General features: G+C 71.5%; 39 protein-coding genes and 1 tRNA gene. 16 read left to right on the top strand and 24 right to left on the bottom strand.

The features are described from left to right. A partial coding sequence (locus ABZS66_RS33810) for a tyrosine-type recombinase/integrase (RefSeq protein WP_354764861.1) occupies positions 1 to 1,490 on the top strand: 1,490 nt, incomplete at its 5' end. Positions 1,491 to 1,563: 73 nt separating this feature from the next. Here the strand turns inward: ABZS66_RS33810 and ABZS66_RS33805 are convergent. After that, positions 1,564 to 1,639 (bottom strand) — tRNA-Thr (locus tag ABZS66_RS33805). An 86-nt stretch (positions 1,640 to 1,725) separates the two neighbouring features. On the opposite strand from ABZS66_RS33805, the gene ABZS66_RS33800 reads away from it, so the two are divergent. Then, on the top strand, positions 1,726 to 3,531 hold the full coding sequence (locus ABZS66_RS33800) for a metallophosphoesterase (RefSeq protein ID WP_354764876.1): 1,806 nt from the start codon (positions 1,726 to 1,728) through the stop codon (positions 3,529 to 3,531). Here the strand turns inward: ABZS66_RS33800 and ricT are convergent. From ricT to tmk, 6 genes are all read right to left on the bottom strand, one after another. Then, a complete protein-coding gene (gene ricT / locus ABZS66_RS33795) occupies positions 3,528 to 4,364 on the bottom strand; it encodes a regulatory iron-sulfur-containing complex subunit RicT (protein WP_354764860.1) in 837 nt (278 codons plus the stop codon). The genes ABZS66_RS33800 and ricT overlap by 4 nt on opposite strands. A gap of 80 nt (positions 4,365 to 4,444) precedes the next feature. Continuing rightward, positions 4,445 to 6,550: a xanthine dehydrogenase family protein molybdopterin-binding subunit gene (locus tag ABZS66_RS33790; RefSeq protein ID WP_354764858.1), complete on the bottom strand. Its 2,106-nt coding sequence runs from the start codon at positions 6,548 to 6,550 to the stop codon at positions 4,445 to 4,447. Between the two features lie 80 nt (positions 6,551 to 6,630). Further along, positions 6,631 to 7,626, bottom strand: coding sequence for a xanthine dehydrogenase family protein subunit M (locus tag ABZS66_RS33785; RefSeq protein ID WP_354764856.1), 996 nt, complete (start codon positions 7,624 to 7,626; stop codon positions 6,631 to 6,633). Then, positions 7,626 to 8,084, bottom strand: coding sequence for a (2Fe-2S)-binding protein (locus tag ABZS66_RS33780; protein WP_354764854.1), 459 nt, complete (start codon positions 8,082 to 8,084; stop codon positions 7,626 to 7,628). The genes ABZS66_RS33785 and ABZS66_RS33780 overlap by 1 nt, the downstream gene beginning before the upstream one ends. A 232-nt stretch (positions 8,085 to 8,316) precedes the next feature. Then, positions 8,317 to 9,507, bottom strand: coding sequence for a DNA polymerase III subunit delta' (locus ABZS66_RS33775; protein ID WP_354764852.1), 1,191 nt, complete (start codon positions 9,505 to 9,507; stop codon positions 8,317 to 8,319). Beyond that, on the bottom strand, positions 9,504 to 11,618 hold the full coding sequence (tmk, locus tag ABZS66_RS33770; RefSeq protein ID WP_354764874.1) for a dTMP kinase: 2,115 nt from the start codon (positions 11,616 to 11,618) through the stop codon (positions 9,504 to 9,506). Before tmk ends, ABZS66_RS33775 begins: the two co-directional genes overlap by 4 nt. Positions 11,619 to 11,743: 125 nt before the next feature. On the opposite strand from tmk, the gene ABZS66_RS33765 reads away from it, so the two are divergent. The 5 genes from ABZS66_RS33765 to ABZS66_RS33745 are packed head-to-tail and all read left to right on the top strand — an operon-like array spanning position 11,744 to position 15,592. After that, positions 11,744 to 12,949 (top strand): amino acid deaminase/aldolase, encoded by a 1,206-nt coding sequence (locus ABZS66_RS33765; RefSeq protein ID WP_354764850.1) that lies wholly within the window; start codon positions 11,744 to 11,746, stop codon positions 12,947 to 12,949. A gap of 17 nt (positions 12,950 to 12,966) precedes the next feature. Beyond that, positions 12,967 to 13,875 (top strand): SAM-dependent methyltransferase, encoded by a 909-nt coding sequence (locus ABZS66_RS33760; protein ID WP_354764872.1) that lies wholly within the window; start codon positions 12,967 to 12,969, stop codon positions 13,873 to 13,875. A gap of 32 nt (positions 13,876 to 13,907) precedes the next feature. Continuing rightward, positions 13,908 to 14,168, top strand: a complete 261-nt coding sequence (locus ABZS66_RS33755) for a DUF6364 family protein (RefSeq protein WP_354764849.1) — start codon at positions 13,908 to 13,910, stop codon at positions 14,166 to 14,168. Beyond that, positions 14,155 to 14,445 carry a type II toxin-antitoxin system PemK/MazF family toxin gene (locus ABZS66_RS33750; protein ID WP_238015519.1) on the top strand — a complete coding sequence of 97 codons (291 nt, stop codon included), beginning with the start codon at positions 14,155 to 14,157 and terminating at the stop codon, positions 14,443 to 14,445. Before ABZS66_RS33755 ends, ABZS66_RS33750 begins: the two co-directional genes overlap by 14 nt. A gap of 10 nt (positions 14,446 to 14,455) precedes the next feature. Continuing rightward, entirely contained in the window at positions 14,456 to 15,592 is a 1,137-nt protein-coding gene (locus ABZS66_RS33745) for an NADH-quinone oxidoreductase subunit D (RefSeq protein ID WP_354764847.1), read from the top strand. A gap of 3 nt (positions 15,593 to 15,595) precedes the next feature. On the opposite strand, the gene ABZS66_RS33740 is transcribed toward ABZS66_RS33745, so the two are convergent. From ABZS66_RS33740 to ABZS66_RS33725, 4 genes are all read right to left on the bottom strand, one after another. Next, positions 15,596 to 17,659: a hypothetical protein gene (locus tag ABZS66_RS33740; protein WP_354764845.1), complete on the bottom strand. Its 2,064-nt coding sequence runs from the start codon at positions 17,657 to 17,659 to the stop codon at positions 15,596 to 15,598. Positions 17,660 to 17,800: 141 nt separating this feature from the next. Further along, the gene (locus tag ABZS66_RS33735) at positions 17,801 to 18,781 is read right to left on the bottom strand and encodes a glycine betaine ABC transporter substrate-binding protein (RefSeq protein WP_354764843.1); all 981 of its coding nucleotides are present in this window, start codon (positions 18,779 to 18,781) and stop codon (positions 17,801 to 17,803) included. A 179-nt stretch (positions 18,782 to 18,960) separates the two neighbouring features. Further along, entirely contained in the window at positions 18,961 to 19,629 is a 669-nt protein-coding gene (locus tag ABZS66_RS33730; RefSeq protein ID WP_354764870.1) for an ABC transporter permease, read from the bottom strand. 14 nt (positions 19,630 to 19,643) lie between these two features. Then, on the bottom strand, positions 19,644 to 20,324 hold the full coding sequence (locus ABZS66_RS33725; RefSeq protein ID WP_354764841.1) for an ABC transporter permease: 681 nt from the start codon (positions 20,322 to 20,324) through the stop codon (positions 19,644 to 19,646). 2 nt (positions 20,325 to 20,326) lie between these two features. On the opposite strand from ABZS66_RS33725, the gene ABZS66_RS33720 reads away from it, so the two are divergent. Beyond that, entirely contained in the window at positions 20,327 to 21,316 is a 990-nt protein-coding gene (locus ABZS66_RS33720) for an ABC transporter ATP-binding protein (RefSeq protein WP_354764839.1), read from the top strand. A 66-nt stretch (positions 21,317 to 21,382) separates the two neighbouring features. On the opposite strand, the gene ABZS66_RS33715 is transcribed toward ABZS66_RS33720, so the two are convergent. The 7 genes from ABZS66_RS33715 to folP all read right to left on the bottom strand — a co-directional run bounded on the left by ABZS66_RS33715 (position 21,383) and on the right by folP (position 25,991). After that, the gene (locus tag ABZS66_RS33715) at positions 21,383 to 21,856 is read right to left on the bottom strand and encodes a hypothetical protein (protein ID WP_354764837.1); all 474 of its coding nucleotides are present in this window, start codon (positions 21,854 to 21,856) and stop codon (positions 21,383 to 21,385) included. A 49-nt stretch (positions 21,857 to 21,905) separates the two neighbouring features. Then, positions 21,906 to 22,196: a hypothetical protein gene (locus tag ABZS66_RS33710; protein ID WP_354764835.1), complete on the bottom strand. Its 291-nt coding sequence runs from the start codon at positions 22,194 to 22,196 to the stop codon at positions 21,906 to 21,908. Between the two features lie 30 nt (positions 22,197 to 22,226). Further along, positions 22,227 to 23,588, bottom strand: coding sequence for an ABC transporter permease (locus tag ABZS66_RS33705; protein ID WP_354764833.1), 1,362 nt, complete (start codon positions 23,586 to 23,588; stop codon positions 22,227 to 22,229). A gap of 119 nt (positions 23,589 to 23,707) precedes the next feature. Next, positions 23,708 to 24,217 (bottom strand): DUF3180 domain-containing protein, encoded by a 510-nt coding sequence (locus ABZS66_RS33700; protein WP_354764831.1) that lies wholly within the window; start codon positions 24,215 to 24,217, stop codon positions 23,708 to 23,710. 66 nt (positions 24,218 to 24,283) lie between these two features. Beyond that, the gene (folK, locus tag ABZS66_RS33695) at positions 24,284 to 24,805 is read right to left on the bottom strand and encodes a 2-amino-4-hydroxy-6-hydroxymethyldihydropteridine diphosphokinase (RefSeq protein ID WP_354764829.1); all 522 of its coding nucleotides are present in this window, start codon (positions 24,803 to 24,805) and stop codon (positions 24,284 to 24,286) included. Further along, on the bottom strand, positions 24,802 to 25,161 hold the full coding sequence (gene folB, locus ABZS66_RS33690; RefSeq protein WP_354764868.1) for a dihydroneopterin aldolase: 360 nt from the start codon (positions 25,159 to 25,161) through the stop codon (positions 24,802 to 24,804). The genes folK and folB overlap by 4 nt, the downstream gene beginning before the upstream one ends. A gap of 2 nt (positions 25,162 to 25,163) precedes the next feature. Further along, positions 25,164 to 25,991 (bottom strand): dihydropteroate synthase, encoded by an 828-nt coding sequence (gene folP, locus ABZS66_RS33685; RefSeq protein WP_354764866.1) that lies wholly within the window; start codon positions 25,989 to 25,991, stop codon positions 25,164 to 25,166. 319 nt (positions 25,992 to 26,310) lie between these two features. Here folP and ABZS66_RS33680 point away from each other — a divergent pair, with 319 nt between their 5' ends. The 7 genes from ABZS66_RS33680 to ABZS66_RS33650 are packed head-to-tail and all read left to right on the top strand — an operon-like array spanning position 26,311 to position 34,526. Next, positions 26,311 to 26,631, top strand: a complete 321-nt coding sequence (locus tag ABZS66_RS33680; RefSeq protein ID WP_354764827.1) for a hypothetical protein — start codon at positions 26,311 to 26,313, stop codon at positions 26,629 to 26,631. A 6-nt stretch (positions 26,632 to 26,637) separates the two neighbouring features. Further along, positions 26,638 to 27,012: a hypothetical protein gene (locus ABZS66_RS33675; RefSeq protein ID WP_354764825.1), complete on the top strand. Its 375-nt coding sequence runs from the start codon at positions 26,638 to 26,640 to the stop codon at positions 27,010 to 27,012. Beyond that, entirely contained in the window at positions 27,009 to 30,269 is a 3,261-nt protein-coding gene (locus ABZS66_RS33670; RefSeq protein ID WP_354764823.1) for an ATP-binding protein, read from the top strand. Before ABZS66_RS33675 ends, ABZS66_RS33670 begins: the two co-directional genes overlap by 4 nt. 41 nt (positions 30,270 to 30,310) lie before the next feature. Further along, complete coding sequence (locus ABZS66_RS33665) at positions 30,311 to 32,221, top strand: MFS transporter (RefSeq protein ID WP_354764865.1); 1,911 nt, start codon at positions 30,311 to 30,313, stop codon at positions 32,219 to 32,221. Between the two features lie 6 nt (positions 32,222 to 32,227). Then, positions 32,228 to 32,767: a hypothetical protein gene (locus ABZS66_RS33660; protein WP_354764822.1), complete on the top strand. Its 540-nt coding sequence runs from the start codon at positions 32,228 to 32,230 to the stop codon at positions 32,765 to 32,767. Then, on the top strand, positions 32,764 to 33,906 hold the full coding sequence (locus ABZS66_RS33655; protein WP_354764820.1) for a M23 family metallopeptidase: 1,143 nt from the start codon (positions 32,764 to 32,766) through the stop codon (positions 33,904 to 33,906). The genes ABZS66_RS33660 and ABZS66_RS33655 overlap by 4 nt, the downstream gene beginning before the upstream one ends. Continuing rightward, on the top strand, positions 33,903 to 34,526 hold the full coding sequence (locus ABZS66_RS33650) for a hypothetical protein (RefSeq protein WP_354764818.1): 624 nt from the start codon (positions 33,903 to 33,905) through the stop codon (positions 34,524 to 34,526). The genes ABZS66_RS33655 and ABZS66_RS33650 overlap by 4 nt, the downstream gene beginning before the upstream one ends. Here the strand turns inward: ABZS66_RS33650 and ABZS66_RS33645 are convergent, their stop codons facing one another. Further along, a complete protein-coding gene (locus tag ABZS66_RS33645; RefSeq protein ID WP_354764816.1) occupies positions 34,527 to 34,967 on the bottom strand; it encodes a hypothetical protein in 441 nt (146 codons plus the stop codon). Between the two features lie 631 nt (positions 34,968 to 35,598). Here ABZS66_RS33645 and ABZS66_RS33640 point away from each other — a divergent pair. Beyond that, positions 35,599 to 37,563: a hypothetical protein gene (locus tag ABZS66_RS33640; protein ID WP_354764814.1), complete on the top strand. Its 1,965-nt coding sequence runs from the start codon at positions 35,599 to 35,601 to the stop codon at positions 37,561 to 37,563. Between the two features lie 6 nt (positions 37,564 to 37,569). On the opposite strand, the gene folE is transcribed toward ABZS66_RS33640, so the two are convergent. The 5 genes from folE to tilS all read right to left on the bottom strand — a co-directional run bounded on the left by folE (position 37,570) and on the right by tilS (position 43,732). Next, positions 37,570 to 38,196 (bottom strand): GTP cyclohydrolase I FolE, encoded by a 627-nt coding sequence (gene folE, locus ABZS66_RS33635; protein WP_354764863.1) that lies wholly within the window; start codon positions 38,194 to 38,196, stop codon positions 37,570 to 37,572. A gap of 62 nt (positions 38,197 to 38,258) precedes the next feature. Beyond that, positions 38,259 to 40,259 (bottom strand): ATP-dependent zinc metalloprotease FtsH, encoded by a 2,001-nt coding sequence (gene ftsH, locus ABZS66_RS33630; protein ID WP_354764812.1) that lies wholly within the window; start codon positions 40,257 to 40,259, stop codon positions 38,259 to 38,261. Positions 40,260 to 40,459: 200 nt separating this feature from the next. Next, complete coding sequence (hpt, locus tag ABZS66_RS33625) at positions 40,460 to 41,035, bottom strand: hypoxanthine phosphoribosyltransferase (RefSeq protein ID WP_354764810.1); 576 nt, start codon at positions 41,033 to 41,035, stop codon at positions 40,460 to 40,462. 57 nt (positions 41,036 to 41,092) lie between these two features. Next, positions 41,093 to 42,703: a gamma-glutamyltransferase family protein gene (locus ABZS66_RS33620; protein WP_354764808.1), complete on the bottom strand. Its 1,611-nt coding sequence runs from the start codon at positions 42,701 to 42,703 to the stop codon at positions 41,093 to 41,095. 54 nt (positions 42,704 to 42,757) lie between these two features. Next, the gene (gene tilS / locus ABZS66_RS33615; RefSeq protein ID WP_354764806.1) at positions 42,758 to 43,732 is read right to left on the bottom strand and encodes a tRNA lysidine(34) synthetase TilS; all 975 of its coding nucleotides are present in this window, start codon (positions 43,730 to 43,732) and stop codon (positions 42,758 to 42,760) included. Positions 43,733 to 43,825 lie beyond the last annotated feature (93 nt).

Here is a 43,825-nt window from a genome sequence, read left to right as displayed (position 1 = left end):
TGATGGCCGCGCGCCGCGGCAGGAACCCCGCCGGCCGCTACAAGATCTCACTCGGCAAGAACGGCAAGTGGCAGGCGTACCCGCGTGTGGGCACCCTGCCCAACGGCAGACCCAAGCGTGTCCACATCGAGCGGGACACCGCCGAGCAGGTCGCCGAGGCCATGCACGAGCTGTTCGAACGAGTCAAGGCCGCCGGCGGGACCGCGCCCAAGAAGATCGAGACCGTCAGCGAGTGGCTCGACCACTACCTCGAGCACATCGTCCGTCCGGTGAAGCCGCAGAGCACCTGGAAGGCGTACCGGTCGCTGGTCGAGACCTGGGCGAAGCCACACATCGGTGCGCGCCGGCTCGCCGGCACCCGCAACCAGCTCGAGCCGGAGCACCTCGACGGTATGTACAACGCCATGCGGAAGGGCGGTGGGCGCAAGGGCAAGGGCATGGCCGAGTCGAGCCTGGTCAAGATGCACGCCATCCTGAGCAAGGCGTTCGACGTGGCGGTCCGCCGCGGCCGCGCGCTGCGCAACGTGTGCGACCTCATCGAGGCGCCGACGGCCCGCAAGCGCAAGCCGGACGGCTACAGCGTCAAGGACGCCCAGGCGCTGCTCACGGCGGCAGCATCGGACCGGCTCGAGGCCCGCTGGTATCTCGGCATCCTCCTTGGGCCCAGACAGGGTGAGGCCCTCGGCATCCGCTGGCCACACCTCGACCTGACCGCCGTCGACGAGCACGGCGAACCCCGGCCACGGATCAACCTGCAGAAACAGACCCAGCGTGGAACGTGGCAGCACGGCTGCCAGGACCCGAGAGCGTGTGCCGCCCGGAAGTGCCGTACACGCCCGTGCGGCCCCAGCTGGGCGCACGGCTGCCCGGACCCGGGCGAGTGCAAGCGGAACCCCCGGTGGTGCCCAGAGCGGCTGCAGACGTCCTGCAGACGCCACCGGCGGGCTTGCCCGCCGCCCTGCCGACTCGGATGCACCAGGCACGCCATGCACTGCCCCGAGCGGGTCGACGGCGGCCTGCTCGAGGTCGACCTGAAGTCCGAGGGCTCCGTCCGAACGCTCTTCCCGCCGCCGCAGGTTGTCGACGCGCTCGAGCGCTGGCGACAGACCCAGATGCGGGAGGCCCAGGCGCGGGGCATGCGCTGGGACGACCAGGGCCACGTCTTCACCACGAAGGACGGTAAGCAACTGGATCCGCGCCGGGACTACGACGAGTGGAGAGCCCTCGCCCGGCGCGCCGGAGTGCCGATGAAACGGCTGCACGCCGCACGCCACACGGCCGCCACCCTGCTCGTCGCCACCGGCACCGACATCTCGGTGGTCCAGGACAACATGGGGCACGCCGACATCCGCACGGCCAGGGGGTACGTCGGGCCGGCCGAGGATCTCCAGCGGGAGGCCACGGCGCGGTTGGCGAACGCGCTGTTCGCCGGCGAGCTCGGCGCGATGCTGGCCGCGGCTCAGGCCGGGAGGACCACGCCCGGAGCCTAATGTCACGGTCTCCAGTCACAGAACGGCCCGGGAGTGATCTCCCGGGCCGTTCTGTTCGCCCTGGTGAGGGCGCTGGAGCCGCCTGACGGAATCGAACCGTCGACCTATTCATTACGAGTGAATCGCTCTGCCGACTGAGCTAAGGCGGCAACGGTTCACTAGTGTACGGCACGCTCCCCCGGGGTGCGCGAGGGGATTCCCGTTCTCGGGTGGCGCGGGTAACGTCCGGCGCGTGATGCCCGACGATATGCCGGCCGCGCCCGGGGAGTTGACGGCACAGCCCGGGGAGCCGCTGCTGCCGCTGCCCGACGAAGGGGACCTGCCGACCGTCGGTCGGCGGCCCACCGGGCTCGACCCGGACCAGATGGGGTTCACGCCCCGCCGGGCGGTGCCCTGGCTCAGTCCCGTGCTGCTCAGCGGCACCGCGGTCCGGGTGGTGCTGGCCGACCTCTTCGGCGCCTACCTCGACAAGCGGGAGCTCCAGGACGCGCTGCCGAGCCGGATCCTGCGGGAGTCGGCAGGGTTCAGCGGCGACGCCGACGGTGGCGACGACTGGCCCGACGGCGGGGAACTGTGGGTCGACTACATCGCCGACACCGGGGACGGGTTCAACGCCACCTACTCCGTGGCGTACCTCGCCGCGCAGGAGAGCCTGACCGTCGACGAGCAACAACTGCCGCGCGGCGAGGTGCTCGTGCTCGGTGGTGATCAGGTCTATCCGACCGCGAGCGGTCAGCAGTACGAGGACCGCTTCAAGGGGCCGTTCCGCGCGGCGCTGCCCGAGAAGCCGGCGAACCAGCCGCGGATGTACGCCGTGCCGGGCAACCACGACTGGTACGACGGGCTCACGGCGTTCCTGCGGCTCTTCGTCCGCAGCAACGAGGGCGCGGTCGGCGGGTGGCGGACGCGGCAGTCGCGGTCGTACTTCGCCGTCCAGCTGCCCAACCGCTGGTGGCTGCTCGGCACGGACGTGCAGGCGGGCGCCTACATCGACGATCCGCAGCTGCGGTACTTCAACCGGGCCGCCGCCCTCATGGGGCCGGGCGACAAGGTGATCATCTGCCCGCCGGCGCCGAGCTGGGTGGAGGCGGCGGAGGACCGCAAGGCCTACGACTCCCTCGACTACTTCGTGCGCACGGTCATCGCGCCGACCGGCGCCGACGTCCGGCTGATGATCTCCGGCGACCTGCACCACTACGCGCGGTACGAGCGGCCCGGCCGGCAGCTGATCACGTGCGGCGGCGGTGGTGCGTACCTGTACCCGACGCACGAGCTGCCCGAGATGATCGAGGTACCGCCGCGCCGCTCGCTGGTCCGCAACGCCTCGCCGACGCACGAGTTCGCGCTCGCCGCGGCCTACCCGACCAAGGCCCAGTCGCGGAGGCTGTCGCTCGGCGCCTTCTGGCGGCTGCCGTGGCGCAACCCGATGTTCCTGGGGCTGCTGGGGCTGCTGCAGACGCTGACCATGCTCGCGTTCGTCAACGCCGCCGACCGCGTGGTCTCCGGCGTCGAGCAGCGGCTGGTCACCGTGCCGGCCGTGCTGATGACCGTGATCGACGTGCTGGGCACCTGCCTGCTGGCCATGCCGCACACATCCGGCCAGCGCCGGCCACGACATTGGATCCTCGGCCTGCTGCACGGCGCCGCGTTCGTGGGGCTGGCGACCCTGGGCACGTGGGCGTGGCTCAGCCTTCCGTTCGTCGAGCAGTCGTGGCCGCTCCCGCTGCTGCTGGCGATCGTCCTGTACTTCCCGCTGTCCGCGATCGCCTCGGGTGAGCTGTTCGCGCTGTACCTCTTGATCGCCTCGAAGTTCGACGTGAACCTCAACGAGCTGTTCGCGGGTCAGGGCATCACCGGCTACAAGGGGTTCCTGCGGCTGCACTTCCGCGCCGACGGCGGGCTGACCATCTACCCGCTGGGCGTCAAGCGGACCGGCCACCGCTGGCACGCCTCGGCATCGACCCGCCCGGACGCGTCCTGGTTCGAGCCGCGGCGGCCACTGGAGGTACACCTGATGGAGAAGCCCATCACGATCGACTAACCGTGACGCTCCTCGTAGGCCTGCCGGGAGCCGCAGACCGAGGCGCGGCTGCAGGAGCAGCGGGAGCCGTCGGCGTCCATCCGCACGATGACCGAGTCCCGCGGCACGCTGTGCCCGACCACGCGACCGTCGCCGTCGGGCGTGGTCACGCGGGCGCCGACGGCCGGGGCCGTGGCCTGGAACTGTTGATACAGGGGATGTTCGTATTTGAGGCAACACATGAGCCGGCCGCAGGCGCCCGAGATGCGCAGCGGGTTGAGCGGGAGGTCCTGGTCCTTCGCCATCCGGATGGTGACCGGCTCGAAGTCGTTGAGGAACGTCGCGCAGCACAGGTCGCGGCCGCAGGAGCCGATGCCGCCCTGGACGCGGGCCGAGTCGCGGGCGCTGAGCTGGCGGAGCTCCACCCGGCAGTGCAGGGTCGCGCCGAGGTCGCGGACCAGCGACCGGAAGTCCACCCGATGGGGTGCGGTGAAGTAGATCGTCGTCCGCGCGCCCTGCCCGCCGGCGGAGTCGAGCACGTGGTCCACCGCGACGACCTTCATGGGCAGCTCGTGGCCGCGGATGAGCTTCTTCGCGGCGACCTTGGCCTCGGCCTTGCGCTTGCGCAGCAGCTCGTCGCGGCGCAGGTCGTCGTCGGCGGCCATCGCGACCAGCTTCGGGAAGCCCTCGGTCTCTTCGGTGACCCACTGGGCCGCCCACACGCACTCGGCCACCTCGGGGCCGTCGTCGGTGGGCACCAGCACCCGGTCGCCCACCTGGGGGCGCAGGTCACCGGGGTCGAAGTAGAACAGCCGGCCGTAGCGGTTGAAGCTCACCGCGCACAGCATGCCCATGGCTGATCACACTAACGCGCCGAGCGGCAGTTCCATATGGCCCGCCCCAGATGCCCGAAAAAATCCGATTCGACCCATTCCTACAGCAGGTCGGCGACCGTCACCGGGACGTGGCGGATTCTGCGGCCCGTGGCGTGGTGGATGGCGTTCACCACCGCCGGGACCACGCCGACCAGGGAGACCTCGCCCAGGCCCTTCACGCCGACCTCGTTCAGCAGCGGGTCGGGCTGGTCGACGAACTCCACCTCGATCGAGCCGACGTCGGCGTTCACCGTCACCGGGTAGTCCTCCAGCGTCGAGGTCACGAAGCCCCCGTACCGCTCGTCGACCTCCACCGTCTCGCGCAGCGCCGCGCCCAGGCCCCACACGACGCCGCCGCGGACCTGGCTCGCCGCCGTCACCGGGCTGGCCACGTGGCCGCAGTCGGCGATGCTCACCACGCGCGGGACGCGGACCCGGCGGGTGGTCGGTTCGACGTGGACCTCGACGAAGTGGGCGGCGAAGCTGTACGTCGTGAAGCCGGAGTACACCGGGCCGACGAGCGCCGGGGTGCCGGCCCGGCTGCGGTCCAGCGCCGCGGGCGGCTGGCCGGGGCCCAGGCCGACGGCCTCCACGGTGACGGACGCGCGTCCGCTGTGCGCCACGGCCGCGGCCACGTCCACCGGGCCGACGCCGGCCGTGCCGAGCTTCTTCCGCAGTTCTTGGAGCCCATGTTGTACCGCGGGCAGCGCGCTCGCCGTCCCCCACGAGCCGGCCGTCAGGTGCTGCGGCGCGACCGCGGTGTCGCCGATGACGACCGTGACGCTGTCGACGGGGAGGTCCAGGTCCCCGGCGACGAGGTACGCGATCGCCGAGCGGATGCCCTGCCCCATCTCGTGGCCGTCGACCGCGACGGTGACCCGGCCGTCGGCGCCGGCGCGGACGTGCGCGACGGCGGGCGAGACGTGCCCGGGGTACGCGCCGATCGCCACGCCGAACCCGACGCCGGTTCCCACCGCCGGCGGGCGGCGGTCCCAGCCGAACAGCTCGGCGCCGCGGCGCAGGCAGGTGCCGACGTGCCGGGACGAGAACGGCTGCCCGGTGAGCGGGTCGGTCACCGTGTCGTTGGCCAGGCGGAACTCCACCGGGTCGCGGCCCAGCCGCTCGGCCAGCTCGTCGATCGCCACCTCGAACGCGAACGCGGCGGGCGACTCGTACGGCGCCCGCATGTAGCCCGGCGTCTGCGTGTCGGTGCGGACCAGCGTCTGCGGGCCGTGGAAGGCCGGCACGCCGTAGAGGCGGGCCGTGAGCTCGGTATAGGCGGCCGGGAAAAGGTCGTACCGGGACGTCTGCTGCTCCACCTCGTGCACGGCGGCGGTGAGCTTGCCGGTGGCGTCGGCCCCGAGGCGCACCCGGTGCCGGGTGGCCGGGCGGAAGCTGCACTGGTGGAACGCCTGCTGGCGGGTCAGCGTCAGCTTGACCGGCCGGCCGAGCCGCCGGGCGGCGACGGCGAGCGGCGCGATGTGCGACTGCAGTGCGTTCTTCTGGCCGAACCCGCCGCCGGTGACCGTGGCCACCACCCGGATCCGGCTCGGGTCGAGGCCGAGCTGGTGGGCCAGGCCGCCGCGGACCGCCCCGGCGTTCTGCGTGCCCTCGTGCACGACCAGTTCGTCGCCCGACCACTCGACGGTGCTGCCGAACAGCTCCATCGGCACCGCGTTCTGCGCCGGATGCTCGAACACGCCCTCGACCGTGACGGCGCTCGCCGCGAGCGCGGCCTCGGGGTCGCCGACGCTCGGCTCGTCGGGCTGCCGGACGCGGTCGCCGGCGTCGAGCGTGACCTCGACCGGCTCCTCCTCGTACTCGGCCGTGACCAGGTTCGCCGCCTCGGCCGCCGCGTGCGGGGTCTCGGCGACGACCAGCGCGATGGGCTCGCCGCGGTACGCGATCCGGTCGTCGGTCATCGGCTGCAGGCTCTGGAACGAGAAGCCGCCGGTCATGAGGAACCCGGGCGGCTCCACATCGACGTGGGTCAGCACCAGCAGCACGCCTGGCACCGCCGAGGCGCGTGAGGTGTCCACGGACAGCACCCGGCCCCGCCCGATCGTGGCCGGCACCAGCACCGCGTGGGCCTGGGCCGGTCGATCGGTGCCGTACCGCGCGGCCCCGGTCACCTTCGAGATCGCATCAACCCGTACCTGCGTCATGCCTGCTCCGCTTCGCTCCGGCTGCATGCCTTTCGAACTGTGCTCATGATGAGCGGCCCCTCCGCTCCGCTCCGGACCGCTCATGCCGGCTCCTCCCGCTCGGCGGCGATCCGCAGCGCGTCGGCGACGGTGCGGACGCCCAGCTCGATCTTGAAGCCGTTCCGGCTGCCCGGCCGCGCACCGGCGAACGCCAGCTCGCCGGCCCGCCGCACGCCCTCGGCGGTGAGCGGGCCGCCGACCAGGGACCGCTCGGCCTCGGCGGCGCGCCAGGGCCGGGTGGCGACCCCGCCGAGCCCGATCCGGCAATCCAGCACGGCGCCGTCGCCGTCGCGGGTCACGCCCACGGCTGCGGAGGCCAGCGCGAACGCGTACGACTCGCGGGGCCTGATCTTCAGGTAGGTCGAGGCGCGCATCGCGGGCGTCAGCGGTACCCGGATGCGCCGGATCAGCTCGTCGGGCTCCAGCGTGTGCTCGCGGGCCGGCTCGGCGCCCGGCGCCCGGTGCAGCTCCGCGATCGGCACGACCCGCTCGCCCCGCGGGCCGACCACGTCGACCAGCCCGTCGAAGGCGATCAGCGCGACGGCCAGGTCGCCCGGGTAGGTGGCGATGCAGGCGTCGCTGCCGCCCAGGACGGCGTGGGTCGTGTCGACGCCTCCGATGGCATCGCAGCCGCTCCCCGGTTCGCGCTTGTTGCAGCGGTACTGCGGGCCGCCGCGGAAGTACCAGCAGCGCGTCCGCTGCAGCAGGTTCCCGCCCAGCGTCGCCATGTTGCGCAGCTGCTGCGACGCCGCGAGCCCCAGGGACTCGGCCAGCGCCGGGCACGACCCCTGCACCACCGGGTGCTCTGCGGCATCGGCCATTCGCACGCCTGCTCCCAGTACAACTTCCGCATCTGTCTGAAGGATCTGCTGAATCTCCTCGATGTCCCGGATGTCGACGACCGACGCCGGGGTCTCGACCTCCAGGCGCATGAGGTCGTAGAGGGTGGTGCCGCCGGCGAGTGGCCGGGCCCCGCGGTCCAGGGCCGCCACGGCCTCGGCGACGGTGCCGGCGGTCTGATAGGCGAACGGTCGCATCACGCCACCTCACGGACCGCTTGGAGGATGCCGGCGTACGCGCCGCACCGGCAGATGTTGCCGCTCATGTACTCGCGCGCGCTGTCGTCGTCCCCGGCGTGCCCCTCGGCGATGCAGGCGATCCCGGACATGATCTGCCCCGGTGTGCAGTACCCGCATTGGAGGGCGTCGTGCTCCACGAACGCCCGCTGCAGCGGATGCAGCCCGTCGCGCCCGATCCCCTCGATGGTGGTGACCTCGTGCCCGGCGGCCTGCACGGCCGGCGTCAGGCAGGACACCACCCGCCGCCCGTCGAGATGGACGGTGCAGGCCCCGCACTGCCCCTGGTCGCACCCCTTCTTGGTGCCGAACAGCGCGAGCCGCTCGCGGAGCACGTCGAGCAGCGACTCCCGGGGGTCCAGGGTGAGCTTGTGGCGTTCCCCGTTGACGCCGAACGCCACGCTGAGTTCATTGGCCACGCCTGCCAAGGTCCCGCAGTCGCCCACGGGTGGAAGGGCTCCTCACCCGGGACGTCGCCTGGAAGGTCACCTCCGCGGTGTCCCGGACGTCGTAGGGGCGTCCCTGTCCCCTGCTTTCCTGGAGGGCTCCCATGCCCCGGCTTCCCGACCCCGCAACCCTGATTCCCGAGCTGCCCGACCTGGCCGCGACCATGTTCAAGGCGGCGGGCAACGGGCTGCTGCGGCGACCGGGTCAGCCGCGCCAGAGGGAGAGCATCATGGCCTCCACCGCGATCCTCGGCTTCACGTTGGCCTCGATCGCGGTGCGGCACTCCAGGATCGCCTCCAGGCGGCGCAGCGCGCTCTCCGCGGGCCACTTCTCGGCCGCGGCCGAGGCCAGGTCGTCGGCGTCGGCGTGGACCGGGGCCACGGACGCCTGGAAGGAGTGGACCAGCACGTCGCGGTAGAAGCCGGCCAGGTCGACCAGTGCGCGGTCCAGGGCGTCCCGCTGGGCTCTCGTGGCTCGGGACCGCTGGCGGCGCTCCAGGTCCTTCAGCTGGCCGGCCGAGCCGCGGGCGGCGCCCGCGGCGCCCTTGCCGGTGCCGCCGGCGCCCAGGGCGGTCTCCAGGGCCGCGCGCTCCTTGGCGTCCGTCTCGGTCACCGATGCGGACGCCTCGGCCTCGGCCGCCTCGATGAGGGCGCTCGCGGCGTCGAACGCGGCGCCGATGCCGGTGAGCCGGCGGGGCACGGCGAGCACGGCGTCGCGGCGGGTGCGGGCCTGCGGGTCGCGGGCCAGGCGGCGGGCGCGGCCGACGTGGCCCTGGGCCGCGGCGGCGGCCCAGGCCGCGGTCTGGTCGTCGGTGCCGTCGCGGCGGCGCAGGACCTCGGCGATGGCGTCGGCCGGGGGCTGCCGGAGCGGGACCACGCGGCAGCGGGAGCGGATGGTGACCGAGATGTCGTCGGGGTGGGTGCTCGGCGTGCACAGCAGGAAGACCGTGCGAGGCGGGGGCTCCTCGACCGCCTTGAGCAGCGCGTTGCCGGCCGCCTCGGTGAGGCGGTCGGCGTCCTCGACCAGCAGGACCTGCCAGCGGCCCTGGGTCGGTGAGCTGGCCGCGCGCAGCACCAGGGCGCGCATCTCGCCGACCGCGATCGACAGGCCCTCGGGCACCACGAACCGCACGTCGGCGTGGGTGCCGGCGAGCGTGGTGTGGCAGGCCTGACACGCGCCGCAGCCGCCGTTGGGGCACTGGAGCGCGGCCGCGAACGTGCGGGCGGCGACCGACCGGCCGGAGCCGGGCGGGCCGGTGAACAGCCAGGCGTGGGTCATGCCCTGCCCGTCCTGCGGCTGGCCGCGCACGATCGCGTCGGCCGCGGCGACGGCTCGGCTCATCGTCGCGACCGCGTCGGGCTGGCCGACCAGCTCGGCGAAGACGGGTGGGGTCATCCCTTGTCGCCCGTCAGCGTGGTCACCGTCTCGGCCGCGTCCTCCAGGATCTCTTCCAGGTCGTGCTCCTCGCCGGGCATGAGGTGCCGCACCCGCTGGAGGACCCCGGCGGCCAGGGCGTCGATCGAGTTGGTGGCGTCGAGCACCAGGTAGCGGCTCGGGTCGGCCGAGGCCAGGTCGAGGAACGCGTAGCGGACCCGCTCGTGGAAGGCGAGGGACTCACTCTCCAGGCGGTCGGCGTCGCCGCGCTTGCCGGCCCGCGAGAGTCCGACGGACGGCTCGAGATCCAGCAGTACCACAAGGTCGGGCTTCAACCCGCCGGTCGCCCACTTCGACAGCCAGGAGACCTCGTCGACCGGCAGGGTCCGGCCGGCGCCCTGGTAGGCGAGGGAGGAGTCGACGTAGCGGTCGCTGATGACCACGGCGCCGCGGTTGAGCGCCGGGCGGACCACCGACGCCACGTGGTGCGCGCGGTCGGCAGCGTAGAGCAGCGCCTCGGCCTTCGGCGTCAAGTCTCCGCCGGTGTCCTCGGGGTGGTCGAGCACCAGGCTGCGGATCCGTGTGCCGATCGGGGTCGCGCCGGGCTCGTGGGTGACCACGACGTCGCGACCGATCTTGCGTAGGGCCTCGGCCAACTGCTGGACCTGGGTCGACTTGCCGGCGCCCTCGCCGCCCTCGAACACGATGAACAGCCCCTGCGCGGCCTTCGGCTCGGCCGGGGTGAGCGGGCGGCCGCGCACCGAGCCGATGAGGTCGGCCAGGATCGGCACGCCCCTCTTGTCGTCCATCTGGCGCAGCGCGAACAGGCCGGCCAGCACGCCGAACACGCCGGCGACCGCCAGCAGCGGCCGGGTGCTGGAGATGTCATACCGCGTGAGGCCCAGGTTGAGGGTGAACGTGCCGCCCGCGCCGACGATGACGCTGGACAGCGACACGGCGAGCATGAGCACCACCCGGGTGCCCATCTGCACGAACGCGAACGCCCGGCCGCGCATGTCGTCGGCGACCTCGCCGCCGAGCAGCGTGGTGCCGGACAGGAACGCCATGCCGGCGCCGACGCCGACCAGCAGCGCGCCGGCGACCGCGACCACCAGGTGGGTGGCCAGGGCGAGGATCAGCACCGAGCCGGCGGCCAGGATGATCGACAGGCCGAACCAGCGGCGGCGGGACAGCGCGCCGACGAGCCGCGGGCCGGCTGCGATGCCGACCCCGAGGCCCAGGAACAGCACGCCGAAGAGCAGGTAGAAGGCGCCGTTGCCGGCGCTCAGCGACACGGCGTAGAAGGGCGCGGTGCCGACGACCACGCCGCCACCGGCGAAGGCGCCGAAGATGCCGAGGACCAGGCCGCGCACCAGCGGGGTGCGGCTGACGAACGCCCACCCCTGGGTGAACTCCTTGAGCATGCCGGCCTTGCGCTCGACCCCGGCGGTGCGGCGGCCGCTGATCTCCTTGATGCCGAAGAACACGGTCAACGCGGTGGCCAGGAACGTCATCGCGTTGAACCACAGCGCCAGGCTGCTCGCCGCCGCCCAGCGCGGCTCGTCGGGGCCGAAGATGCCCAGGACCAGCCACTGCAGGGCGAGCAGCACGAGCGCGGCGGCGACCGGGGTGATGCCGTAGGTCGTGGCGAGGGTCAGCTGGTTGGCCGTCTCCAGCCGGGCGCGGGGCAGCAGGTTGGGGACCGCCGCCTCCTTGGCCGGCGTCCAGATCATCGCGACCGTCTCGATGACGAACGTCGCGATCGCCGTCCAGGCGACCACCAGTGCGCCGTCGTCGACGACGAGCGCCGCGGCCGGGATCGAGGCGAAGAAGGTGAACCGCAGCAGGTCGCAGACGACCATCGTGAAGCGGCGGTCGAACCGGTCGGCGAACACGCCCGCGACGGGGCCGAGCACCAGGGCCGGCAGCAGGCGGACGGCGATGACCGAGCCGAAGGCCACACCCTGGGCGGCCGTGTTGGACACCTGGGCCGCCGCGAAGGTGGAGGCGGCGAGCAGGCCGAGCCAGTCACCGAGCGACGACAGGCCCAGCACGGCCCACAGCCGCCGGAAAGCCCGGATGCGTAGAACCGCCTTCAGTTCCCCCAGCCCGGACAGGTCACTGCTGGCGATGACGCACCTCCTCCGTGGTTCCTACGGTAATCACGCTACAGGTCCCCCGTACCGCCTCACCCGGCCAGGCACGCCGATGGACGCGAGGTTCTTTCACTTTCCCGTGGCGCTCGGTACGGTGAGTCGTGTCCAGCTCCCGTGCCGCCCAGCGGGCCCGCTACGACCGGGCCACGGCCGACCTCGATCCACCCTTCGCCATCGTCGACCTCGACGCCTTCGACGCCAACAGCGCGGCGCTCGTCGGGCGGGCGGCGGGCAAGCCGCTACGGGTGCCCAGCAAGTCGGTGCGGGTGCGCGCGCTCATCGAGCGGGCGCTGGGCCAGCCGGGCTGGCGCGGCATCATGGCGTTCACCCTTCCGGAGGCCATCTGGCTGGCCGGGAGCGGCCACGACGACGTCCTGGTGGCGTACCCGACGGCCGACCGCGGCGCGCTGCGCCGGCTGGCCGGCGACGAGAAGCTCGCCGCGAGCGTGACCGTGATGGTGGACAACACCGCGCAGCTCGACTTCGTCGACGCCGTGGTGCCGGCCGACCGGCGGGCCGCCCCGGTCCGGGTGTGCATCGACCTCGACGCCTCCTGGCGACCGGCCCGCGGGGTGCACATCGGCGTGCGTCGCTCCCCCGTCCACAGCGCCCGGCAGGCCGGCGAGCTGGCCGCCGCGATCGCCGCGCGGCCCGGGTTCCGGCTGGTCGGCGTGATGTCGTACGAGGCGCAGATCGCCGGGCTCGGCGACGCGCCGCCCGGCCGCCCGGTGCGCGGCGCGCTCATCCGGCTCATCCAGTCCCGCTCGTTCCCCGAGCTGGTGGCCCGCCGTGGCGCGGTCGTCGCCGCCGTGCGCGAGCACGCCGACCTGGAGTTCGTCAACGGCGGCGGCACGGGCAGCGTGGCGGCCACGGCCGGCGACCCCGCGGTCACCGAGGTGGCCGCCGGCTCCGGGCTGTTCGGGCCCTGGCTGTTCGACGGGTACCGCAGGTGGCGCCCCCAGCCCGCCGCGTTCTTCGCGCTCACCGTGGTCCGGCGGCCCGACCCGCGGCACGCGACCGCGCTCGGCGGCGGGTGGATCGCCTCGGGCGAGACGTCGCCGACCCGCCAGCCACTGCCCTGGCTGCCGGAAGGACTCGAGCTCATCGGTACCGAGGGCGCCGGCGAGGTCCAGACCCCGCTGACCGGCCCCGGCGCGGCCGGTCTGCGCGTCGGCGACCGGGTGTACTTCCGCCACAGCAAGGCGGGCGAGCTGTGCGAGCACGTGAACGAGGTGCACCTGATCTCGGGCGACACGATCGTGGACGTGGTGCCGACCTACCGCGGTGAGGGCAGAGTGTTCCTGTGATCCGGTGGCGGCAGGCGATGGAGTCCGCGCTCTACGGCGCCGACGGCTTCTTCGTCCGGTCCGCACCGGCCGAGCACTTCCGGACCAGCGCGCTCGCCTCGCCGCTGTTCGCCGGCGCCCTGGCGACGCTGCTGGTCCGGCTGGACGAGGCGCTGGACCGCCCGGCCCGGCTCGACCTGGTCGACGTCGGCGCCGGCCGCGGTGAGCTGCTGCTGGGCATCCTGGCCGCGCTGCCGGACGACGTGCTGCGGCGGGTCGCGCCGGTCGGCGTGGAGCGGGCGCCGCGGCCGGGTGGGCTGCCCGGCCGGGTGGGCTGGGCCGACACCCCACCGGCGGGCGTCACCGGCCTGCTGGTCGCCACCGAGTGGCTGGACAACGTCCCGCTCGACCTCGTGGAGATCGACGAGGACGGGCGTCCGCAGTACCTCCGGGCCGACCTCACGCCGTCCGGGGAGCCGCTCGACGCCGCCGACGCCGAGTGGCTGGACCGGTGGTGGCCCGTCCGGGACCTGCCGCCCGGCGCGCGGGCCGAGATCGGACTGCCGCGCGACCTCGCCTGGGCGGCCGCCGTCGCCGGGGTGGAGCGCGGGCTGGCCCTCGCCGTCGACTACGGGCACACGCTGGGCGAGCGGCCGCCGCTCGGGACGCTGACCGGGTTCCGGGACGGGCGGGAGGTCGCGCCGGTCGCCGACGGGAGCTGCGATCTCACCGTCTCCGCGGCGCTGGACTCCCTGGAGCACGACCTGCTGCTCGACCAGCGGCAGGCGCTGCACCTGCTGGGGGTCGACGGGCGGCGGCCGCCGCTCGCGCTGGCCTCGTCGGACCCGGCCGGCTACGTGCGCGCGCTGGCCCGGGCCGGCGCCGCGGCGGAGCTGACCGACCCGGCGGGCCTCGGTGGGCACCGATGGGTCATGCGGTGGGTATGACAATCGGTCATACCAGGGGTACCGTGGAAGCCATGACGGCCAAGGTGACACTGTCCTTCTCGGACCAGACCATCGCCGACGCCCGCCACTGGGCGGAGCGCGACGGCGTCTCGCTCAGCGCATGGATCGACCGGGCGGCCCAGGAGCGCGCCCTACGGTCGATCTTCACCGCCCATGCCGAGGCGGTGCGGCGGGCCAAGCTCGACCTCGACGCGATCGCGCTGGCCGACGAAGAGGAGATCGCGATCGTGGACGCCGAGGTCTTCAGCGGTCGCCGTCGTGCAGCGCGGTGAGGTCTGGCTGATCAAGGGTGCCCGCGAGCGGCTCGGCCTGATCATCAGCTCCGACGTGTTCAACAGCACCGACGTGCCGGTGGTGATCGTCGCCGAGGTCACCGACCAGGAGGAGCTGCGCGACTCCCCGCTGGCCGTCGAGCTCGACGACCTCGTCGTCATGCCCGACCGGCTCTCGTCGCCGCTGAAGCGGTGGTTCGTCGAGCGGGTCGCGGTGGCGGACACCAGCACGATGCACAACGTCTCGCGGGCGCTGCGCATCCTCCAGGACTTGTAGTCTCGCCAGTATGACCACGGAGCTGACGGTCGGGACGGGCACCGGGCTCGACACGGCCGACATGGTGCTCAACATCGGCCCGCAGCACCCGTCGACGCACGGGGTGCTGCGGCTGCGGCTGGTGCTCGACGGCGAGCGGGTGGTCAGCGCCGAGCCGATCATCGGGTACATGCACCGCGGCGCCGAGAAGCTCTTCGAGGTCCGCGACTACCGGCAGATCATCATGCTGGCCAACCGGCACGACTGGCTGTCGGCGTTCTGCAACGAGCTCGGCGTGGTGCTCGCCGTCGAGCGGCTGATGGGCATGGAGGTGCCGGAGCGCGCGGTCTGGCTGCGCACGGCGCTGGCCGAGCTCAACCGGGTGCTCAACCACCTGATGTTCCTCGGCTCCTACCCGCTGGAGATCGGCGCCATCACGCCCATGTTCTACGCGTTCCGGGAGCGCGAGACCATCCAGACCGTCCTCGAAGAGGCGTCCGGCGGGCGGATGCATTACATGTACAACCGCGTCGGCGGGCTGAAGGAGGAGGTCCCGGCGGGCTGGACCGGCCGCGCCCGGGCGGCGATCGACCAGGTCCGCCGCCGCCTGCCCGACCTCGACAACCTGATCCGGCGCAACGAGATCTTCCTGGCCCGCACGGTCGGCGTCGGAGTGCTCACCGCCGCCGACGCGGCCGCCTACGGCGCCTCCGGCCCGGTCGCCCGCGCCTCGGGCCTGGACTTCGACCTGCGCCGCGACGAGCCGTATCTGGCCTACGGCGAGCTGGACGTCCCCGTCGTCACCCGCACCGCCGGCGACTGCCACTCTCGGTTCGAGGTGATGCTCGACCAGGTGTACGTGTCGCTGGACCTCGCGCAGGCCTGCCTCGACCGGGTCGACACCCTCACCGGACCCGTCAACGTCCGGCTGCCGAAGGTGGTCAAGGCGCCGGAGGGCCACACCTACGCCTGGACCGAGAACCCGCTGGGCATCAACGGCTACTACCTGGTGTCGCGCGGCGAGAAGACCCCGTGGCGGCTGAAGCTGCGCACGGCGTCGTACTCCAACGTCCAGGCACTCTCGACGCTGCTGCCGGGCACGCTGGTGCCCGACCTGATCGCGATCCTGGGCTCGATGTTCTTCGTCGTCGGCGACGTCGACAAGTAGCGCTCAGCGCCAGCGGTCGTCGCTGCCCTCGAAGTCGACGATCTGCCGGGTCGCGCGGCCGCGGGGCTCGTCGCGGGCGCCGTTCCAGCCGTAGTCCTCGTCGTCGTCGCGGGCGCGGCGCGAGACGCGCTCCTCGTCGCGGCCCGGGTTGGTCAGGCTGGGCGTCCAGCGCGAGGCGGGCTCGGCCGGCGCGGCGGGCAGTGCCGCCTGGGCGCCGGGCAGGCTCTGCCGGTCGCGGCGGACCTCGGACCAGCGGGTGCCGCCGGCCTCGTCCCGGCGGGCCTCCTCGTAGCTGCTCTCCGACCACTGGGCGGCCGGGCGGCCCTCGTCGCGGGCCCGGTGGCCGTCGTCGGCGCGGCCCCATCCGTTGGCCCGGTCGGCGCCGCGCTCGCGGTCGACGCTGCGGGCCAGCTCGCGGGCGGTGCGCTCGGCCCAGTCGGCGGCGTCGGCGCGGCCCGGGCGGTCCGGGCGGTCCGGGCGCTCGCTCCAGTCGTCGTCGGCGGCCCGGCGGCGGCCGACCTGCCCGCTGCGGTCGTCGGCCTGGGCGGCCTGGGCGGCCTGGGCGGCCTGGGCGGCCTGGGCGGCCCGGTCGGCCCGGTCGGCGCGGCCGGTGCGCTCGCGCCAGTCATCGCTCTCCGCGGCCCGGCCGCCGCCGCGCTCGCGCCAGTCGTCGTTGCTGTCCACGGCGCGGCCGCCGGAGCGCTCCCGCCAGTCGTCGGCCTCGGCTGCGCGGCCGGTGCGCTCGCGCCAGTCATCGCTCTCCGCGGCCCGGCCGCCGGTGCGCTCGCGCCAGTCGTCATTGCTGTCCACGGCGCGGCCGCGGTGGTCGCTGTTGCCGTGGCGGGCCGGGCGGTCCTCCGCCGGCTCGCGGTCGGACCAGTCCTGGCGCGGGGTCTCGCCGGACGCCCAGTCGCGCTCGCGGTCGCGGCGCGCGGCCGAGCGGCGCGGGCCGTCGCGGCGGGCGGCGTCGGCGTCCTCCTCGGGGTAGTACTCCTCGTGGCGGACGGTCGCCCAGCGGTCCTCGATGCGCACGTGGGTGCCGGTCTCGTCGGCGTGCACCGACGCGCGGCGCTCGCCCATGCGCAGCTCGCGGCCGCGGTCGTCGTCGTGGACGGAGGCCCAGCGGTCCGTCGTGCGGACGCCGGTCACGTTGCCCTCGTCGTCCGGGTCGTACGCGCGCCGCCGGCCGCCGTGCTGGCCCTCGGCCTCGCCGCGGGACGCCCGCTCGCGGAGCAGCTGCTCGGACCAGGACTCCTCGCGGGGCGGCTCGGCCCGCTCCACCCACTCCGAGCGCTCGGACCGCTCGGACCGCTCGGACCGCTCGGTCCACTCCGAGCGCTCGGAGCGCTCGGTGCGGCTGATCCGCTCCTCGCGGCCGCGCTGGCCGCCGCGGTCGGCCGGGGCGCCGTGGGGCGCGCGGCCCTTGTGCCACTCGGCGGGCTCGGGGCGGCCCGGGCGGTCGGTGGGGATGCGCTCGGAGACCCGCTCGGAGCGGTCGGGGCGGCGCTGCTGCGGGATCTCGGGGCGGGCGCCGTAGACGGTGCCGCCGCCGCGCTGGTCGGCCGGGTCGACGACCATCGTCTTGGTGGTCACCACGGTCTCGGTGTGCCGGAGCACGCCCGGCGGCACGGCGGCCGAGCCGGTGGGGTGGTGCGGCGGCGGAGCCGCCTGGTGCGCCTGGGCCCGCTCGAGCTGCCCGCGCATCACGTCGACCTGGTTGCGCAGCGCGTCGACGGTCTCGTGCAGCACGCCGACGCGCTCGCTGAGCTGGCCGTGGGTCTGCCGGGCGGCGTGGGTGATGTCGCCGCGGATGTCGTCGCGCAGCTGGTCGAGCTCGTCGTAGACGAAGTCCTCGACATCGCCGCGGGAACCCTCGCGGCGCAGGGCGATCGACAGCCCGATGAGCAGGACGACGAGGACGGCCAGCACTGCCGCCACCTGCAGGACGAACCCGTCCCCGATCAGCAGCAACAATGCGGCCAGCGGAGTGAGGCCGACCCCTGACCAGAAGAGGATCTGGAGGAGCTTGGCGCTCCGCAGCCCCCCGGGGGGTTCCGTGGCCGGCATGAGCACAGACCTTACGCGGTCTTCATCACAAGCGAAATGCCCGCCCATCCCCGGTTCTGGACCAGGGATGGGCGGGCATTCGGCGACCTGGAACCGGCGGCCTAGCTGACTTGGTCGGGGCCTATCGGCTCTTGACCCGGCCTAGCCGAGCGAGCCGTCGGACGAGAAGATCAGCGCGATCGAGGCGTTGCCCTTCTTCAGCGCGTCCTTGCTCTGCGGGCCGCCGGCGTCGAGGCTGAGCACCTTGCCGAACTCGATGCCGTACGTCTTCGTGAGACCCGGCTGGCAGAACGGCCGCTGCGGGCACTCCGCCGGACCGCCCAGGACGGTGTCCTTGCCGGAGCACTTGGCGGCGAAGTCGCTCAGCGTCTTGAGGCCGTGCTTGCTGGCGAACTCGGTGGTGACCGCGAACGCGTTCTGGTCGGCCGCCTTCGACGCCTTGCCGAAGGTCAGGCCCTGCTTGGTGCCGAGGTCCTTCAGCGCGGTGACGGTCTTGTCGAGGTCACCCGAGGCGAGCGGCGTGGCCGAGGCCCCGTTGACCTGGCCGTTGATGAACTCGGTCAGGGTGCCGGCGTACTCGGGGACGACCTGCAGGTCACCCTTGGTCAGCTGGCCGAGGTACACCTCGCGCTTGCCGATCGTCTGGACCGAGGCGTCGTAGCCGGCGGCGTCGAGGACGATCTCGTAGAGGGCGCCGAGCGTGGCGCTCTCCGAGAAGTCCGCGGCGCCGATCTTGATCGGGCCGCTCTTGGTCTTCTGGATGCCGCTGGTCAGGTTCTCCGCCTTGGCGAAGTCCTCGGCGGCGACCTTCGAGGTCTTGCGGTCGACGTCGACCGCCTTGTTGAGCTGGACGAGCTTCTCCGTGGTGAGCGCGTCGGAGACCTTGTCCAGCGCGGCGATCAGGGCCGGGTCGGCGGCCTTCGTGTTGATCGCCGGGATGATGTTGTCAGCTGTCTGCAGCTTCTTGTCGTCGTCGAGGACGACCAGCTTCTCGCCGGCGACGGGGGCACAGCCGGCCCCGCTGACGCTCGGCGGCGCCTGGGTGCCGGAGGAGCCCTCATCGCCACAGGCAGCGAGGCCCAGGGCGGAGAGGCTCAGTAGCACCCCGAGCGTGGCGCGCATGGCAGTTCGCAAAATGGCCCGCCTTCCGTGTCCCGGCGCGATCACGATGACCGGCCGCGTGTCCGACGGGCGGCGCTATCGGCAATGAAGCCCGCCCGCTCCTGAATAGGCAACTCCGCCGATGGAAATTCGGCAACCGCAAGCAGGCACGTTTTCGTAACAACCGGTTGCGCGAGCGCTCACGAACGGCCCGTGGCCTGCCGAAGTACCTTCGGTGTGACCTTGCGCTCCACCAGCGCCATCAGCCCGTCGATGAGCAGCGCGAGGCCGGCGACGAGCACCGCTCCGGCGAGGATCTGGCCGCCGTGGCCGGGGCCGAGGCCGAAGCCCGCCGAAATGATCATGCCGAGGCCGCCGCCGTTGACCGCGGTCGCCAGCGTCGCCGTCGCCACCACCTGGGTGGTCGCGATCCGCAGGCCGGTGGCCAGGTACGGCACCGCGAGCGGCAGTTCGACCCGCCACAGCCGCTGCACCGAGGTCATGCCCACGCCGCGGGCCGCGTCGCGCACCTCGGGGTCGATCTGGCGCATCCCGGTGTACGCGTTGGCGAGCAGCGCGGGGAGCGTGAACACGGCCAGCGACACGATCACCGACGGCTTGCCGAGCCCGAGCGGGCTGATCGACAGGATGGTCAGCAGCGCCATCACCGGAACGGCCTGGGTGAGGTTCGACAGCAGGACGATGACGCCGGAGGCGGTACCGCGCCGCCCCAGCGTGATGCCGAGCGGCCACGCGACCAGGCAGCCGAAGAGCACCGCGAGCACCGAGATCTCGATGTGCTCGCGCAGCCGCTCCAGGATGCCGCCAGGGTTCGTCCAGTTCAGCGGGTCGTTGAACCAGACGAACATGTCGCTGATGGTGTTCACGCGCGGCTCCTCGTCCACGGCGTCAGCAGCCGGCTGAGGCCGATCAGCAGCAGGTCGAACACGAGGGCGAGCGCGACGCACAGCAGGGCCGCGGTCGCGATCTGGGCCTTGTAGTAGTTGTTGCGGAAGCCGCTGAGGATCAGCCCGCCGAGCCCGCCCTGCGAGCCGACGATCGCGCCAACCGTGACCAACGCCACTGTCGAGACCGTCGCCAGGCGCAGCCCGGTGAGGATGCCCGGCAGCGCGAGCGGCAGCTCCACCCGCACCAGCCGGGCGAACCGGCTGTAGCCCATCGCAGTCGCGGCTTCCCGCACGTCACCGGGGACCTGGAGCAGGCCCGTGAGCGCGTTGCGGATGAGGATGATCAGCGCGTACAGCACCAGCGCCACGATGACCGGGCTGCGCCCGGTGCCCAGGAACGGAGCCAGGAAGGCGAGCAGGGCCAGGGACGGAATCGTGTAAAGCACGCCGGCTGATGTCAGAATCGGCGTGGCGAGCGGGCGCACCCAGTACGCCAGCACCGCCAGCGGAATCGCGATCGCCACCGCGATCGCGACCGACCAGACGGTGATGACGACGTGGTCGACGAGCGCGTCCTGGATGGTCTCGAGGTTGTCCCGCACGTAGGACCACGAGAACCACGGGTTGCCGGCCGCACCGCGAGCCAGGAAGGACATGCGTGGACCGTACCGCGAACCCCGGCGCGGCGCCGATCTCCCTCGATCGGCTCCGGAAGGTGTACCCGGACGGCACCGTCGCCGTCGACGAGCTCAGCCTCGACGTCGAGGGCGGCGAGGTGACCGTGCTCATCGGCCCCTCCGGCTGCGGCAAGTCGACGGTGCTGCGGATGGTGAACCGGCTGATCGAGCCGTCGGGCGGGCGCGTGCTCGTCGACGGCGAGGACGTGACGGACGCCGACCCGGTGCGGCTGCGCCGGACCATCGGCTACGTGATCCAGAACGTCGGGCTCTTCCCGCACCAGACCGTCCGGGCCAACGTCGGCACCGTGCCGCGCATGCTGGGCTGGGACAAGGCGCGCATCGCGGCCCGCACCGACGAGCTGCTGGAGCTGGTCGGGCTGGAGCCGGGCCGCTACGCGAAGCGGTATCCGCACGAGCTGTCCGGCGGGCAGCGGCAGCGGGTCGGGTTCGCCCGGGCGCTCGCGGCCGACCCCGTGGTACTGCTGATGGACGAGCCGTTCTCGGCGGTCGACCCGATCAACCGGGGGCGGCTCCAGGACGAGTTCCGCCGGCTGCACCAGGCCGTCCGCAAGACCACGATCCTGGTCACGCACGACCTGCAGGAGGCCGTCAAGCTGGGCGACCGGATCGCGGTGCTGTCGGATCACGCTCATCTGGAGCAGTACGCGACGCCCGCCGAGCTGCTGGCCAAGCCGGCGAACGAGTTCGTGGAGCGGTTCGTGGGCGAGGACCGCGGCATCATGCGGCTGTCGGTGACCCCGATCCCGCGCGACGGGCTGCGCCCGGTCGGCGAGGCCGGTGAGGGCGCCCCGACCGTGGCGGTGACGGCGACGCTGCGGGAGTCCTTCGGCGCGATGCTGGCCGCGGGGCACGGCGCGGTGGTCGTGGTCGACGGCGGCTCCCCGCTGGGGGCGCTGACCGCGGCGGACGTACAGGTGGCGCTGGCGGCCGTGGATCCGGCGGCCTGAACCCCGGTCCCCAGGGCGATGTGGGGTACGGCGCCCTGGGGTGCTCCGGGGTTTGCCACGGTGGTGCTACGGGCGGCGGCCCGCCATGGTGGCCAGGCCGATGATCCAGCCGACGATCAGCCCGTAGGCGGCGCCTCCGGTCGCGGCGACGACGGCGGAGCCGAACGACGCGTTGGCCAGAATGAACGCGGTGAGCATGGCGGCGAGCGCCGCCGCGAAGATGTAGGCGGCCCAGCCGGTCAGGATCGCCGAGATGGTGCCGCGCGCGCTGGCGAGCTGCGCGCCGGCGAGCAGTGTGATGAACAGCGCCGTGAAGACGACCAGGAGGATCGCCTTGAGGTCGGCGGCGAGCAGGTCGCGCACCGACGCGTCGGTGTCGAAGCTCCAGGCCGGCCAGGCCAGGGTCTCCAGGAAGATTCCCCGGTTGCCTTCCTGGACCCAGTCCACGTACCACGGGCTGCCGAAGATCAGCACCAGCAGGAAGGCCACCAGTGTGCCGGCGCCTGTCGCGGTGCGGTAGCGCGATCGTCTGATTGCCATGCCGGGATTAGGCCCGGCGGACGAAAAATCTAAACAGACGCAGGTGAAGCTATGAATGCGACATCAGGTAGTCGATGAACGCGGCCCGGATCAGCGGCTCGGACTCGCCGTATTCGTGGTCGTCGTCGGTCGCCTCGCGCCACAGCGCCACCACGTCGTCGATCGTCGCGTCGAGCGAGCCCAGCCAGCCGTCCTGGGTCTCGCCGTTGCTGGTGGTGACGTGGCTGAACAGGTCCCAGAAGAACTTCACGTCCCGCCGCTTTCGGGCCAGGGCGAAGGCCCGCTCCCGCAGCTCCTCCGTGGACAGCGCGTCGAACTCGGCCAGGCGGGTGTCGTTCATGAACATCAGCCTAGCGCCTGCCGCGGGGGCCTACCGGGTCCCCCAGCGCTCCTCGACGCCCCAGCCGTCGTCGGTGGTGCGGGCCGGCAGCTGGCTGGTCCAGCCGCTGGTGCGCGAGGCCGGCGACCAGTCTTCGTCGGGGGCCGGGCCGGTCACCGAGCTCGGCGGGACCCAGGCGTCCTCGTCGACCGTCTCGGCGGACGTGCGCGGCCGGCCGAACGTTTCCACCAGGCGGGTGACGACCAGGCCGATGGCGATCGCGACGCCCGCGACGGCGAGCGGGGCGATGTTCCAGTCCTCGGCGGTCGAGTAGTGGAACAGCAGCACGATCGCGGTGGCGGCGAGCATTGTGCCGAAGACGCCACCGCGCCGGCCGTAGGCGGAGGTGCCGCCGAGCAGCGCGGCCCCGAGGGCCAGGCCGCTCATCGCCAGCCCGGCCGCGGCCATGCCGTTCTCGGTGGTGGCGATCTCGCGGACGTCGAGCGCGGTGAGCACGCCGGCGGCGGCCGCGAGCAGCGCGGAGCCGGCGATGGAGAGGCCGGCGATGGAGGCGGCGCCTCCGCCGCGGCGGCGGGCCGGGTCGTGGACCGGGCGGAACCGGCCGACCGAGCGGCGCAGCGGCCGGATCAGGCCCAGCGCGGCGCCACCGACGGCGATGACCGCCACCCCGATCAGCCACCAGAGGGCCTTGTCGTGGGGGTCGTAGGCGCCGTTGACGACCGTCTCGTTGCTCTGGTCGGCGATCCATGCCATGAGGGCGAGCGCGACGCCCAGGCTGGCCGCCCAGCCGGGCACGTGGAAGCCGACGACCAGCACGGCGATGACCACGCCGACGCCCAGCGCGATGAGCGCGGTGATGCTGGCGGTCATGAGCAGCCCGCGGTCGGAGTTGTCGGCGAAGAACAGCGACGACGCGTAGGCGATCGGGCCGACGGCCAGGTTGACCGCGCCCGCGCGCAGGGTCAGGCCCACCGCGACGGCGACCAGGCCGAGCTCGGCGATGCCGAGGAACAGCGACTCGAGCTCGGCGCCGCGCAGCGCGTCGGGACGCGCGTCGCGCAAGAGGTACAACAGGGAAGCCGTCGCCAGCAGCAGGACCATCTCCCACAGCGCGTGGACGGCCATCCGGTCCCGGCCGGGCTCCCCGTGCTCCGGGTCGTCGAAGACGTCGTCGAGCTGGGCCGGGCTGGGTGTGCCACGCCGGCCGAGCCCGAGGGTGCTCTCGGTCGGTGGCACGCTGTAGTCGGGCGACACCGGGTAGGCACCGGGCGTGTACACGGACTGGTTCGACACGCCGAGCGTCGGCGCGTCCTCCGGCACACCGCCGGAGCGGAAATCTGGCTCCTCCCGGAACCCGGGCTCGCCGCGGAACCGCGAGTCGTCGTACGCCATCGCGCGCGCCTCCTGCTCACCGACCGGTACGGGTCGCACAGTAACCGCGGATGGTGACCAGCGACAGCCCCTTGGCGAGGAAGACGACAGTGTTGTTACGCCCGTCGATCCATAGGGCGTCACGCGACCTGGTCGTCCTCCGCGCGGTCGAGCGGGTCCTGGCGGCCCGGTCGGGGCTGCTCACCGTCGCGCGGACCGGGTGGGACGCGGCACGCGCGCTCGAGCCAGAGGGCCGCCGCGACGAGCACGATCGAGGCGGCGACGCCGAGCAGCGCCTGGGGCAGGTTCTCGGAAACCTTGGCCAGGACGCCACGCTGCGTGAGCAGCCAGGTGGACATACCGATGTAAACCCCGCCGAACAGGGCAGCGACCAGGGCCGAGGCCTTGCCGAGCACCGCGTACCGGGCGGTGACCAGCGGGTTCAGCGGGCCGGCGCCCTCCTTGCGCAGGATCCGGGCGCGCGTGGAGTACGCCTCGAAGCCCTCGAAGATCGCCAGGCCGATCAGCGTGAGCGGGGGCAGCCACGGCAGCGTGGGCATGCTGTTCCAGAAGTTGCTGATCACGATCCAGGACAGCGCGGTCATGGCGAGCGCCGCGATGGCGAGCGTTGCCGCCCTGGTCGGCTCCATCCGGCCCTTCGGACCGTTCGCGTTGGGATCGGCAGGCGGCGGCGTGGCCATCGTCTTCGCTCCAGATCAGGATTCGATGTGGATGTCTTCGCGCGGTCGCAGGTCGGCGACGTCATCGGCGACCGGGGCGCCGCGCAGCAGGTCGGTGAGCCAGCCGTGACCCGGCAGCTGCCCGTACGGCTCGATGTCGAGCCACGGCCGGAGTACGAAGGCCCTCAGGTGGGCCCTCGGATGCGGCAGGGTCAGCTCCGGGTCGTCGGCGGTCACCGGCTGCCCGTCGGCGTCCCAGACGGCGATCACGTCAACGTCAAGGGTACGCGGGCCGAACTGGCGGGCCGGATCCCGGACGCGACCGGCGGCGTCCTCCAGCCGGCGGCAGGCCGCCAGCCAGTCCTTCGGGGCGGCCGCGGGGTCCTCGGCCAGCACGACGGCGTTGAGGTAGTGCGGCTGGTCCGGATCACCCCACGGCGGCGTCTCGTACACCCCGGACACCACGCGGACCGCGTCGCCGAGGCCGGCCAGGGCACCGCGGAGGTGGCCCTCCCGGTCGCCGAGGTTGCTGCCGAGCGACAGCACGGCCCGGCTCACGGACGGGACCGGTGGATCGTGACGGCGACGTCGGCGAACTGGAGCGGGATCGGGGCCTGGGGCTTGTGCACGGTCACGATGGCCGTTTGTACCCGGCCGTCGGCGAGGCACACGTCGGCGAGCCGCTGGGCCAGGGTCTCGATCAGGTCGACGGGCTCGCCGGCGACCACCGCCGCGAGCCCTTCGGCCAGCTCACCGTAGTGAACGGTGTCGGCGACGTCGTCGGAGGCGGCGGCCGGGGCGAGGTCGAGCTCCAGGACCACGTCGATCACGAAGTCCTGCCCGTCGCGGCGCTCGAAGTCGAAGACGCCGTGGTGGCCCCGGACGGTCAGCCCGGTCAGCGAGATCCGGTCCATGGTCACGCCGCGGCCCTCGTGGCCTGCCAGACCCGGATCGCGTCCACGTTGCCCTGGACGTCGTGGACCCGCACGCCCCAGGCGCCGGCGGCGACAGAGAGCACGGTGGTCGCCACCGTGGCCGCCTCGCGCTCCGCGGTCGGGCGCGGGGTGCCGTCGGCGCCGGCGAGCAGCCGGCCCAGGTGGGACTTGCGGCTGGAGCCGACCAGGACGGGGTACCCCAGGCCGACCAGGTCGGGCAGGTGGGCGGCGAGGCGCCAGGTGTGCTCCGGGGCCTTGGCGAAGCCGAGGCCGGGGTCGAGGACCAGCCGGTCGGGCGACACCCCGGCGGCGACCGCCGCGTCGACGCGCTCCAGCAGCTCCGCGGCGACCTCCTTGACCACGTCGGCGTAGACCGCCAGGTCGGCCATCCGGCGCGAGTGGCCCCGCCAGTGCATGAGCACCCAGGGGCAGCCGGCGTCGGCGACGACCCGGGCCATGTCGGGGTCGGCGAGGCCGCCCGACACGTCGTTCACGATCGCCGCCCCGGCGTCGAGCGCGGCCGCGGCGACCGCCGCGCGCGTCGTGTCGATGCTCATCGTCACACCTTCACCCGCCAGTGCGACGATCACAGGTAGTACACGGGAGGCCTCTGTCTCCGCATCGACCCGATCGGCGCCGGGCCGGGTGCTCTCGCCCCCGATGTCGATCACGTCGGCGCCCTCGTCGCGCATCTGGAGCGCGTGCGCGACGGCCGCGTCCAGGTCGGCGTAGCGGCCCCCGTCGCTGAAGCTGTCGGGGGTCACGTTGAGCACGCCCATGACCACCGGGGAGGGACGTCGCAGCAGCATCACTTGAATGAAGGTACTCAACTCAATCGGGGTGCTCCGGGGCGACCTGCGGGGTCGCGGACGGTACGCCTCAACCGTCACACTGTGCACACTGACCCCGAGTCGGTCAGCTTGTTGGACAGCGGGCCGCAACGTACTCTCTGCAAGTGAACGTTATTCGGACCGTTAAACCCGACAATGGGCAATTACCAGGGCAAACGCCCGGATAAGGTTCCGCCGGAGAGCGACACAGCAGCCGGGGTCGTACCACCGGGTCGTCTTTTCGGCGAGGCTTAACGCGCGGCGAGCAACGCGCCCGTCGCGCCTCCGGGGAGGTCTGATGATGTTGTTGGAGATCGGCCAGGCGATGTGGGGCGACGCCGCACGCGCTGTGGATGCGATCGCCTACGCGCCGACACCGACGCCGGCGCCGGCGCCGAAGGAGATCAACACCGACGGCATCCTGAACTTCTTCGCGACCAAGATCGTCCCGATCCTGCTCGCGGCGCTCGGCGTGATCTTCATCGGCCGCGCCAGCAAGGGCGAGGTGTCCCGAGTCCTCACCAGCTCGGCGATCGCGATCATCGGGCTGGCCTTCGTGGCCGGCGCCGCCTCGCTGTTCTTCTTCGGTGGATCACTCGTCGACCTGCTCTTCAAGTAGGCCTGCATGCGGCTGCGGACAGACGACGACATCTACCGGGCCCGCCTGGTCTACCTGGGCCCGCCCGGTTACACCCTGCCGATTCAGTTGCCGTACGCACAGTACGGGGTGTTCGTGCTGGTCGTCCTGCTGTTCGTGCTGATCCGTTTCATGGTCACCGGGCACGTCGACTTCTTCCCGGCGTACGAGATCGCGCTCGCCATCGTCGCGACGTCGCTGATCTTCCGGTACGTGGACCCCGACCGCCCGGCGCGGATGGTCGTCCGCACGGCACTGACCGACTGGCGTCACACGCGGGAGCCGAGCAGCGAGCAGCGCGATGCGCGCCTGCTCGCGACCCGGATCCGCATCCGCCCGGAACTCACCGGTGATCTCGCATGAGCAATAACCCGCCGCATCACAACGGCGGCTACGCCGACCGGCCCGACCTCGACGACGACGCTGCGCAGTCAACCGATTACGATGGCGGCCTACGCGCCGTGGCCGAGGGCGGTCGCGTGGCGATGTTCCGCGGCACCGGCAGCAACGGCACCGTCCGGGGCGGGCGCCCGGCCGACGTCGACTCGCCGTTCCTGGGGCTGTTCGACGAGCGCACCGGCGCGCCGGTCGAGCGGCCGATCTCCGGTGTGCCCATCTCCGCGGCGCCCGCCTCCGGGCCGCCCCGCGCGCCCGAGGACCTGCGGGCGCCGAAGCGCATCGCGCCGCCGCGGGCACCGATCGCGGACGGCATGCGGACCAACGGCACCGGCTCCCGGCCGGCGCTCGGTGCCGGCCCGGCCAGGCCGTCCGTGTCGTCCGGGCCTGCCGGGACCGCCGGGCCGGCTGCTTCGGCCGCCCCCGAGCGGGCCGTCCGGCAGCCTTCGCGGCCCGTGGGGCGGACCACTGAGGACCGTCGCCAAGCGGGCGGCACGCCCGGTACACCTGCCAAGAACGTCCGCTCCGCACCGGGACGGGAACTCGTCCCGCCCGCTCGCCGCACCCCGCCGCCGCCCCGGCCCCCGCGAATGCAGCCGCCGCCCCCCGCGCGCGGCAAGAAGACGCCGATCGACCGGGTGGACAAGCCGAAGTACAAGGACCGCTCGGCCGCCGTCGACCTGGCGATCACCGAGATCGCCGGGCATCTGACGTTCACGCCGAACACGGTGACGGCGTGGTACTGGCTGCCCGAGGTGCGCTGGGCGTTCCGGCCCGACGCCGAGCGCGAGGCGCTGCTGTCGGCGATCTCCGAGCAGTACGCGGGCCTGGCCGGGTTCCGGCTGCACCTGCGGCGCACCACCCGGCCGTTCCCGGCCGACCAGTGGGCGCGCGTGGTCGACGGCAACACGCCGCACCCGCTGCCCTCGGTGCCGCGCGCCTCGTCGTGGTCGGACCACCTGGTGGCCGCGCAGAAGCACCTGCTGTCGATCAACCACGCCGAGGGTCAGACGTATCTCGGGATCGCCTTCGCCCGCCGCACGCTGGGCGACACGTTCATGGAGCGGATCGGCTCGCTGTTCAAGCGGGGCGTGGCCGATGCCGAGCGGCGCCGCATGGCCCGCACCGTCGAGCAGTTCGACGAGGTGCTCGGCGCCTTCGGCATGCGCGGCCGGCGGGTCACCGCGTTCGAGCTGGAGTGGTTGCTGTACCGCTCGGTCGCGCTCGGCATGTCCCCGCCCGCCGGGATCACCACCCTCGACGGCGGATGGGAACGCGGCGACATGCTCGCGCTGACCGAGCAGATCGAGCGCTACCGCACGCCCTACGGCTCGACCGTGAAGCTGGTCAACCGCAGCACCGGCGAGGAGCGGCACGTCGCCGTCCTCACCGTCGGCCGCATGGAGCCGCTGGAGATCCCCGAGCGGCACGAGCCGTGGCTGCACTTCCACGAGCGACTGCCGTGGCCGATGGAGATCTCGTCGCGGATCGACATCCTCGGCCCGGGCGACTCGTTCCGCAATCTCGAGCACCGGCTCCGCCTCATCCGCTCTCAGCAGGCCGACTACTCCGAGCACGGCATCGACGCGCCGCCCGAACTCGAGCGCCTGGCCAAGCGGGCCCTCACCATCGGCGACGAGATCAGCACCGGCCTGCCCGTCGACTCGTCCCGCGCGCACGGCTGGCACCGGGTCGCGGTCAGCGGGCGCACCCGCGAGGAGTGCCTGGAGCGGGCCCGCCGGGTCACCCAGATGTACTCGCGCGAGATGCGGCTCGCCCTGCAGCACCCGAAGAACCAGGACTGGCTGGCCCGCGAGTTCATCCCCGGCGAGCCGCTGGCGAACACCGGCTACGTCCGGCGGATGCCCGTGAAGCTGTTCGCGGCCGCCCTGCCGCAGGCCGCCTCCACCGTCGGTGACCGCCGTGGCGATCTCATCGGCCGTACCGCCGGCACCTCCCGTCGCCCGGTCTTCCTCGACCTGCACTTCCCGATGGAGGTGCGCGAGCGGTCGGGCCTGGCCGTCTTCGTCGCCGAGCCCGGCGGTGGCAAGTCGACCCTCATGGGCGCGCTCGGCTACCTGGCGTCCCGCCGCGGCGTCCAGGTCACGCTGCTCGACCCGTCCGGCCCGCTGGCCCGCCTGTGCGCGATGCCGGAGCTGGCGCCCTTCTCCCGGGTGCTCAACCTGACCGGCTCCGAGCAGGGCACCCTGGCCCCGTATGCGCTCATCCCGACCCCGCAGCGCGGCCACTACGCCGCCGGCCCGGCCGGCGACCGCGAGTTCGAGATCGCCGTCTCCAACGCGCGCGCCGAGCGCCGCATGCTGGTCCAGGACATCTGCATGATGCTGGTCCCGCCCCAGGTGGCCCGCGAGGCGTCCACCGCCACCATGCTCCGCCACGCCGTCCGGCAGGTCCCCGCCGAGGAGTCCTCCACCCTCGAGGACGTCATCCGCGCCCTCCGCGACACCGGCGACCACGAGGCGCTCGAGCTCGGCAACCTGCTCCTCGACACCGCCGAGATGCCCCTCGCCATGCTGTTCTTCGGCTCCCCACCCGCGCACCTGCTCGGCGCCGACGCGGCCCTCACGGTCATCACCATGGCCGGCCTGCGCCTGCCCGACCTGAAGATCGAGCGCGAATACTGGTCGGCCGAAGAAGCCCTCGCCCTGCCCATGCTGCACACCGCCCACCGGCTCGCCGTCCGGCGCTGCTACGGCGGCGACATGTCGCAGCGCAAGCTCGTGGGCCTGGACGAGGCCCACTTCATGGAGGGCTGGCGCTCCGGCCGGTCGTTCCTGGTCCGCCTGGCCCGCGACTCCCGCAAGTGGAACCTGGCCGCGCTCGTCGCTTCCCAGAACCCCAAGGACATCCTCGGCCTGGACGTGCAGAACCTGGTCTCCACCGTCTTCGTCGGCCGCATCGCCGAGGACTCCGAGATCGCCGCCGAGGCCCTTCGCCTCCTGCGCGTCCCGACCGACGTGGGCTACGAGCAGACCCTGGCCGCGCTGTCCCAGGTGGACACCGCGTCCTCAGCCCGGCTGGGCTTCCGAGAGTTCGTGATGCGGGACGTCGACGGCCGCGTGCAGAAGATCCGAGTCGACGTCTCCTACGTCCAGGACCTGCTCCGCTACCTGGACACAACACCGGGGGGTGTACCGTCCGGCGGCACCGTCGGCGGCGAGGTCGTGGACATCCACGACGACGACCCGGAGGACGATCGGTGAGACGCTCGCCCGTGTACGCGGCCGTGATCATCGTGACGGCGATGGCCACGCTGTTCGGCGGGTTCGCAAACCCTTCCACTGCAGCCCCTCTCCCACAGGCTCCTGGCGACCCGCTGTGCACGGTCGAGGAGTGGCGGGTCCCGACGAACTTCCAGAACTGCGCGAATCGGCTGCAGGTGGATGTTCAGTCCCGGATCAGCTGCTTGGACGCCCCAACCCCAAGCGCACCCGACTCAGGCATGGCTGGTTGGTTCGCCCAGGAACCACCAGAAGATCGCGGCTCGCGAATTCTTCACACGTACAGCGAGTACGGCTACGCAGGATACGATTTCGCAACTTACGATCTCAAATGCGCTCCGGTCGTGACGAACCCAAGCGCCGAGTTCGAAAACACCGTCGCCAACGGTGAATTCCTTCTCGCAACCTCGATCACAGGCGCATCCAACGCACTTCGAGAGCGCGCCTGGGACCCGTCGTACATGTGGGGATGGGCGGATCCGCTTGTCGAAACTGCCACCAAAGCAGTCTACGACAAGGTGTTCACCGTATTCGGCGCCATTACCCTCGCCGTCGTCGGCCTCTATCTCCTATGGCGCTCGAGACAGTCGGATCTCTCAAACGCCGTGACAACCGCCGGCTGGGCCATCTTCGTTATGGTTCTGGTCACTGCCATCGCATACTGGCCTAAATGGTCAGCAAGCTTGGCGGATCAAACCCTAATTAGGAGCCTTGGCGTTATTCACAGCGCAGTTGGCCCGCCTGACGAAAGCATCCCCGCCGACCAGTGTCGAAATCTGGACCCGACTGCATGTGTCGACACCCGACCTCCCGCCGTACGAGCCAGTGACACCGTTGTAGAAGGCCTCCTTTATCAGAATTGGCTTCGAGGGACGCTGGGGTCGGCGGATAGCGAAACCGCCAGGAAGTACGGTCCAGCCCTCTACGACGCAAAGTCTTTCAGCTGGGAAGAGATCCAGCGCATACGCACCGCAGAACAGCGAGCACAGAAGGCCGAAGAGGACCGAATCCGCCTAAACCAGCCCGGTCCGCCAATCGAGTCCAACGAACGCAAAGTCTTGACCGAACAAAAACAACAACGTTGGATGCGAATCGCGGAACAGATCCGAAGAGAAGACCCTGAAGCCTACGAACACCTCCAGGGTAGCCGGGGGATGGATCGAATCGGCGCAGGATTCCTTGCAATCTTGTCAGCGCTACTCTTCGCCCTGTTTGACATCACTGCATCAATCCTTGTTATCCTCGGGTTTCTCATTTTCAGGTGGGCTGTAATTGCGGCACCCATCCTCGGCACCATCGGACTTCTGCGCCCAGCCAACGCTGGGCTCCGACGTCTCGGTAATGCGGTTCTCGCGGCAATCTTCAACATCGTAATATTCGGAACCGGGTCGGCAATCTACTTGTTTGCAGTGACGCTTATTCTCGGCACTGCCTCAATTGCGGGCTGGTTGAAAGTGGTACTCATCTGGCTCACCGGGGTTGTTGGGTGGCTTCTGTTGCGGCCCTATCGGCGCATTACACAGCTTGGGGGCAAGGACTCCACTCGGGCGATCACCTCAGCCGGTAGTTGGCATCGGCTCTTCCTGCGGGATGTTCGGCAGGCCGCGGCCTTGAAGATTGTTGATGCTGGCGGGACCAATGAGCCCAAGAGTGCTCGTGGGAAAGAGTCCGTGCAGACGCAGGTTCGGCCGGAGTCGCGAACTGAGGACTCCGTCGTTGTTGGGATCGGCGGTGGTGGGCAGGAATCCGGCGGGCGGCCTGAGACTGGTGGGGCGCAGCCGCGGCAGCGGCGGCAGCGGGACCCTGTCTGGGAAGAGGCTAACGTGCCCGCCGAGAATGCCCCCTCGTACTCGATCTATCGGCCGGATTCTGATCGGACCAGCCGGGATCGGGCGCCTGCGCGACGGCCGGAGTCGGCCAGTTTGCCGGGGTGACGGACGATGCGGACGGTCCTGCGCCTGCTTGGTACGCGATATGGCATCGCGTTGGTGCTGGTGGTCGTGGTCGTCGCCGTCGTCGGGTTTGGGCGGACCGTCTTTCAGGATCGCGAATCACGGTCGGGCAATGATGCGTTCGGGCCGACCGTCGCGCCTGTTGAAACTACGCCCGATCCGTACAACTCGCTCGGAGACGACAGTGTTGTCGAGCCCAGCGCCGCTCCATCCTTGAGCAAAGGTGCGGCTGATGCCAGTACCGTGGCAACCCGATTTGCCAATGCGTGGCTGCGCAAACCTGGGCAGACCGGGGAACAATGGCGGGCTGGGTTAAAGCCTGACGCCTCGACGGATCTCATGGCCGAGCTCACCGAGACGGATCCGAGCGATGTGCCGGCTTCGAAGATCACCGGGTCGGCCGTGTTGGAGAACTTCGGGGCGGATACTTGGGCGCGCTTTCCGGCGGATGGCGGGACCATCGTTCTCGGACTGCAGGTCATCAGCGGACGGTGGCAGGTCACGTCGCTCGACTGGGAGGCAGCGTGAGCGATCCGGAGGCCATGGAGGGCCTGGAGGGTGGCGAACGGCGAAGGATCCGCCCTGCGTTGCTGGTAGCGCTCGCCACTGTGCTCATCCTGGTGTGCTGCGGCGGCGGGGTGGTATCGCTCTTTATGGATGCTGCGGACAAGACGGTCGACTATGCCGCCGGGTGCGGCAACGGGCAGTTGGTGGACGCAGCCGCGGAGCTGCCGTCGCATCGGTCGTACAACCAGGAGCAGGTACGCAACGCCGCGATCATCGTGCGGGTCGGGCAGGACATGAAGGTGCCGCCGCGGGGATGGGTCGTCGCGGTTGCCACCGCTATGCAGGAATCGAATCTGAAGAACCTGCCGCACCTCGGGTCACGCAACGACCACGACTCGCTCGGACTGTTCCAGCAGCGCCCGAGCACCGGATGGGGTACGCCGGAGCAAATCATGGATCCGCAGTACGCCTCCCGGAAATTCTATGAAAAGCTGGTCACGATTCCGGGCTGGGAAACGATGGCACTGACGAGGGCCGCCCAGCGGGTGCAGCGCAGTGCGTACCCCAATGCGTACGCGAAGCACGAAGAGGCCGCGACGACGGTCGTGAATTCATTGACCGGTGGCGCTGGACGGGCTGTCGGCAATCAACTGCAGATGCAATGCGCCGTCGCCGGGCAGGTGGCCGCTTCTGGCTGGACCGCGCCGGTCAAGGGCAAAGTCGGCTCCGGTTACCGGACCGCGTCGCGGCCGGACCACCAGGGCGTCGACCTCATCGTCCCGAAAGGCACGCTCATTCGCGCCGCCGCCGCTGGCATCGTCATCAAGGCCCGCTGCAATGCGGTGGCGCCAAACGGGTCGGACTGGGGCTGCTGGCGCGACGGATCGCCGTCGGTTCGCGGTTGCGGTTGGTACGTCGACATTCGGCATGCGAATGGGGTCATTACGCGGTACTGCCACATGGTGAAACAACCGAGTGTGGTGGTCGGCCAGAGCGTGGCGCCGGGGCAAGAGATCGGATTCTCCGGCTCGACCGGGCACTCGTCCGGCCCGCATGTGCATTTCGAGACACACATCAACAACGATTCGAGCAAGAACGGCGCTGTGGATCCCGTTCAGTTCATGCAGCGCATGGGCGCGCCGCTGGGAATCGAGCCGTGACCGATTTCTCGCCGGACGACCTGCCGGACTGGGACCTTCTCGCCGGCGGCGTTGAGCGCGTTCCGGCGGGAATTGAGTTCGTACCGGCTGGGAGTGTGCGCGAGTTGCGCGGGCGACGCGCGGTCATCGGCGTGCCTGGGGTGGGCTGGCGTCGGGATATCAGGGCCGACAACCCTGTGGTTCAGGCGAGCCGGACGTATGTTCCGGTATTGCCGGAGCAGGAATGGTATCGAGCCGAAGCGGAACAGACCGAGGTTTTTGCACCTCTTGTACCGCTGGAGCGTGTTTGGGTTGAACGGACTTCGCCGACGGTTCGGCCGCCTGATGACGTAGATCTTGTTTCTCGGCTGGTTTCACTCGATACGCCGTCTGCGCGGCCGCCTCGGCGGGTCCGGGATGTTGTCGGCGTTACTGGGTTACGGGTGGTTCGGGTACCTGGGCCTGATGACAAGGCTGGACGGGACGAACGGGATCTGCGAGCGGTCACTGAGCCGTACAACTCGGCTGAGGGGGATATCTGCGTGCGGGTTTGCCGAGAAGTGGAGTGGTATCGGTGGGGGTGGAGCGGGCAGATCCCGAAGACTATGGAGGTACCTATCCACCTGTTGTGGGTTGAATAGCTACGAAACCCTCAGTGCATTGCAGATCAGCCAACTCTTATCGTATCTAAGTTCAAAATTCCACTCCTGTCGAGAAGTCGTTTTGCGGCCATCAGCCTCAGGAACAACAAAATTGAGAATGGCCCGAACGTCAGCATCATCACCATGAACGGACACGTCGAAGCTCGCCGGCGTGATGGTCACGGAAGCCGAGAACCTGGCTTCCAATGCCTTGGCATCATTTAGTGCCTGCTCCAGGGCGACCAAATCTGCAGATGAGCACTCGAAGAGCTTCGCGCGGGGTTCATCTCTCGTATTGAACTTTACTTCAATGTACTGCTCAAGCACTCCCTCAGGGGTGCTTCGGTCAGGAGTGGTGGCTTTGTCATATAGAACATAGGCAGTCAGCGAGCCAGCCAAGCAGACCAGCGCCGATATGCTCACGATCGCGAGCAGAACCATCCTCCGGGTGTTGGAGGGTGGTCTCGGCGGAGTCGTTGGACGAGGCTCTCGCGGCATCCGTCCGAGAGGGACGTCTTTGCCGATGATCTCGCCTTCGAGGACTTCATCACCGCTCTGACGCGATCGCGGGATCGAACGTGACTGATCGATCCCGGGGTCGTGCGGCTTCGAGGGCTCCACGCCTCAGAGGCTATCGGCCTCACGCCGGTCCGGTACATTCCCACACCGGTCCCCGCTGCCCGCCCTTGCTAGCCCATCCAAGACGGGTTGCTGCCGACCATGCTCGGCCCGCCAAGTTCTGCACGAGGACGACAAACCGTGATGAGCCGCCAGCGATCCTGCAAACGGCAGTAGGCGAGGGCTTTCACCTGCGCGAACGTCAGAGGCCCAGTGTGGTTGCTGACTGTGTCTCGCGTCTGCGTTACCGTTCCCGCATCTGGCTTGGCAGGGAAGGGGTACGGTGGCACGCCTTCGGGCACGGATCGAGCGGGCGGCTGCGCAGCATCGGCATACCGCTGCGCTGGTAGCCGCCGCTGGGCCGATCCTGGACGCCTACTCCCCTACCGCAGCGCCCGCCGAACAGTATGCCGAGCAGCACGATCTTGCCGCCAGTCTGCGGTCCGATGCTGCCATGCTCGCGCCCGGGTGGCTCGGGGCGCAGCTCGACGCGCTTACGCCCGCCACACCGCTCGGGGGGCCGCTGCCGCCGACCTTTGTCCGGGTCGGGCAGGGGCATCCGCTCGACGACGCGCGGTTTCCCGTCATCGTGCCGCTGCTGCGCGCCGGGCACATCGCCGTCGATGCCGATGCTCGGGATGATCGGGTGGCCGGGCTGCTGCGGAGTCTCGTCGTGCGGCTGCTCGCCTCGTCGCCGCCCGGGTCGGTGCGGATCAGGGCCGTGGACGCCGAGGGGGCCACGTTCGGGTGGTTCACCGGCATCGAGGCGATCATGCCGCCGCCCGTCACCGATGCTGACGGGCTGCGGGCCGTGCTCGACGAAGGGGAGCGGTGGCTGGCCGCTCGGACCGACGGGCCGGGGCCGACGCTGCTCATCGTCATCGCCTCGCTGCCCGAGCTGACCGAGGGGCGCGACCTCGCCCGGATCGCCGGGCTCGCGCACGCCGGGCCGGCCGGGCGGCTCCACCTGATCGCAGCGGGGTGGCCGCCGCCCCCGCTGACCGCGGAGACCACGCAGGCGCCGCTGCCACACGCGACCCAGATCGCGATCCGCAATCCCCACGCGTGGGTCGGCGACCCACCCGGCACCACCTTCTCCGGCACGGGCATCGGGCCGGCGAGACTCAATGCTCCGGTGTACCTCGATGCCGACCCACCGGCCGAACTGGTACGGCAGGTGTGTGCCCAGCTCAGCGGGCCGTGGACGGCGCCGCCCACCGCGGTCGGCGAGCCCAGCCGCGCCGCCTGGCTGGAGTACGTGGGGGCCGCGCAGCGCCTCGACGCCGTCCGGCGCGAGGTCATCGCGGTCGTGGCCGAGCACAAGGCCGCCTTGAAGTCCGCGAAGGACGATCTGGCCGCGATCCGGGCGAAGCTTGCGCAACACCAGGCCTTCCTCACCGACATCGCGAGCGAGGCCGGCGGCCGGCCCATCGATTACACCCCGTCCTGGCAGGAGATTCAGGCCGCGCACGCGGCGCTGACCGGTCCCCCGCGGCCTCCGGTGCGGCCCCGGGGCGTCCCGATGGCGCCGCCCCCGCCGCCGATGAGCGGCATCCCGCAGGGCACCTGGCCGCAGGGCCGCGGCCCGGTCAACGCACCGCCGATCAGCGCGCCGCCGCTGCCCCCGGGCACCCCGGCCGTGCCCAGGGTCTCCGCACCGCCCCACACCGGCGCCATCCTGACCGGCGGCGGCCAGCACACGGGCGTACTGCCGGGCGCCGCGCCACGGCACGCCGCGCCCACCAGCGGCATCCCGAGAAGCGGCATCCCCGGAAGCGGCGGACCGGGAAGCGGTATCCCAGGCAGCCAGGCCGCCCCGCGCCACGCAGCACCCCACTCGGCCCCGCCACACCCGACATCCGCCCTGCCCGGCACGTCACCCGCAAACGCCATGACCCACACAACCGGCAGCATCCCCCGCGTGCCGGTCAGCGGTGCGCCGCCCCGCCTACCCGTCAGCGGCATGCCCTCCCCCGCCGGGGCAGGAGCCGTCGGCACCGGCGTAGTGAGCCCTGTGAGCGCCCCAGCGCCCGAATCGGTACCCGGAAGGACATCGACTGCCCTCCGCGTCGCCGCAGCCGGTCTGAAGCAGTCTCAGGCCGCCCTCGCCGCCCCCGGCCGCCAGGCGGCGTCGACCCGGCGGATCTGGCTCAACGCCGCGGTCTACTTCGGATTCGCGCTGCTGGCCGCGATCGTGCAGATCCCGACCCTGCTCGCCGGCGAGCGCTTCAGCGAGATCAGCATCATCGCGCTCCCCTGTGCGCTGGTACTGCCGGCCATCGCCTTCGGCCTCGGCTGGCTCACGATCGGCGCGATGACCAGGCGCACGACGTCGCGGACACCGGTTCTGGGCCTGGTGATCAGCCTGCTGGCGCTGATCCCGCTGCTGGTGTTCGGCGGCGTGCTGCTCCTGGGATAGAGCCGGTCAGCCGCGCAGGATCAGGCCCATCGCCTCGGCGCGCGACTTCGCGTCGTCGCGAAGCAGGCCGCGGACCGCCGACGTGATCGTGCGCGAGCCGCCCTTCTGGATGCCCCGCATCGACATGCAGAGGTGCTCGCACTCGATCACGACGATGACGCCACGCGGGTTGAGCTGCGACATCAGCAGGTCGGCGATCTGCGACGTGAGCCGCTCCTGCACCTGCGGCCGCCGCGCATACACCTCGACCAGCCGGGCCAGCTTCGACAGCCCGGTGATCCGGCCGTCGTGCCCCGGGATGTACCCGATGTGCGCCACCCCGTGGAACGGCAGCAGGTGGTGCTCGCACATCGACATGACCTCGATGTCGCGCACGAGGACGAGCTCCTCGTGGTCGGCCTCGAACGACGTGAGCAGCACCTGGGCCGGGTCGACCCGCAGGCCGGCGAACAGCTCCGCGTAGGCGCGGGCCACCCGGGCCGGCGTCTTGCGCAGGCCATCGCGGTCGGGGTCCTCGCCGACGGCGATCAGGATCTCGCGGACGGCGTCCTCGATCCGCTTCAGGTCGACGTTGCGCTCGACCTCGACGCCGCCGAGCTTGCCGCTGACCAGGCGGGCGGCGACATGGTCCAGTTCAGCACCGAGCCCGGCGCCAAGTACATCTTCGGCGTCGGGCTCGGTGCTGCTGATCTCGCTCAGCGGTTGCCGTCCGGGCTGTCGCCGCCGCTCACGATGCGAACGGCGTCGGCGTCGCCGGTGAGGCTGACCGGCTGGGTGACCTCGGAGCCGTTCGCGCCCTGCTCGCCGCGACGGCGGCGGCCGTTGCCGCTGAACGGCGCCATCGGCGGCCGCTTGACCACGCGGGCGCAGATGCGGGCCATGTCGTTCTGGGAGATGGTCTCCTTCTCCATCAGCTCGTCGACGATGTTGTCGAGGACGTCCCGGTACTCGACCAGGATCTCCCAGGCCTCGTCGTGCGCGATCTCGATCAGCGAGCGCATCTCGGCGTCGATCTCGGCGGCGACCTTCTCGGAGTAGTCGCGCTCGTGGCCCATGGTGCGGCCGAGGAACGGCTCGCCCTCGCCGGTGCCGTACTTGACGGCGCCCAGCTTGGCGCTCATGCCGTACTCCGTGATCATCGCGCGGGCGAGCGCGGTCGCCTTCTCGATGTCGTTGCCGGCACCCGTGGTCGGCTCGTGGAACACCAGCTCCTCGGCGGCGCGGCCGCCCAGCGCGTAGGCGAGCGTGTCGATCATCTCGGAGCGGGTCTGCGTGTACTTGTCCTCGGTCGGCAGCACCAGCGTGTGCCCGAGCGAGCGGCCGCGGGACAGGATGGTCACCTTGTGGACCGGCGCCGAGTGGGGCAGCGCCCAGGCAACCAGCGCGTGGCCGCCCTCGTGGTACGCGGTGACCTTCTTCTCGTGCTCGCTCATGACCCGCGTGCGGCGCTCCGGGCCGGCGATGACCCGGTCGATGGCCTCTTCGAGGTAGTCGTTGGTGATCGCGCGCTTGTCGTTGCGCGCGGCCAGCAGCGCCGACTCGTTGATGACGTTGGCCAGGTCGGCACCCGTGAAGCCGGGCGTGCGGCGGGCGACCGAGTCGAGGTCGACGTCGGGCGTGAACGGCTTGCCCTTGGCGTGGACCCGCAGGATCGCCTTGCGGCCCTCCATGTCGGGCCGGTCGACGGCGATCTGCCGGTCGAAGCGGCCGGGGCGCAGCAGCGCGGGGTCGAGGATGTCAGGCCGGTTGGTGGCCGCGATCAGGATGACGCCGCCCTTGGTGTCGAAGCCGTCCATCTCGACGAGCAGCTGGTTGAGCGTCTGCTCGCGCTCGTCGTGACCGCCGCCCATGCCGGCGCCGCGGTGGCGGCCGACGGCGTCGATCTCGTCGACGAAGACGATGGCGGGCGCGTTGGCCTTGGCCTGCTCGAACAGGTCACGGACCCGGGAGGCACCGACACCGACGAACATCTCGACGAAGTCCGAACCGGAGATCGAGTAGAACGGCACACCGGCCTCGCCGGCGACCGCGCGGGCCAGCAGCGTCTTACCGGTGCCGGGCGGGCCGTAGAGCAGAACGCCCTTCGGGATCTTCGCGCCGAGCGCCTGGTACTTCGCCGGGGCCTGGAGGAAGTCCTTGATCTCGTGGAGCTCCTCGACGGCCTCGTCCGAGCCGGCGACGTCGGCGAACGTCGTCTTGGGCGTGTCCTTGGAGATGAGCTTCGCCTTGGACTTGCCGAAGTTGAGCACGCGCGAGCCGCCGCCCTGCATCTGCGACATGAACAGCAGCAACAGCACAACAAGCACCGCGATGGGCAACAGGTTGATCAGCAGGCTGATGAAGATGTTGTCCTGCGTGACGTTGACGTTGTAGTCCTGGAGCTTGCCGTCCGCCTTCAGCCGGGCGAGCTCGTTCTGCAGTTCGTCGGCGCTCTGGGCGGAGAACTGGCCCTGAATCTTGTTCGTATCGGTGCCCTTGACCTTGACCTTTTCCTTCAGGTCAAGGTTGATCGTCTGTTCCTTGTCCTGGATCACCGCCTTGGTGGCCTGACCGGCCTGCAGTTTCTCCATGACGAACGACGTGTCCGCCTTCGTGTAGCTCGGGCCGGACGTGAAGAAGGAACTCAGCACGATGGCACCGATGATCACCAGGAGGATCCAGACCACCGGCCGCCGGAACAAACGGGTACGTTCCATGTTGTCGTCGGGCGCACGCGGCGCCCGGCCCCTCCATCCGTAAGGCCGTCAACCGCGCCGGACCCACTGTGCCGACGCGATGTCGAGAAGCGTCCGCGAAGACGCTCGCGACCATTTGACGGTACACCGTGGCACCGACAGTCGCGGATCGGCGTCGGGCCGGTAAGAGGGGCTCTCAGCAGACTCTCAGCAAAAGCAGGTCAGCCGCGCCCGTACACGGAGGGTTTGAGCACTCCGACAAACGGCAGGTCGCGATAGCGCTCCCCGTAGTCCAAGCCGTATCCGACCACGAACTCACTGGGAATGTCGAATCCGACATACCGCACAGGAATGGACACGCGCAGGGCGTCGGGCTTGCGCAGGAGCGCTACGACGTCCACCTTCGCCGCCGAGCGGCTCTCGAGGTACTTCAGCAGCCAGGAGAGCGTGAGCCCGGAGTCGACGATGTCCTCCACGACGATCACGTGCCGCCCGGCGATGTCCTGGTCCAGGTCCTTGAGGATCCGCACCACGCCCGAAGAGGTCGTGCCCTGCCCGTACGACGAGACGGCCATGAACTCGAGCTCCACCGGCGGCCCGATCCGCCCGAGCGCCCGGGCGAAGTCCGCCATGAACATGACGGCGCCCTTCAGGACCCCCACCAGCAGCACGGACTCGGCATCGGCGTAGTCGGCGGCGACCTGCTTGGCGAGGTCTGCCGTCTTCTCCCGGATCTGCTCCTCGGTGACGATGACGTGGTCAATGTCGGACGAATGCCAGGTGGTGCCGTCGGCCATGCTGCCTAGCGTGCCGTATCGGCGGAGCCGGATCGACGCCGGGGCGCCAGATGTGTCCTAATACCCAAGCGCGGCGCCGTCGGCCCGCGGCTCCGAGCCGGCCACGTATCCGACATCCGTGCGCCAGATCGCCTGTCCGTAGCCGAACGAACCCGGAGCGTCGACGACGGTGGCCTCGTGGCCGCGCCGCCGTAGGCCCTCCACCTCACCGGCCAGGCCCGGCTCGACCTGCACCTGCTTGCCCGTGTGCCAGTACCAGCGCGGCCGGTCGAGGGCGGCCTGCGGGTCCAGCCGGTCGTCGACGGTCGACAGCACCACCTGGAGGTGGCCCTGGGGTTGCATGTGGCCACCCATCACGCCGAACGGCCCGACCGGCGCGCCGCCCCGCGTCAGGAAGCCCGGGATGATCGTGTGGAACGGCCGTTTGCCGGGCGCGACCACGTTCACGTGATCCGCGTCCAGCGCGAAGCCGGCGCCGCGGTTCTGCAGCGAGAAGCCGGTGCCGGGGACCACGACGTGGGAGCCGAACCCCATGTAGTTGGACTGGATCAGGCTGACCATGCGCCCGTCGGCGTCGGCGGTGCACAGATAGACCGTGCCGCCCCGCTGCGGCTGCCCGGCCGGGTGCTCGCCGGCCTGTTCGCCGATCATGCCCCGGCGGATGCCGAGGTACCGCGGGTCGAGCAGCTCCGGCACCGGGTGGAACGCGGGGTCGGCCACGTGCGCGTGCGCGTCGGCGAACCCGAGCTTGACCGCCTCGATCCGCTGGTGCAGGTCCGCCGTCCCGTCGAGCCCGTCGAGCAGGCCCAGCGCGATCAGCGCCGCGATGCCCTGCCCGTTCGGCGGCAGCTCCCAGACCTCGTGGCCGCGGTACGCGATGGAAATAGGGTCGACCCAGGTCGAAGCGTGACCGGTGAGGTCGGCCTCCCTGAGCAGGCCGCCGGTGCGCTCGGCGTGTGCCACGAGGGCCTCGGCCAGCTCTCCCGAATAGAAAGAGGAGGCAGTTGTACCGCTGATCGAGCGCAACGTGCGCGCGGCGTCCGGGTTGCGGAATCGCTCACCCACTCGTGGCGCACGGCCACCAGGCGTGAAGACACGGGACCACTCGGTGAACTCCGGGCCGTCGAGCGCCGCGTGCACGACGTCGGCGGCGCGGCCCCAGTGGTGCGCGACCAGGGGCGAGACGGGGTAGCCGTGCTCGGCGTAGGCGATCGCGTCCCCGAAGAGGTCGGCGAAGGGCAGGTTGCCGAAGCGTTCGTGCAGGTCACGCCAGCCGGCCGGGGCGCCGGGGACGGTCACGGGCAGCCAGCCGCGGGCCGGCATGACCTGCGCGGCGGTCGCCTGCGTGCCGCCGAGCGCGCCCGTGGCCCGGGCCTTCGGCTCGCGTTCCAGGACGAGGTCGCGCGTGAGCAGGGCCGGCGAGCGGCCGGACGCGTTCAGGCCGTGCAGTCGGGAACCGTCCCAGACCAGGGCGAACAGGTCGCTGCCGATGTCGTTCGAGCCGGGCTGGACGATCGTGAGCGCGACGGCCGTGGCGATCGCGGCATCGACCGCGTTCCCGCCGCGGCGCAGCACGGCGAGCCCGGCCGAGGCGGCCAACGGCTGGCTGGTGGCCACGACGCCGCGGGGAGCGAACACGGCCTGGCGCGGGTGGGCATCTTTCGACACCGAATGATCTTAGGTGTACCGCCGGCACTGCGCATCCGCAGCCGTCAATGCAGCTCAGTGCCGGTGCAGCAGGCGGCCCTCCGACCGCGCGACGCTGATGCCGCCGGGCAGGGCGACCGGTCCCTGGCCGCGCCAGTCGGTGACGAGCGCGTCGAGGGCGGCCACGTGCCGATGCGAGAGCAGGCCGCCGGGCACGCCGAGGCGGCGCACCCAGGCGTGCAGGACGCGGGTGCGCACCGGGCCGGGCAGTCGCTCCAGCTCGGCGACCAAAAGCGCGGCCGGGCCGTCGAGTGCCTTCTCCAGCGCATCGGCGGCCAGTTCGTCGAGATACCCCGTGTCGGCCGCCACCAGCCGCGCCGTGCGGGCGAGGTTGTCGACGACCCGGGCGCCCAGGGCGTCGACGAGGGGGCGCAGGCGCGAGCGGGCATACGCGGGGTCGCTGTTGTGCGGGTCCTCCCACCAGGTCAGGGCGTCGGCCTCGCAGGCCAGCCGGGTGTCGGCCCGGCCGACGTCGAGCAGCGGGCGCACGAACGTCACGCCGTGCCACTCCCGGCGTTCCGGCATGCCCGCCAGGCCCCGCGGCCCGGATCCGCGGGTGAGGGCGAGCAGCACCGTCTCGGCCTGGTCGTCGCGGGTGTGGCCGAGCAGCACGAGCGCCGCCCGGTGGGCCTTGGCCGAGGCGACCAGCGCCGCGTACCGCGCGTCGCGCGCCGACGCCTCCGGCCCGCCCGGGCCGGACACCGTCACGCTCCGCACGTCCACGGGCGCGAACTCCCGCTCGCGCGCCCACCCGGCCAGCCGCGCCGCGCGGTCGGCCGAGCCGTCCTGCAGCCCGTGGTCGACGGTCACCAGCCCGCAGCGGACGTGCATCCGCTGCGTCACGAACCGCGCCGCGACCGCCAGCGCCAGCGAGTCGGCCCCGCCGGAGCAGGCGACGAGCACGACCTCACCCGGCTCGAGCCGCGGCTCGCCGAGGCTTCGCCGGACGGCGTTGCGCACGGCCGCCACCGCGGGCGCCAACGCGGCCATCCCGGTCGGCCGGGGTCAGCCGGTGCCGGCCGGCTTGTCCGGCCGCTCGCCGTCTCCGGCCTCACTGTCGGAGGCGTGGCCGGCCTGCGCCGA

The sequence above is a fragment of the Dactylosporangium sp. NPDC005572 genome (genome assembly GCF_040605515.1).
In the GTDB taxonomy this organism is placed as follows: domain Bacteria; phylum Actinomycetota; class Actinomycetes; order Mycobacteriales; family Micromonosporaceae; genus Dactylosporangium.
The sequence above is the reverse complement of the archived record's forward strand: the minus strand, read 5'-3'. Positions and strand labels throughout refer to the sequence as shown.

Excerpts from the sequence above, each read along its gene's own strand:
- ABZS66_RS33640 (WP_354764814.1), top strand. The coding sequence starts at position 35,599 with ATGCTCGCGCCCGGGTGGCTCGGGGCGCAGCTCGACGCGCTTACGCCC.
- ABZS66_RS33705 (WP_354764833.1), bottom strand. The coding sequence starts at position 23,588 with ATGGCGTACGACGACTCGCGGTTCCGCGGCGAGCCCGGGTTCCGGGAG.
- ABZS66_RS33790 (WP_354764858.1), bottom strand. The coding sequence starts at position 6,550 with ATGACGCAGGTACGGGTTGATGCGATCTCGAAGGTGACCGGGGCCGCG.
- ABZS66_RS33740 (WP_354764845.1), bottom strand. The coding sequence starts at position 17,659 with ATGCCGGCCACGGAACCCCCCGGGGGGCTGCGGAGCGCCAAGCTCCTC.
- folP (WP_354764866.1), bottom strand. The coding sequence starts at position 25,991 with ATGCTGCTGCGACGTCCCTCCCCGGTGGTCATGGGCGTGCTCAACGTG.
- ABZS66_RS33660 (WP_354764822.1), top strand. The coding sequence starts at position 32,228 with ATGCGGACGGTCCTGCGCCTGCTTGGTACGCGATATGGCATCGCGTTG.
- ABZS66_RS33645 (WP_354764816.1), bottom strand. The coding sequence starts at position 34,967 with ATGGTTCTGCTCGCGATCGTGAGCATATCGGCGCTGGTCTGCTTGGCT.
- ABZS66_RS33675 (WP_354764825.1), top strand. The coding sequence starts at position 26,638 with ATGCGGCTGCGGACAGACGACGACATCTACCGGGCCCGCCTGGTCTAC.
- ABZS66_RS33730 (WP_354764870.1), bottom strand. The coding sequence starts at position 19,629 with ATGTTCGTCTGGTTCAACGACCCGCTGAACTGGACGAACCCTGGCGGC.
- ftsH (WP_354764812.1), bottom strand. The coding sequence starts at position 40,259 with ATGGAACGTACCCGTTTGTTCCGGCGGCCGGTGGTCTGGATCCTCCTG.
- ABZS66_RS33710 (WP_354764835.1), bottom strand. The coding sequence starts at position 22,196 with ATGAACGACACCCGCCTGGCCGAGTTCGACGCGCTGTCCACGGAGGAG.
- ABZS66_RS33700 (WP_354764831.1), bottom strand. The coding sequence starts at position 24,217 with ATGGAGCCGACCAGGGCGGCAACGCTCGCCATCGCGGCGCTCGCCATG.
- ABZS66_RS33760 (WP_354764872.1), top strand. The coding sequence starts at position 12,967 with ATGGAGTCCGCGCTCTACGGCGCCGACGGCTTCTTCGTCCGGTCCGCA.
- ABZS66_RS33725 (WP_354764841.1), bottom strand. The coding sequence starts at position 20,324 with ATGTCCTTCCTGGCTCGCGGTGCGGCCGGCAACCCGTGGTTCTCGTGG.
- ABZS66_RS33755 (WP_354764849.1), top strand. The coding sequence starts at position 13,908 with ATGACGGCCAAGGTGACACTGTCCTTCTCGGACCAGACCATCGCCGAC.
- ABZS66_RS33800 (WP_354764876.1), top strand. The coding sequence starts at position 1,726 with ATGCCCGACGATATGCCGGCCGCGCCCGGGGAGTTGACGGCACAGCCC.
- ABZS66_RS33665 (WP_354764865.1), top strand. The coding sequence starts at position 30,311 with ATGGCCACGCTGTTCGGCGGGTTCGCAAACCCTTCCACTGCAGCCCCT.
- ABZS66_RS33680 (WP_354764827.1), top strand. The coding sequence starts at position 26,311 with ATGATGTTGTTGGAGATCGGCCAGGCGATGTGGGGCGACGCCGCACGC.
- tilS (WP_354764806.1), bottom strand. The coding sequence starts at position 43,732 with ATGGCCGCGTTGGCGCCCGCGGTGGCGGCCGTGCGCAACGCCGTCCGG.
- folB (WP_354764868.1), bottom strand. The coding sequence starts at position 25,161 with ATGGACCGGATCTCGCTGACCGGGCTGACCGTCCGGGGCCACCACGGC.
- ABZS66_RS33785 (WP_354764856.1), bottom strand. The coding sequence starts at position 7,626 with ATGCGACCGTTCGCCTATCAGACCGCCGGCACCGTCGCCGAGGCCGTG.
- ABZS66_RS33745 (WP_354764847.1), top strand. The coding sequence starts at position 14,456 with ATGACCACGGAGCTGACGGTCGGGACGGGCACCGGGCTCGACACGGCC.
- ricT (WP_354764860.1), bottom strand. The coding sequence starts at position 4,364 with ATGGGCATGCTGTGCGCGGTGAGCTTCAACCGCTACGGCCGGCTGTTC.
- ABZS66_RS33670 (WP_354764823.1), top strand. The coding sequence starts at position 27,009 with ATGAGCAATAACCCGCCGCATCACAACGGCGGCTACGCCGACCGGCCC.
- hpt (WP_354764810.1), bottom strand. The coding sequence starts at position 41,035 with ATGGCCGACGGCACCACCTGGCATTCGTCCGACATTGACCACGTCATC.
- ABZS66_RS33775 (WP_354764852.1), bottom strand. The coding sequence starts at position 9,507 with ATGACCCCACCCGTCTTCGCCGAGCTGGTCGGCCAGCCCGACGCGGTC.
- ABZS66_RS33715 (WP_354764837.1), bottom strand. The coding sequence starts at position 21,856 with ATGGCAATCAGACGATCGCGCTACCGCACCGCGACAGGCGCCGGCACA.
- ABZS66_RS33735 (WP_354764843.1), bottom strand. The coding sequence starts at position 18,781 with ATGCGCGCCACGCTCGGGGTGCTACTGAGCCTCTCCGCCCTGGGCCTC.